This window comes from Actinomadura syzygii, assembly GCF_008085905.1.
GTDB classification, from domain to species: domain Bacteria; phylum Actinomycetota; class Actinomycetes; order Streptosporangiales; family Streptosporangiaceae; genus Spirillospora; species Spirillospora syzygii.
Genome location: NZ_VSFF01000002.1, coordinates 222,753 through 277,599 on the forward strand (window position 1 = coordinate 222,753; position 54,847 = coordinate 277,599).

Below are 54,847 nucleotides of genomic sequence, written 5' to 3' on the forward strand. Positions count from 1 at the left end.
CGGGCACATCTCCGTCCTCGGCTCCGCGCCCTCGGCCCTCGATTGGCTCCGCGCCCGCGCCTGATGAGGCTCACGTCACAAAAGCCCATGTCACATCCACCTGTGGGTGGTCCGTCCTTGGTGGTGAGCCGCGCATCGAATCGGTTCGGCCGGGGACGATCCCCCGGCGAGGGTTTGGAGGAGTCATGGCGTCAACGATCCTGGTCACCGGCGGCACCGGAACGCTCGGACGGCAGGTCGTCCCGCTGCTGCGGAACGCGGGCCGCGACCTGCGCGTGCTCACCAGGCACCCCCGCGAGTCCGCGGACGGCGTCGACTACGTGACCGGCGACCTGTCCAAGGACGAAGGGGTGCGGGCCGCCGTCGAAGGGGCCTCGGTCGTCCTGCACCTGGCGGGCGGCGCGAAGGGCGACGACGTGGTGGCGCGCAATCTGGTGCGGGCCGCGAAGGCCGCCGACGTCGAGCACCTGGTGCTGATCTCCGTCACCGCCGCGGACCGGATCCCGGTGAAATGGATGAAGACCCAGAACGAGGTCGAGAAGATCGTGATGGAATCCGGCGTGCCGTGGACGATCCTGCGCGCCGCGCAATTCCATGACCTCGTCCTGAAAGTGGTGCGGACGTTGACGAAGTCACCGGTCGTCCCCGTCCCTCGCGGAGTCCGGATGCAGCCGGTCGACGCCCGCGATGTCGCGGAACGGCTCGCGGAACTGACGCTCGGCGCCCCTGCCGGCCGGGTGCCGGACGTGGTCGGCCCCAGGGTGTACGGGATGGACGAACTGCTCCGGACCTACCTGCGGGCGAGCGGGAAACGCCGCGCGCTGCCGACCATTCCCATCCCGGGCAACGTGGGCCGCGTCTATCGCGCGGGCGACAACCTCGTCCTGGAAGGCGCCGACCAAGGCACCCACGCCTGGGAGGAATTCCTCACCGAAAACGTGACCCGTCCCGCGAAGGCTCCCGCCGCGTCCAGGTGACAGGTCGAGGTCCGCGGAGGGTTCAGTTCATGTCCGCCTCGACCTGTCTCCGCATGACCTTTCCGGTCGCGTTGCGGGGGAGCGGGGCGGACGTGATGTGCCAATGTGACGGCACTTTGAAATAGGCGAGGCGTTCGCGCACATAGGCGGTCAGTTCCTCCGGGGTGGGCGGGAGTCCGGTGAACACGACGACCGCCGCGACCTCCTGTCCGAGGTCGGGGTGCGGCACGCCGAGGACGACGCACTCCCGCACCGCCGGATGCTCGGCGAGAACGTGCTCGACCTCGGCCGGGTACACGTTCTCGCCGCCGCGGATGATCAGGTCGGAGCGGCGGGTGGTGAGCCGCAACCGCCCCTGCTCGATCAGGCCGATGTCGCCGGTGTGCAGCCAGCGGTCGGCGTCGATGGCCCGCGCGGTGGCGTCCGGGTCCCGCCAGTAGCCGATCATGTTGTACGCGCTGCGGGCGCAGACCTCGCCCTCGACGCCGTCCGGGACGGGCCGGTCGTCCGGTCCGCGGACCTCCAGCTCGACGCCGACCGTCGGACGGCCCAGCGTGCCGGGCGCCTCGGCGAGGTCGGCGGGCGTCGCGACGGAGATCCCGGTGCACGACTCGGTGAGGCCGTAGCTGTCGACCAGCGCGCCCTTCGCGGGCGGGAACACCGACCGCAGCCGCTCCTTGAACGCGGCCGACGACGGGGCCGTGGCCAGCGAGAACGCCGTCAGCGACGACACGTCGTAGCGGGACAGGTCGCCGTGCTCGACCAGCCGGTGCGCCATCGTCGGGACCGCGCCCCAGTTCGTCACCCGCTCCTTCTCGACCAGCCCGAGCACCCCGTCCACGTCGAAGCCGCCCTCGTGCATGATCACGGCGGTGCCGGTGGCGAGCCGCGGGACGGCCAGGTTGTGCAGGCACGCGATGTGGAACAGCGGCAGTGCCAGCAGGTACCGGCGGGCGGACGGGTCGTCCCCGAGCGCGCGCAGCATCGCGTCGTTGAACCGGTGGTACTCGATCACCGAAGTCAGGTTGCGGTGCGAGTGGACGGCGCCCTTCGGGCGTCCCGACGTGCCGCTCGTGTAGAGGATGACGGCCGGATCGTCCTCGGCGACGTCCGGTATGTCCCAGTCGGCGCCGGGGTAGCGGCGGGTCAGGGAGGGCACGTCGGTCTCGACGGTGAGGACGTCCTCGGACGTCAGCGCGGACCGCTTCTCGTCCGCGACGACGATCTTCGGGTCGGTGTGGCCGAGCGCGTACTCCACCTCGCGCGGCGCCCACCAGGCGTTGTAGCCGACCGCGACGGCGCCGACCGCGATCGCCGCCCAGAACGAGATGATCCACTCCGGGCTGTTGGCGGCGTTGATCGCGATGCGGTCGCCGGGCTCGACGCCGAGATCGTCCCGCAGCGCCTTCGCCATCGACGCGACCGCCGCCGCGTGCTCGGCGAACGTGATCCGCCGGGACGCGGTGACGAGGTAGTCGCGGTCGCCGTACGAGGCGGAGCGTTCGAGGACCTCGCCGAGGCTCCGGGCGCGGTTCGCGAACACGGGCAGCCGGGCGCCGAGGACGTCCTCGTCCCGCAGCTCGAACTCGCCGCCGGGCCCGGTCAGCTTCTGGACGATCTCCATCGGACTGGACACCCGCGACCTCCTCGTGCGCACCGGACGGCCCATTCTCCGTCCCCGCCCGCGTCGCCCACGACGCCATACCGCTCAGCGGGACGGTCTTGAACGGCCCCTTCCGGACACTTACTTCGGCCGACTCCGGCGAATGGAAGCGCTGTCGCATTGGCGCAACGGTCAAATAATCTGGTTTCGTGGCAACCACGGTCCCGGCACCCGATGAATCGGACGCCGGAGCAGAAAATCGTGAATTCGGGTCCTTATCGTGGCGGCTCGCCGCCGATGGCATGCCGGGGCCGCGCTGATGAGCACTCTGTCGCTGGTCATCCCCATGGTCGGCGCGGCGGCAGGAGTCGTTGCCGCGACGGCGGGCGTCGTCGGCAGTGTCCACGCGATCCGACAGTCCCGGCTGTCGCGCGCCGCGACCCCGTCCGCACCTCCCGGTCCTCCGCCGCCCTTGCCCGCGCCGTCTGCCGCGCCGTCCGCGTCGGCCGGGGGACAGCCGGGTGATGATCGGGACGTGTTCGTCGCCTATGCGCGTGACGACGAGACGTGGGCCAGGGGGCTCGCCGTCCGGCTGGAGGCGGCCGGGTTCACGGTCTGGCTCGACGCCTGGGACGTCGGTGAAGGCGACCTGTTCGTCGGACGGGTCGAGGCGGGGATCCGAGGGGCGCGGAACGCGCTCATGATCGTCGGGGCGCGCACTCCGGACGAGCCCGTGACCCGGGAGGAGTACGCCGCGCTGATGACCCGGTCGATCGAGCGCGGCCTGCGGTTCATTCCCGTCGTCCACGGCGACGGCGAGCTTCCGGAGTTCCTCGCCGCCCGCCGGTGCGTCGACTTCCGCGCTCCGGCCCCGTTCGAGGAGAGGTTCGACGTGCTGGTCCGGGCCCTGCGCGGTCAGCGGCCCGCCCGCGTGTGAGGCGGGGGGCCGCGTCCCGTCAGGCGTTCTCGCCCGCCTCGCCGACGTCCTGTTCGTCCGCGCGCAGCGGCTTCTCCGGGCCCGACGGCTTGGTCGGACTCGACGGATTGTTCTGCGGATAAGGCTTCTTGTCGGCCTGCGTGATCTGCTGGACGGGAGGCGCTTCGGCGACCGACTTGTCCTTCTCGGCCTGCCGGAGCTGTTCCAGCAGGTTGCGCACCAGGTTCATCGGCATGGACTCCAGGTAGCCCGACAGGTCGCCGCCGATGTAGTTCGGGACGGGCAGCTTCGACATGTCCTGGATCATCCGCGAGAGCCGCACGTGGTCGGCCCCGAGCAGCTCGGCCTCGGCCGTGATTTCGAGGACGAGGCGCTTCTTCTCGGTCTCCATCCGCTTGAACTCGATGGCCTGCTCGGCGTCGGCGTGCTCCAGTTGCCTGGTGAGGAGGTCGCCCCGGGTGTCCTCGCTGAAGATCCGCTGCCGCTCGTCGTAGTACACCTGGTCCAGCGACCTGACCCGTTCGATGTTGGTGCGGACCGCTTCCACGCCCCACGCCTTGAGCGCGTTGCGCACCTGCGAGCTGAGGTTCGTGCGGATGTCGAGGATGCCCGACAGGAACTCCTTCACCGTGGAGTCGGCCGTGATCTCCACGAAGTAGTTCTCCACGGTGGCGCCGAGGACCCGTTCCACGAACCGCTGGACGGGCTGCGGGTCGTCGGTCAGGGCGCCGCCCGCCAGCCGTCCCGAGTCGGGGGAGCTGCCGAACTCGCTGACCAGCCGCGGCGCCACGGCGGACGGGATCCGCAGGGACTGCGACACCTCGACCCGCAGCCGGATCCCCTGGCTCGTCTCCAGGTCCAGCTCGTGCAGCCGGGCGTCGTAGTTGCCCTTCTTCTCGGAGTCCTTCTTGTTCCACTCCATGTTGAGCAGGAACGTCGGCACCAGCAGCACCCGGACGAACCACGGGTTGAGCGCGTACTCCGAGCCCTCCTTGAGGGTCTCCTGCTGGACGCCGCGGCGGCCGCCGCTCGCCACGAACTCCCAGGGCAGCCGGAAGTTGCGGTGCCCGTCGACCCGCGGGCCGACCTTCTCCTCCTCGTCGGGCTCGGCGCCGTCGCGGGTGATCACCACCCCGGTGTGCCCGACCGGGACGGACGTCAGCTGGAGCTGTGCGGCGACCAGCCCTTCCTTGCCCTCGCCGATGTTCTCCGTGGTCAGCACGTCGAACATCTCCGGGTTGATGTCGTAGAAGGTGCCGCCCGCGAGCACGGCGAGCTGCCGTCCCTGCTCGCCGCCGCCGCGCAGGAACGCCGTCCCGTTCTGGAAGTCGTCGCAGGGGACGTGCCGCGCGAACGGCTGGCCCGCCTCGCGGACCCTGCCGTCCTTCGCCTTCACCAGGCCCACCGTCCCGTCGGGGACGTAGGCGCGCGGCACGGTCCGCACCTCGAACAGGGCCGTGTTGATCGAGTAGGAGGAGCCGCCGGGCAGCGTCACCGCCTGCGTCCCCTCCTCGCCGCCGCGGAGGAGGAACGCCTCGCCGTTCTGGAAGTGGTCGCAGTCCACGCCCTTGGGCAGCAGCGCCACCTGACGGTCGCGCGGGCGCTTGCGGCCCTCCCGCGCGACGACGATGCCGATCATCCGCTCCGGGATGTGGATCCGCGGCACGGCCTCGACGGTGTAGAGCCCCGGCATCAGCCATGTCGGCCGCTGCGGGGGGAGGGTGCCCGCCAGCACGCCGCGCCCGGTGTTCGGCACCACGTCCCGGTACATCCCGTCCGGGTGCGGACGGCCCCAGACGCGCCGGACGATGCCGACGTGGTCGGCGGGCACGACATGGCGGCCCAGCGAGTAGACGTAGCCGGCCGCGGCCCCGGCCAGGAGGAGGAGCAGTAACAGGATGAGGACGCTCACGGTCGGACTCCGCACTCTCGTAGCCGGGCATGGACGGTCAGCGCCATCTGGGTCCAGTTGTCGTACCAGTCCATGCGCTGTTCGCCGCGCGGGTTGCGCAGCGTGGGGAAGAAGCCGGACCGGTCGAGGGCCCGCGCGGCGAACTCCCGGTAGGTGGGCACCGCCTCGTCGTCCGAGACGCGCCAGCCGAGTTCCTTCGACAGGGCGAGGAAGTCGGAGTGCCGCCTGCCGTCGATCGGCGCCATGCCCACCTGGACGCGGAACCCCATGCGGCCGTCGGTGGCGGCGGCCCACAGCTCGTCCACCCCGACCAGCAGGTCGCGCGACAGCGCGGCGGCGTCGCGCCGCCGCAGCACCCCGGTCTCGAGCCGGTTCGCGGCCTCCAGCAGCAGCGTCGTCGTGAGCAGGTCGGCGTGCTCGATCTCCCGCTCGGCCAGGGCGGCGCGCAGCCGCTTCAGCGCGAACGACGCCGGGACGCGGCCGGACCGAACCTCGGACGCCCCGCCCTTGGACGACCCGCCCGCGGACGATCGGGCCGCGAACGGGGGCGGCGCGGACGGCAGATCCGGCTCCGGCAGGGGGCGTCCGCGCGACGACGCCTCATGGAGCGCGACGAGATGCGCGAGGGGCGCGTCGCCGAGCGGCCCGCCCGCGTGCGCGTCCGCGCACCACAGGTCGGCGAGCAGGTAGTGGCTTCGCCCCGTGACGAGCACGGGGAAGAAGGGCCGTTCGTGCCACTGGGCTTCGAGGATCATGCGAGTGACGTCCTCGGAGTCCTGCGCGGCCGGGGACATCACCACCACGACCACCGTCGCGTGGCGGAGCTGTTGCCGGGTCGTCCAGACGAGGCGGTCGCCGGGGCGCAGGCTCCGCACCGACCAGACCGGCAGGCCCGCCTCGTGAACGCGCTCCACCAGGCTCCTGCCGTACTCGGCGTCCGCCGGGGCGTAGCAGACCACGACGGAACGCTGCGCGGGTTCGCTCAGCGGCCGGGGCGGTTCGCGCAGCACGGCCCTTTCCGGCAGGTCGGCGGTCGTGCCTCCGCCGCGGAGGGTGTCCGCCAGCCCGGCCGCCAAATGATCGAATTTCTCGCCGTCGGGGTCGGCGTCGGTGAAATCCAGCCAGGCCCAGTCGCGGGCGAAGGACGGTATCGGCGCGCCGCCGAACGTCACCGGAATGAACGGCAGCCCCTTTTCCGCGCATGAGGCCACCAGCGCGTCGTACTCGGTGAGCGCCCAGCGGTCGTCCGCGAGCCCGGGACCGAACACGGCGATTCCCGCGGTCGTGTCACGGAGCGCCTGTTCCAGCGAGTGGATGACGCTGTCTCCAGGCAGGACGAGTTCGTCGAAGAACGCGTCGACCCCATGCCGGTGGAGTTGGCGCCATAGTTTCCGGACCCATCGGGCGTCCGCCCTCCCGTACGCGAGGTAGGCCTCGACCAAAACATGCCCCCGATCACGGCCGGGAATTGACCTCGCCTCAAGCGTAGGACGGACCCTGCGACATCCAGCCTTGATCGCGTTTTGTTGCCTTATCCGGCCAGCATGAAACCGACCCGGCCGGGACCGTTTCCCGCATATGTTCCAGCCGAATTGTTTTCCTTAACACAGGTGTGGAAGCCGACGCCGGGGAAATGGGAATAGAACTTCGGCTTCGGGACAGGGACGGACGACGTCCAGCCGCGCCGGGTCAGCGAGCCGTGGGGTCCCACACCGACCAGTCGACGGGGCCCCGGAGCGGCGACATCGATGAAAATTGACCCATGGATCTCGGCCCTGAATGAACCATGAGATGGGTCTCTACACGCCGTAGATTCATCAGTGTCAGCACGAAGTGCCTGGTGAGAAGCCAGGGCCGCCAACGGAGGATCCATGAACGCCACCTCGAACCAGCCGACCGCGCCCGTCCTTGTCCGCGCCGAGCACGCCGAGTCCCTCCAGGACGGCGCGACGAGCCTGATCACCCTGCTCGCCGACGCGGACGCGACGGGCGGCGCGCTCACCGCCAACAAGGCCACGCTCCACAAGGGCTCGCCGGGCGCTCCCGCGCACTTCCACACCAAGGCCACCGAGATGTTCCTCGTCCTCGACGGCTCACTGCGCGTCCTGGTGGACGAGGAGATCGTGACCCTGGGCAAGGGCGACTTCCTGACCGTCCCGCCGACCGTGCCGCACGCCTTCGCGCCCGCCCCCGGTCAGGCTGCCGAACTGCTGGTGGTCTTCACGCCCGGTCTGCAGCGCTTCGACTACTACCGGCTGCTGGAGCGCGTCTACCAGGGCGAGGCCACGGTGCAGGACATCCGCGACAGCTCGCAGCAGTACGACAACCACTACTTCGAGAGCCCCGTGTGGTCGAAGGCGCTCGCCGAAGGCTGAACCCGCGGAATGTCGTTCAGACGTCCGAAAGAACTCGGCACAGCGCGTGGAGCGCCGGTCGATAGCGGTGTTCGGACGGTGCGGCGTAGCCGACGACCAGGCCGTCTTGGTGCGGTTCGGGGCTCCCCGGGTGTCGGAACGCCGCCAGGCCGTCGAGCGCCACGCCCGCCCGCGCGGCCGCCTCGACGGCGGCCGCCTCGGTGCCGGGCGGCAGGCGCAGGACCGCGTGCAGCCCGGCCGCGATCCCGGTCACGGCGACGTGCGGGGCGCGCTCGGCCAGCGCCGCGACGAGCAGGTCGCGGCGGGCGCGGTAGCGCTGCCGCATGCGGCGGACGTGCTTGTCGTACTGCCCGGACTCGATGAACGCCGCGAGCGCGAGCTGGTCGGTGACGCCCGTCCAAGCCTCGCGCAGGCCCTTGGCGGCCAGCAGATCGTCGACGAGATGCGGTGGCAGGACCATCCAGCCGAGCCGGATCGCCGGGGAAAGGCTCTTGCTGACCGAGCCGATGTAGACGACATGGTCGGGATCGAGCCCCTGGACGGCGCCCACGGGTTCCCGGTCGTAGCGGAACTCGCCGTCGTAGTCGTCCTCCAGCACCACGCCGCCCCGGCCGCGCGCCCAGTCGACGGCCTCGGCGCGGCGCGCCGGAAGCAGCGGGCCGCCGGTCGGGAACTGGTGGGCCGGAGTGAGCAGGACGGCGCGCGCGCCGCGCGCCGACGCCAGTTGGTCGGTGCGCGCGCCTTGGTCGTCCAGGCCCAGGGGGAGCGTGCGCGCTCCGGCGTCGGCGAGGATGCCGCGGTGGAACGGCAGGCCGTACGGTTCGACGGCGAGCGGCCCGGACAGCACGCCGCCGCCGAAGAGCAGCCGCAGCCCATGCGCGAACCCGGCGCAGACGACGATCTGGTCGGGTGTGGCCGTCACACCGCGCGCCCGCGCGAGGTATCCGGCGAGCGCCCGGCGCAGTTCGGGACGCCCGTGCGGGTCGGCGGGCGCGAAGGCGTCGTGCGGCGCCGCGGTGATCGCGCGGCGGACGGCCGCGCCCCAGGCGGCGCGGGGGAAGGACGTCGCGTCGGGCTGCCCCTGCCGGAGGTCGTGGGAGGCGGGCTCGCGCTCGGGGGATTTCCGCGGGACGGGCCTCGGCCTGGCCGCGACGCGCTCGGCCACCCGGGTGCCGGAGCCCTGCCGGGCGGTCAGCCATCCCTCGGCGACCAGTTCGGCGTAGGCGTCCGCGACCGTGTTGCGGGCGACGCCCAGGTCGGCGGCCAGCGAACGGTACGGCGGCAGCCGGGTCCCGGGCGCGAGCCGCCCACTGCGCACGGCCGCGCGCAGCCCCGCCGCCACCGCCGCCCGCCGAGGCCCCGAGGCCGACACCTCGAGATGCAGGTCGGCTCCCGCCTCCCTAGCGGAATTGACCCGAGACTCCGGCACCTGACCACCCACCTCACCCGGTCTCTTGACCGCCAAGGCTAATGGCCGACCGGCAGGGATCAGACGGGTGGGGCGACGGCGGCCATGGCTCGGGCCTGCGAGACCATCTGCGCTGCCCAAGATCCGCTTTGCGGGCCGGGCGGGAACTGGACGGTGTGATACAGCCCCGGGCCGGTCACCGATACGGACACGAACCCCGAATAACGGCGTTCTTTCATCAGCAGGAAAAGCAGGCCGAGAAGGCAGAACCACACGAATATGATCGTCAGGACGATCGCGACGGTCGGGATTCCCTCGTGGACGTAGGTGGAGTCCTGCACCGTCCAAACCGTGCCGTTGAGCGGGTACTGGCCGTGCGGAACGATTACGTGAGTGGACGTGAGCGAGATGTCCCCTATGGCCAGCAGGACCGGCTGGTTGCCCATTGGGTACATGCTCACAGTGCACCATCTCCTCACGGCGGAACGTCCCGTACGGTTAAGTCGAATAATCCCCGAGTGGACGCCGCTTCATAGGAAGCCCGCACACCCCCGTCGAAGACGTGACCCGTCCGAGTTCAACCTGTGACGGGTGCCGCATCAAGGCAGAACGACACTCTTGTCCTGGCGACATCGCCCGCTGGGCGTGAAGACGGATCAGGGTGTCGGGGCGGTTCGGGCGCGGTGGCGGCGGACGGCGTCGCGGTTGGCGCACCGGTGGGAGCAGTAGCGCTGGCGTCCGAGACGGGTCGTGTCGGCGAAGATCGTGGTGCATTCGCGGACGGCGCACCGCCCGAGCCGGTGCATGCCCCGTCCGGCCAGGTGCAGCGCGGTGCCGACGGGGATCAGCGCGGACAGCACGGTGCCGAGCGGCTGGAGGTCGTCGCGGTAGTGCAGGTGCCAGCCGCTGCCCGCGTGGTCGGTCAGCCGGGGGTAGGCCACGGCCGCCGCGAGCAGCCGGTTGACCCGCTCGGCGCGCTCGGATTCGGCCGCCGCGTCAACGATCTTCTCCCACTCTTCCAGGAGGGCCAGGGTCTGGTCCAGGTCGGGCGATGTGACCGGGCGTTCGACCACCAGTCCGGCGGCGTGGCAGCGGTGCGCGAGTTCTGCGGCTGTCGCGGGACGCCGGTTGGCCAGGTCGGCGGCCAGCTTCACGGCATCCGCGCCGTAAGGGTTGAGATGCATAAGCCTATTACAGCACCGTGGGCGCCATGGCACCTGGCACCCTGGTCCGGCAGGCGACGGAGACCGACATCGCCGAGCTCGTCCGCCTCCGCGCGCTGCTGTTCGACACCCTCGGCGGCGACTTCTTCAACCCGTCCTCAGCGGGCGATGAATGGCGCGACGCGCTGGCCCGAGTCTTCAGGGAGAAGCTGAAGGACGACGACGCGCAGATCCTGGTCGTGGACGGCGACGGCGGTGGTGGTGGCGGTGGTGGCCTGGCCGCCTGCGGCATCGGGACCGTCGAGCAATGGTTCCCCGGACCGCACTCGCGCAACGGCCGCATCGGGCACGTAATCGGCATGGTCACCGATCCGGCGCACCGGCGGCGAGGCCACGGACGCGCGATCATGCAGGGCCTGCTCACCTGGTTCCGCGAACGCGACGCCGTCCGAGTGGATCTGTACGCCTCGCACGACGGGGAACCGCTCTACCGGGAACTCGGCTTCTTCGACCATCCCGATCCCGCATTGTGCTGGCGCCCGTGACGGACGTCCGCCCACACCCGCCGACCGGCGCCGGGCCGTTGCACCACGCTCCGCGATACCGGTGGACCATCCTCGGTGTCGCCACCTTCGCCCAGGCCGCGTCCGGCTTCTTCGTCCAGGGCATCGGCGCGATGGGCGTCCATCTCCAACGCGACCTGCACCTGAGTACGGCGCAGTTGGGATTGCTGCTCTCGGCCGCCCAGCTGGTTCCCCTGGTCGGGCTGCTGGTGGCCGGGGAACTCCTCGACCGCTACAACGAGCGCTGGGTCGTCGGCGCGGGCGCGAGCGTCGTCGCCGTGAGCCTCGGCCTGGGCAGCATGGCGCCGGGATACGTGTCGCTGCTCCTCGTCCTGCTGATGGTCGGCGCGGGGTACAGCACCGCCCAGCCCGGCGGTAGCAAATCGGTAGCGTCCTGGTTCGACGAGTCTCAGCGCGGACTGGCGATGGGCATACGTCAGGCGGGCGTGCCGCTCGGCGGGGTGTTCGCCGCCGCCGTGATGCCCATCCTCGCCGCCGCCCTCGGCTGGCGGGCCACGCTCACGGTCGGCGGGCTCGTCGCGCTCGCGGGAGCGGTCGCGTTCATGGGGTTCTACCGCAGGCCGCCCGTCCATGGCCCTCCCCAGGAGCGCAGACAGCAGGACGTCACGCTCAGGGCCCGGCTGCGGATACTCCGCCAACCGTCCATGGTGAGGATCATCCTCTCCGGGGTGTGTCTGGTCTCCGTGCACAGCGCCGTGGGCGTCCTGACCGTCCTGCATCTCCACGAGACGGCGTCTATTGGGGCGGGCGACGCGGCCCTCGTCCTCGTGGCGGCTCAAGCGGCGGGCGCCGCCGGACGAGTCTGCCTCGCGGCGTGGAGCGACCGCAGTGGATCCGGACGCTATGCAACCGTCATGACCTGCATGGTCGCCGTGACAGCAGGGATGACGGCCCTGATGACCCCCGCCGGACACTCACCCATCGCGGCTTCCCTCCTGTTCCTCTGGCTCGGATTCTTCGGAATCGGCTGGTACGGCCCATGGGTCGCCCACCTGGTCGAATCGGCGCCGCGCGGCCAGACCGGATTCGCCCTCGGCCTGGTCATGGCCGTCACCCAGATCGCCATCATCCTCGCCCCGCCGTCCCTGGGCCTGCTCAAGGACGCGACCCACAGCTTCACACCGGTCTGGGGCGTCCTCTCCGCGATGACCGTCCTTGCCCTGGTAATCACGGCTCGCGGCGGACGCCGTTAGGGCCCTGGTGATGAGTTCTCGCGCCTGGACCCGTCTTACCTGTGAAAGGACGCGACGAAGCGGAAGGGTGACGTCATGAGCGCGAATTCGCTGCTGGAGGAGCTGGGCGTGAGCGGTCTGGACGAGGTCGACGAGCCGGTGTTCTCAGGGCTGGCGGAGCGGCACCGGCGGGAGCTGCACGTGCACTGCTACCGGATGCTCGGGTCGTTCGAGGACGCCGAGGACACCGTCCAGGAAACGTTCCTGCGTGCCTGGCGGCGGCGGGAGACCTTCGTGGGACGGTCGACGTTCCGGGCCTGGCTGTACCGGATCGCCACCAACGCCTGCCTAGACCTGCTCGCCAGACGCCGCCCGGAGCCCGCGTCCGGCGGCGAGGTGCCGTGGCTTCAGCCCTACCCGGACCGGCTGCTGGACGAGCTGCCCGCCGGCGATGCCGACGAGCCGGAGAGCGTCGCCGTCGCGCGGGAGACGATCGAGCTGGCGTACCTGGTCGCGGTCCAGCACCTCGCGCCGCGCCCGCGGGCCGTGCTGATCCTGCGGGACGTGCTCGGCTGGCCCGCGAAGGACGTCGCGGAACTCCTCGGAGACTCGGTCAACTCCGTGAACAGCGCGTTGCAGCGGGCCCGCGCCGGCATGCGGGAGCACCTGCCCGCCGAGCGCCAGGACTGGACGGGCGGCGCGGAGGACGCCGAAACACGCGAACTGGTGCGCCGCTACACCGAAGCCAGCGTGGCCACGGACATCGACGGCCTCACGGCGCTACTTCGGGAGGACGCCCGCTTCTCGATGCCGCCCACGCCGGGCTTGCACGTCGGCCGTGACACGATCGTGAACGGCTGGGCCGACAGCGGCTTCGAGGACCTGAAGGGCCTGCGCGGCGTCCAGACCGCCGTGAACCGGCAGCCCGCCGTGGCCTTCTACCAGTGGCGCGAGCGCGAGGGTGCGTACCTGCCTCTGACGATCGACGTCCTGCGCGTCACCGGCGGCACGATCACCGAGATCATCACCTTCCACGACGACCGGTTCCCGCAGCTCGGTCTGCCCGAGCGCCTCCCGGCGGAGTAGCCCCCGTGCGGACGGTCGCGCTGCGCGGCGGCGCGCGTGTCGCGGTGGACGCCACCGAATGGCGCGACGCGTTCGGCGTCGTCACTCACGGGCGCGTGCAATTGGAACTCCGCAATGGCGACCCCGGCCCGGTCCTCGGCCCTGACGCGGGGTTCTGGCTCCGCGGCACCGGCGTCCGAGCCCTGCGCAACCCCGACCGCCACACGGCGAAAGTGCGCATCGTCACCCGCCACTCAACGAACCCCGACGCGAGTCACCGATCAATGGAGCACAACATGAACGACACCGGGATCGTCACAGCCCCGTCAACGCACCGGATGCGCGGCCTCGCGACCACCGGCTTGATCGCCACCCTCGCGGCAATGGCAGCCACCACCCTCGCCGCCGCGCTAGCCCAGGCCGCCGGAGCCAACTTCGAAATCCCCGACGGCGGCGAGTCAATCCCGCTTCCCGGCTTCGCCGTAGTAACCGGCTTCTTCTCCATCGTGGGCACCGTAATCGCCGCCGTACTCCTCCGCTGGAGCGCTCGCCCCGCCACACGATTCCTCTGGACGACGGTGCCCCTAACCGCGATCTCCCTAATCCCACCCGTCATTTCCGGGGCGAACACCGCCACAACCACGGCTCTCCTAGCCCTGCACCTCATCCCCGCGACGATAATGATCCCCACCCTGACCCGACGCCTCCGCACCCGCACCCCGTGACAACGAGCCCGCCGCACCACCCGAGCCGCTGACCGGTCTCTTGGGCACCCTCGCCAAGCCGGTTCAGTGGCATGTTCGGTCGCTGCCGACGACGGCCAGGAACACGATCGTCCCGCCGATGAGCCATTGGCTGTAGGACGGCCAGCAGCCGGTCTCGATGGCTCGCAACGCGCGCGCCGCGCGCCCTTCGCTGCTGACCCATTCAGGGACGGGCGTCATCGCTTTCTCCCGCGCTTGGTCCCATTCGCCGATCAGCCAGTCGCGGGCGGTCTGTGGGTCGGCGCGGACAGCTGCGATGAAGCGTGGCGACTTGATGAGCCAGTCGACCGTCCGTGTAGGTGGGCGGTCTGGGCTGTTGAGGTCGAGGGTGTCGGTCTTGCCGAGCCGTTCCCATTCCTGCCCGCTGCCTGACCATTTGTAGCAGTGGAAATGCGTCGGTTGGACGGAGGACGGCCCGGTCGTATCGGGTGCGATCCGATGTGTCACGGCGTGCGTCAGTTCCCGCCCATGTTGTTGCATTCCGGCGGGCAGCAGGGGGATCGCTCGCCGTGCCAGAACTCCACGTCCACCCGATATCCGGTCGCGACCAGTTGCGGGATCGTGGTTTCGAGGGCCTCGCCGTTCAGCATGGCTTCGTCCTGGTAGGGCACGTGATGGATGTATTCACCCGCGTGGTGCAGGCAGAATTCGCCGTACGCCTGCGAACGCAGAATGAACGCATGCCACGCGGGGTCGACCGGCGAGGTCGGCGCGATCCGCTGCCACGGCCGTCCTTCCCGGCGCGCCCGGACGATCTCCGCCTGCGCCTTGAGAAACACAAGCGCCTGCCCCATCATCCGCTCGGCGTAATCACGGGTGACATGATGAGACCGCCGCAGATCCTCAACCAGAAGCCCCCACACCTCAGGGGGAACCAACTCCCGCGGATCTCTGGCGGCCTGTACCGCCCGGTTTATGGCAATGGTCATCGTTGACCTCCGGCAGGGCGCTTCACGGGGTGTGCGCGCCTTCACGAGGACAGGACTACGTCCGTCCGCGCCTCGTAGCCAGAAAGTTCACACAGATTCACACCACGTGCTCGGGTTCCTTGACCAGCACGTTCGCAACCGGTCAAGGTCGGGACGCCACGGCACTACGGGTTGGCGAAACGAAGCCCGTCCCAACTGAGGAGCACGTGATGACGGACAGCCCCCGCCCGCAGGACGGCCCGGACGGCTCCGGCGCCGACGGAGCCCGACAGGCCACCGACCTGGACTTCGTCGGGATGGACGGCGACTCCCCGTCCAACAAGTGCCCCGCCGTCCTCGCCGTTCCCGGAACCGGAGACCTGCTGCAGGTCGGCCGGAAGATCACCGATCCCGACACCCTCGCAATGATCGGTCGGCACACCGATATCGCTGACGACGAGGTCGCCATCTGGACGCCCGCCAACCTCAAGCCCGCCCTCCTCGAAGCGCTCAGCGGCAACTACGCGCCGGAGCAGACCGGGCCGGGCGAGCCGTCCTTCGAGGATCTCCTCGCCGCCACTGTCCGGTCCGTGGTGCACCTGGAGGCCCGCGACACCTACGACCCCACCAGTCCGGAGTTCTTGAAATGGCAGCAGGACGGCGACACTGCCTATGACTGGGACTCGTGGGTCGCCCTTGTCGGTGCCGCGGTCGACAGGGGGGTGCGGTTCCGGCGGCTGCGGATCGTGTCCGAGCCGGTCAGCGATTACATCCGCTGGGAGCACGCCATCAGCTACGGCAACGTCAGAGCAGGCGAGGAACTGCGATGGCTGCCCCGCCACCTGGCCTTCGACCTGCCGCACCCGGTCGCTGACTTCTTCCTCTGGGACCAGCGGCTCATCGCCTACAACTTCACCGCGGGCAATGGCGTCGACACAGGCCGAATGGAGTACGTGGCCGATCCCCGCCGCATCGTTCCGGTGGTGGGGATGTTCGAAATGCTGTGGGAACGCGGTGTTCCGCACTCTGACTACACGCCGTCCTGACCTGCTTCCAGCCGTTTCAGCGCCGAACGGATCAGTGCGGTCGCCGCGGTTCCCGTCGCTGCGAGCGCCCAGAGCCGCTCCCACATCGCTCTGTACAGCGCGACCTCGTCCGGCAGGGTCACCGAAAGGTAGCCCGACACCAGCTCCACCGTCACCAAGTGATCGTCGGTGATGTCGAACGCCTCCTCCGGGTGGACTCCGCGCCGGTCAGCGTCGGCGGGGATGATCCCGAGGAAGACGTTCGGGCGACGCCGCAGTTCCATCAGGTGCAGCAGCTGCTCGCAGTGAAGTCCCGGCGAGTAGGGGCGGTACCACAGCACCGGTTCCTCCAGCAGGAAGAACCACCGCGCATCCGGACGGGAGAGCAGACGCTGCCGGTCCATCCGTTCGGCGACGGCTGACTCGACCTCCTCGTGGGCCTGCCGCGTCTCCACCCGCTGCTCGACGAGTATCCCGGTCAGCGCGGCCCGGGTATAAGCCTCGGTCTGCCCCAAGCCCGGTATGACCTTCGGCTGGTACGACCGTGCGAAAGCAAGCTCTTCGTACAGTTGACGAATCGACCTCTGCGCCGCCTCTAGGCCGCCGCGGTTCAGTTGCGAGTACGGAACCCACATGCCGGCGACCGCGGCCTGCTCGGCCATCAACTGCCTGCGCCGCAGCTCGGACGCTCCACAGACCGTGCACCACACGTCCACGTGCCGGGCGGTGATCGTCCGCTGACCTTTCTCGATCATCGACACCGACGACGGGGCCTTCCACCCCGCTCGCTCGGCGAAGGCTCGCCCGGAAAGACCGCTGCCCTCCCGCAGAACGCGGAGTTTGGCACCGAGAAGCTCTCGCGCTGCCTGAGCGGACGATGAAGGCGAAGACGGCATGGTCCCGCCATCATGCCCCCAACCCTCACCGCCCTTCACACTCCCTGCGGGCACGGCGGTGCGCAATCACCGCAGGGCGTGATCCGCGTGATCGACGGCACACGACCACACGGCCTCGAATGCGTCGACGCACAACTTGATCACCGACGGGTCTTCGCTGAATTCGTCGTCGAGAGCGTGTCCATCCCCCGAGAAATGGTGGAACCGCACCAGCCGGTCGTCGAACACCCAGAAATCGTTGCCGGGCAGCGCCAGGTCAGAGGCGCGGCGCCGGGACAACCATCGGACCTGCTCTCCGGCCGGGATGTTGTGCCGACCGGTCACGGCATGCTCGAAGCGGATGTAGTCGGTGACCGGCTCCGAGACTAGGCGGGCGCGCCGGACGGCCACGCCACGGGCGACCGCTGAGCGGATGAGGTCGAACCATGCGGTGCCCGCGCCGAATCCTTCGAGCGTGCCGGTTGCTCGCCAGGCTAGATACTTCGGATCGTCCGGGGTGTAGGTGTCCCGCATCTCCAAGTGGATCGCGGAGAACTTCGCGGAGGCAAGCAATTCAGCGAACCTGAAGACTTTCCCCGACATCGGATATCTCCTGTGCCTTCAGCCCGAGATGTTTACGGCTTGAGGGCTTGGACGATGAGGGTCCCGACGTGGTCGGGTTTTGGGGCGTCCTCGACACGAGCGTCGAGGACGGCGAAACCGTGGTCGGTCAGGATGTCGGCCCAGGTGTCGGGCTCGTAGGCCCATCGATGGATCCATACCCGTCGGCCGGTGAGCCCGTCGCCGTACATTCCCTGGACGCCGTAGGCGTTCGGAACGGCCGGGGCATGGGAGAAAACGACCCTGCCGCCGGAGACCAGGCGGTCATGGACACGGGGGAGTAGATCGTCGGGATCGGTGAACCACAGCGCGCCCCAAATGGAATAGATCGAGTCCCATTGGCGGTCAGTACTGCCGAGATAGTCCACGGCGTTGCCGTGCTCGAAGCAGGCCCCGGGCAAGTGGCCCCAACGTCCACGGGCCTGGTCGCATTGGACGGGCGAAAGGTCCAGGCCGGTTGCAGCGATCCCTTTGGCGGCCAGAGCGGCGACGGCGTCGCCACGTCCGAATCCGAGTTCCAGGGTCGTCACAGGATCACCGAGTAGTTCGTCGCCAGGCCCGTGCCCGGGATACTGAGTCCAACCGAACGCGTTCTTCAGCGCCTCCTCGGGGCTGGACCGTTCGTCCCGCCTCTCGGCGTAGCGATCCCAGTAGCCGGTGCGGTCACTGAGGCTGGACGACATGGGCGAATCCTCGGAGCCGGACTGTGACGCGGACCCGCGCCACGGTAGTGCTGATCAGACGCTTGCGACCTCCAACTCGGCTCAGTGGCATGTTTGGTCGCTGCCCACGACGGCCAGGAACACGATCGTGCCGCCGGTGAGCCATTGGCTGTAGGACGGCCAGCAGCCGGTCTCGATCGCCTTCAACGCGCGCGCCGCGCGCTCTTCGCTGTTGACCCATTCGGGGACGGGCGTCATCGCTTTGTCCCGTACCTGATCCCATTCGCCGATCAGCCAGTCGCGGGCGGTTTGCGGGTCGGTGTGGGCGGCTGCGATGAAGCGCGGGGATTTGATGAGCCAGTCGACCGTCCGTGTAGGTGGGCGGTCTGGGCTGTTGAGGTCGAGGGTGTCGGTCTTGCCGAGCCGTTCCCATTCCTGCCCGCTGCCCGACCACTTGTAGCAGTGGAAATGCGTCGGTCGGACGGCTGGCGGCCCGGTTGTATCGGGTGCGATCCGATGTGCCACGGCGCGCGTCAGTTCCCGCCCATGTTGTTGCATTCCGGCGGGCAACAAGGGGACCGCTCGCCGTGCCAGAACTCCACGTCCACCCGATATCCGGTCGCCGCCAGTTGCGGAATCGTCGTCTCGAGGGCAGCGCCGTTCAGCATGGCCTCGTCCTGATAGGGCACGTGGTGGATGTATTCACCCGCGTGCTGCTGGCAGAATTCGCCGTACGCCTGCGAGCGCAGGATGAACGCGTGCCACGCCGGGTCAACGGGTGACGTCGGAACGATGCGCTGCCATGGCCGTCCCTCCCGGCGCGCCTGAACGATCTGCGCTTGTGCTTTGAGGAACACCAGCGCTTGCCCCATCATCCGCTCCGCGTAATCACGGGTGACATGGTGATAGCGCCGCAAATCCTCGACGAGAAGACCCCACACCTCAGGCGAGACGAGCTCCCGCGGATCCCTAGCGGCCATTGCCTGCCGGTTCATAGCGACGGTCATCGCTGACCTCCAGCGGGAGGCCGTGCTGCCTTCAGCAGCCACTCGAAGCAGGTCACACTGTTGCGAGAGAGATGCATGTACCCGAAGGTAGGGCCGAGCGCCTCGGCCGGCTAGGGCGTTTCCCGTTCTGTCAACAATTCATCGCGGATGGCTGTGACGAATGAGCGCATTTCGTCATCAAGTAACGCTGCCGCTGAGAGCCGCTGGAACTTCGCTAGGTAGAGTTCGATGTCCTTGGGCTCTCTGGTAGTGATCTCGCAATGCGGTATCTCCACAATGACGAGCCGGGCGTCGAACATCACGAAGGAAGATGTCGGGGGCTCTGGCAACGTCGTCCCGAGTTGAATTACCGCTATTTGGACATTGGGGAGCCTGGACAGCGAGATGATCCTGTCCAACTGCGTCGCGAGCATGGCGCGGGGGACGATCTGCCAGCGAAGGACGGATTCGGTCATTAGGAAATGGAAGCCGCAAGCGGGATCGTAGAGGGCCTCCTGGCGTTGCAGACGTGCGCCGATCGTACGGTCTAGAACGTCCTCGGTAAGGTGCTTTCCGGCGAGTACCGTGCGGGCGTATTCAGGAGTTTGCAGCAGCCCGGGCACGACGGATGGTTGAAACAGGCGCAGGAGGCTCGTTCGCGCCTCGATCGCCTGTATCTCCGCTTGATGTTTGTGAAAGCCCAGACGGCGGTAAAGGCGCCACGCGATCGCTTCTGTGGCCGCGACCCGAGCGGCCTCCAAGAACTCTGCCTTGACTTCCTCGGGGACGCCCAGCGCATTGAGGATGCGCTCTACATCGATAACACTGGGCGTAAGGTGCCCGTTTTCTATCTTCGAGAGCTTGCTTTTGGACATGACCGAATGACGGGCGACCGTACTGGCCGTCTGTCGTCCGGCCTGTCGGAGTTCCCTTAGCGCTGATCCGATATCCAGACCGTTCAGGCGTATCGCTCCCACCACACCCGGAACGGCTCAGCCTCGTCCATTGCGATGTCACGGTACCTAATGTACTCCGGAGTGCGGTCTTCGGAGAGCACCTCCGCGCCCAAGAACTCACCGACGTCGTTGTAGCGCATACTCACGACGGTGTTTTCGTCAAACATCCAGAAGTCCGTCAACTCTGGGAGGGGGTTCGGTTCGTTCGTCATATCGAGGATGAAGAATTCTTCGCCTGCCTCCTGATTGCGGTGGTATCCCCATCCCATCTCATACCGGAGGTAGTCCGAGAGTGGTCGGATGACAAGGTGAACGCGGTACATGCGTTTACCTGACTGCACGTGTTCCCGGACGGTGTTGACCCACGCGCCCTTCTTGTGCGCTTCGGGCTGTGGAGTACCTTCTAGAAAGGCATGGAACGTTTCTTGCTCATCCGGGATGGTGTAGGTCGCGAGCGTTTCGAGACGGAATGCTTCCTGCTCGAAAGTGCTGAACAGCTTGCCGAAGTCCTCAGGTGACACGTTCACGGAGGACCCTTTCGATGAGCTGTTCCACGACCGAGTCAGGAAGGAAGACGGCGGTTTCGTGGTCTGGAAGGCTCAATTGAGACAGTGTGGCCTGGTCCGTCACTGTCGGCCCTTGAAACACCCACCCTCCCGACGTCTTGCGAAATACCGTCGGGCAGGCCCACCCTCGCACGTTCCCGCCATCTTGGTTAAGTCACCCATCGCCTGCCTTTCCCATGAGGAGCTCTGTTTCCATGCTTGGGCCGCAGGCCGATCAACGTCAAGCATCCCTCGTTGACGGAACAGGAAACCGGTCATGGGAGACGAGGCCCTCACCGTCCGGTGATGTCGTGTCTCGCCTTCGCGCGCTCACAAGACCGCGCCTGGCGGGCCCCGCCCTGAGCCTCGGGCGGGAACTGAGCGGATGTGCTGGAGCCCGCGCCGGTGGCCAAGGCAGACGACGAGGGTGAGGTACCCGTCCACCCACGAGAACGAGTCCTGGCTGTCACGCACGGCTGCAGCACGGAGGAGGACCGGCCGGTCAGGGCCCTACCTTCTCGTCAAGGGCCGGCGTCCTACCTGCGCTTCACGGCCTCCGTGAAGATGCGCCAATCGGCGCGGGAGAGCATCAGCGCAGGTCCTGTGGGATCTTTGCTATCGCGGACGGCGATGGTGGGGTGAAGGTCGGCGACTTCGACGCAGTTGCTCGTCCCCACGCTGTGACTGCTCTTCCGCCACGTTGCGGTCGCCCGCATGTGGACTCCTTTCGCCGGGGGACGGAGGGTCAGGCGTCGTAGGCGCCCGCTCGGGCTTGTGCTGTGAATGATCGCCACGTCTCTGCGGAGAGGATCAGCCTTGGGCCGCTCGGGTCCTTGGAGTCGCGGATCGCCACTTGGGTCGGGAGGGCGGCGACCTCCACGCACTCCGCTGGTGAAGAGTTGGACCGTGTGCTCTTTCGCCAGGTCAGGTGGCGTTCCTCTACAAACAAGGGGAAGCTCCCTCGATGAGGTTCATGGCCGATTTCATCCGTCGCGTTCGCTGGCCTTTAGGTGGGCTGCGAGTGAACGCCAGTGTGTGCGTGTAAGGATCAGCTTGGGGCCTTCGGGGTCTTTGCTGTCCCGCATGGCAATTAGGTCGCCGAGGTTGGCAATCTCCACGCAGTTGCCGCCGTTATTGCCGCTCCGAGTGCTTTTGCGCCAAACAGTGCTGGTCAGATCCACTGTGGACCACCCTTCCGGGTTTGGGTCTCTCTAGGCCAACTGTAGCGCGATGTTGTGCATCATCTCGATTGTCTCTCCTGGACCGAGAGCTCGGGCGCGCAGGTGGTCGAACATGAGCGTGTAGCGCTTCACCTCGTCCGGCTTCTGGGTATAGAGCCCGCCTATCTGCTCTTCCAAGTAGATCTTGTCCGGGTCGCCGGGTTTCGGGAACTTCAAGAGTTGGAAGCTGCCATGCATGGCCGCGTGCTCCCCGGCGTCGAACGGGAGAACCTGCAACGTAATGTTGCGTCGTTCGGCTAGGGCGACAAGGTGGTCGATCTGCTCGCGCATGACTTGGTGGCCGCCGACCTTTCGTCGGATGACGGCCTCGTTGAGGACGAGCCACACGTTCAGCGGGTCGTCGCTGCTCAGTCGTGCCTGGCGGTTGACTCTGACGCTGATCTTGTTTTCGATCTCTTCGTCGTCATCAAGGGTCGGCGCGGTGGACATGATCGCCCGCGCGTAGGACTCGGTCTGCATGATGCCCGGCACCAGTTCGGCCTCGTATCCGAACAGGTCGGACGCGGTGGATTCCAGGACGACGTAGACCTGGAACCACTCGGGGATGGCTCCGGAGTACTTGTGCCACCAGTCTGGTTCCCGCGCGAGGCGGGCGAGTTCGAGTAGGGCCTCTTGTTCCTGGCCGGTCACTTTGTACAGCGTGGTCAGCCGTTTGACGTCCCGGACGAGTACGCGGCTTTTGTCGTTTTCGATGCGATAGAGCTTGCTGTCCGCCCAACCCATCTCCTCGGCGACGGCCTCCTGGCTCAGTCCGATCGCCTCGCGCTTGCGTCGCAACTCCTGCGCGAGCCGTGTGCTTGCGACGGTCGGTACGTGACGTCCCTTGGGCAATGCTCTCGACTCCTTCGATGATCATTTGAAGGGCTTTAAATGAAACCTTGTATTTAAGACTACCCGGGGTGCATGCTGGCGGACACAGAGTGCCACCGAGTGACCACGTGGCGCAGGAGAACGAGTGGCCCTGGGCGGGTGATGGCGCATCGGCCCAGGGCCTCGGGCCGACTGGGAAGGAGGCGGACCCGTGGCAGATTGCGCAGGCGGGCCGTTGGAGGAGTTGGCGGGAGAGCTTCGGCGGCGGGGGGTTCGGGTGGAGTCGTGTGAGGGGACGTTGGTCGCCGAACTCGGGGTCCACGGGGAGCGCGTGATCGCTTGTGACGGGACGTGGTTCCGGTGGGGCGGGGCGCGGGGGCACGTGCTCGGGGACGTCGGGCACGAGGCCGCCACGGCGGACCGGATCGTCATGGTGCTGCGGCAACTGGTTCGGTGGTCGTGATGGAGTGCCCATCGGCCAGCGTCACGGGCGGGTGCCTGGACGTGCGGTTTCTTGCGGCGCGGACGGCTCCTGCGCAGGTGCGGATGCTGGTGGAACTGCGGCTGGACGCCTGGGGCCTCGCGGTGCTGCGCGATGACGTGAAGCTGATCGCCAGCGAGCTGGTGACGAACGCCGTCCTGCACACGCCCGAGCGGGAGATCCGCGCGCGGCTCACTCGGGAGGCGTGCGGCGTCTGGCTGGGGGTTTGGGACTCGTCGGACGTCATGCCGGTGCGGAGGGATGACGGCGACGGACTCGGTGGTCGGGGGCTGCCGCTCGTGGCGGCTCTGGCCTCTGAGTGTGGGGCCTTCCGGGCCCTTCCGTACGGGAAATGGGTGTGGGCCCGGGTCGAGCGAAAGGGTGTGTGAGGTGGCGCGGGGTGTGTGTCAGGCGGTCGCCCGGTGGCGGCTCGTCCTGGAAGTGCGGACGCACCTGGGCCACGACGAAGCGGTGAGGCGGTTGGAGTTGCTGCGGGTCGCGCTCATGCCGAAGGGGTGGCGGTGCGTCGGGCTGTACGAGAAGCGCGAGTTTCGGTTCCCCGTTCCGTTGCTGTGGGTGTACGCGAGTGGTGCGGCCGATGACGTCGGGGCCGTGGTCACCGTTCGGGCGGTGCCGGGTGAGGCGTGGGGCTACTTCGAGGCGGGGAACGGGCGCGCCGGGTTCGTCTCGCCGTGCGGGGACGTCGAGGCCGCGGCCACGGCACTGGACCTCATCTTGAAGGACCGCCTGTTCCCCCGGCGGGACTGGTAGCGCTCCCGGTCAGCGGGATGTCCGAAGCCGTCCACCGCCCCGCTGATTAACGTCGTGGGTCGGACGGAGGACTGATGGACGACCCGATACCCGACGTGCTTGCTCCCGCGAAACTGGGGCCCGTCACCTTGCGGAACCGCGTGATCAAGGCGGCCACGTACGAGGGGCTCAGCAAGAACAGCCTGGTCACCGACGAGTTGATCGAGTTCCATGTGCGGCACGCCGCCGGAGGCGTCGGCATGACGACCGTGGCGTACTGCGCGGTCGCGCCGGACGGACGCACCCACCGCAAGCAAATCCTCTGGACGGACGAGGCCCTCCCCGGCCTGCGGAAACTGACCGATGCCGTGCATGGCGAGGGTGCTGCGGTCGCCGCGCAGATCGGGCACGCGGGGCCCGTCGCCGATCCCAAGGGAAACCGTGCGCCTGCGCTGGCGCCCAACCGGCGTTTCTATGCTGCGGCCACGGGATTCACCAAGGCCGCGACGCAGGACGATATCGAGCGGATCGTGCAAGGGCACGCTCATGCGGGGCGAATGGCGATCGAGGCCGGGTTTGACGCCGTCGAGATTCATCTCGGGCACAACTACCTGGCCAGTTCCTTCCTCAGTCCGAAGATCAATCGGCGGAAGGATGAGTACGGCGGGTCGTTGGAGAACCGGGCCCGGCTTTCGCGGGAGATAGCGCGGGCCGTGCGGGACGCCGTGGGCGACCGCATCGCGATCACGGCCAAGCTCAACATGGACGACGGCGTTCCCGGCGGATTCTGGCTGGACGAAGCCATCCAGGTCGCGAAATGGCTGGAGGCTGACGGTTCGCTGGACGCGCTCGAACTGACGGCGGGCAGTTCCCTACTCAACCCGATGTACCTGTTCAAGGGTGACGCGCCGCGCCGCGATTTCGCCGCCGCCATGCCTCAGCCGGTGAGGCTCGGCATAAAGCTCGTCGGCCGCTGGTTCCTGCGCGAATACCCGTACGAAGACCTTTACCTCCTCAAGGACGCCCGGCAGGTCCGCGCCGCCGTGAAAATGCCGCTGATCCTGCTCGGCGGCGTCACCGACAAGCAGGGCATGGACACCGCCATGGCCGAGGGCTTCCAGTTCGTCGCCATGGCGCGGGCGCTGCTCCGCGAATCCGACCTGATCAACCGCATCAAGGACGAGCCCGACACCGAATCGCTCTGCATCCACTGCAACAAGTGCATGACCGCGATCTACGGCGGGACGCGCTGCGTCCTCGTTGAGAGCTGAGGAGCGCGTGTGCGGGACGAGACCATCGCCGCGATGCTGCTGGCCAGGCTGGGGGACGCTCGCCCCGGCCTGCGCAGCCGCGACCGGACGTGGACCTGGGACGAAGTCGTCCGGGAGAGCGCGGCCCGCGCTGGGCTGGCCCGCGCGTTGCGTCGCGAAGGACCGTTCCATATCGGCGTGCTGCTGGAGAACGTCCCCGAGTACGTGCTGTGGCTCGGCGCGGCGGCGCTGAGCGGCGCGACGATCGTCGGGATCAACCCCACTCGCACCGGCTCCTACCTTGAGCAGGAGGTCCGGCACACCGACCTCCAATTGCTCGTCACCGATCGGGTCGGGGCCGAACTGCTGGACGGGCTCGACATCGGCATCCCGCCCGACCGTTTCCTGCTTGTCGATGACGATGGTTATCGAGCCGAGGTCGATAACCACATGTCCGAGCCTGCACACGACCCCTCGATCACGCCCAAGACGCAGATGCTGTTGCTGTTCACGTCCGGGACGACGGGTGCGTCCAAGGCGGCGCGCTGTTCGCAGGGCAGGCTCGCCGAGTTAGGACGCAACAACAGCGCCAAATACGACGTCAAGCGCGACGACATCAGCTACTGCCCGATGCCTCTCTTCCACGGCAACGCGCTGATGGCGCTCTGGGCGCCGTCGCTCGCGGTCGGTGCGACGGTCGTGCTGACGGAGAGGTTCTCCGCGTCCGGATTCCTCCCTGACGTGCGCTATTACGGCGCGACATTCTTCACCTACGTCGGCAAGGCCATCGGCTACGTCCTCGCGACACCGGAACAGCCGGACGACAGGGCCAACACCCTCACCCACGGGTTCGGCACCGAAGCGTCCCCGGAAGACAAGGCCGAATTCCGTCGCCGCTTCGGTGCGCAACTCCTTGAGGGGTACGGCTCCAGCGAGAGCGCTGGGATGATCAAGCGGGTGCCGGATACCCCGCCGACCGCGTTCGGTAAGCCCGCCCGCGACGGCGTCCGGATCGTCAATCCGGAGACCCGCGAGGTCTGCGCGCCCGCCGTTCTGGACGAGCACGGCCGCGTCACCAACGCCGAAGCCGCCATCGGTGAAATCGTCGACATCGAGGGCACCGACCGCTTCGAGGGCTATTACAAGAACCCGGAGGCGGACGCCGAGCGCATCCGGCACGGCTGGTACTGGACGGGCGACCTCGGCTACGTCGACGGCGACGGCTTCCTCTATTTCGGCGGACGATCCGGCGACTGGATCCGGGTCGACTCGGAGAACATCTCCGCGCTCCTCACGCAGAACGTCGTCCGGCGGCATCCGAAGGTCGTGGACGCGGTCGCGTTCGGCGTCCCCGATCCGCGCTCCGGCGACCAAGTGATGGCGGCCATCGAGATACCGGACGGCGTCGAATTCGAGGATCTCGACTTCCCCGCCTTCCTCGCCGCTCAGGACGATCTCGGCACCAAGGGCGCGCCGCGTTTCGTCCGCGTCTCGCACGCGCTGCCGACGACCGGCTCCGGAAAGCTCAGAAAGAAGGAGATGCAGCTCGACGGCTGGCGCACCGCCGATCCCGTCTACCGCTGGGCCGGACGGGGCGCGCCCGAATACACGCTGATGACCGAGGCCGACAAGGAGGCGCTCCGCGCGGAGTTCGCCGCCGCCGGACGTCAGCGCTTCCTTCCGTGAGGGGTGTGTATGGATCTGCGTGAGACGGCGGCGCACCGGGAACTGCGCGCGGAGCTGGGAGCCTATTTCGCGAAACTGCTGCCCGCTGACGTGCGCCGCCGTGCCGGGGAGCAGGGCGTCGGCGGCGACCGCTTCCGCGAGATCGTCAAAATGCTCGGCAATGACGGGTGGCTCGGCTACGGCTGGCCCGAGGAGTATGGCGGGCAGGGGAAGTCGATCGCCGAGCAGTACGTGTTCTTCGACGAGGTGCAGCGGGCCGGGCTTCCGTTCCCGTTCGTCACCGTGAACACGGTCGGCCCGACGTTGATGCGCTACGGAACGGACGAACAGAAGCGCGCATATCTGCCCGGCATTCTCTCCGGCGACATCGTTTTCGCCATCGGCTACACCGAGCCCGAGGCAGGCACCGATCTCGCGTCCCTGCGGACGAAGGCCGTCCTCGACGGCGACCATTTCGTCATCGACGGCAGCAAGGTGTTCACCAGCGGCGCGAACACCGCCGACCACATCTGGCTCGCCGCCCGGACCAACCCGGATGCCCCCAAGCACAAGGGCATTTCCATCCTGATCGTACCGACCGACGCCGACGGGTTCTCGTGGAGCCCGATTCAAACTGTCGGCGGAATGGTCGTCACGGCCACGTACTACAACGGCGTCAACGTGCCCGCGTCGGCCGTGGTCGGGGACGTCGACGGCGGCTGGACGCTGATCACCACCCAGCTCAACCACGAGCGCATCGGCCTCGCCGCGCTCGGCGGCCGGATGGTGCGGCTGTGGGAGGACGTCCGCGACTGGGCGCGCGAGAACGGCGTCCTCGACCTGCCCTGGGTGCGCGCCGACCTGGCCCGGACGCACGCCAGGCTGGAGGCGATGCGGCTCATGAACTGGAAGATGACCATGGCCGTGGAGGCGGGCACGCTGACCGGCGCGCAGGCCGGAGCCGCGAAGGCGTACGGGACGGAGACGCACATCGACGTCCAGCGCACCCTGACCGGCATCCTCGGCGCGGCCGGACGCATCCGCCCCGAGTCGCCCGGCGCCGTCCTGCACGGGCAGATCGAGCAACTCTCCAGACAGGGAATCGTGAACACGTTCGGCGGCGGCGTCAACGAGGTGCTGCGCGACATGGTCGCCGTCCAAGGGCTCGGCCTGCCGAGGTCGAGGCGCTCATGACCGACTACGAGGCCCGCCTCCAGGCGTGGACGGGACGCGAGCTGATGGCGCCCCGCTTCGGGCAGGACGCGGTCAACGTCCCGATGATCCGCCATTGGGTCGAGGCAATGGAGGACGACAATCCCGTCTACCTAGACGAGAAAGCAGCAAGGGCAACGGGACGCGATGGAATCGTGGCGCCCGCGTCGATGATGCAGGCGTGGACGATGCGCGGCTACGCGGCGTCCGTCCGGCCATCCAACACCCCATCGGCCGCAGATGAATTGACCGAGTTGCTCGCCGAGGGCGGATACACGTCCGTCGTCGCGACCGATTCGGATTTCGAGTTCCACCGCGAACTGGTGCCGGGCGACCGCGTCAGCGTGGAGGAGACCGTCGAGTCGATCTCCCAAGAAAAGAAGACCGCGCTCGGCGCGGGCCGCTTCATCAGCACCCGCAAGACCTACCGGGACGCGAATGGCGATGTCATCGCGACTCAACTGTGGCGGATACTCCGCTTCCGTCCCACCGAAAAGCCGCCCGAGAAACCTCTGCGCCCGCAACCCGCGATCAACCAAGACAACAAATTCTGGTTCGACGCGGCCCGCGAGCACCGCCTCGTCATTCAGCGGTGCGTCGAATGCAAATCGCTGCGGCATCCGCCCGGCCCGTGCTGCCCGCAATGCGGCTCCTTCGACTGGGACACGGTCGAGTCGACCGGTGAAGGGCACGTCTACACCTATGTCGTCAACCATCATCCGCGCCACCCGGCATTCGATTACCCGCTGGTCGTCGCGGTGATCGAGCTGGCGGAGGGGACGCGGCTGATCGCCAACCTCACAGGCGTCGAACCCGCCGACGTCGAGATCGGAATGCCGGTCGTCCTCGACTGGATCGACCCGGACCCCGACCTTTCCCTGCCCGCGTTCCGTCCCGCCGAGAAGAAGGACAGCTGATGGACTTCACCCTTGGCGAGGAATTGGAGGCCGTCCGGGACCTCGCCCGGCGGATATTCACCGACCACGCCACAAAGGAACGGATCAGGGCCGCGGAGCGATCGGTCACCGGGTTCGACGAGACGCTCTGGACTGCGCTCGCCGACGCGGGCCTGCTCGGCGTCGCGCTGCCCGAGGACGCGGGAGGCGCCGGACTCGGCGTGGGCGGGCTCGCCGTCCTGCTGGAGGAGCAGGGCCGCGCGGTCGCACCCGTCCCGGTGTGGCCCGCCGTCGTCGCCGCCCTCACCGTCGCCGGGCACGGCACGCCTGAGCAGCGCGAACTCCTCCCCGCGTTCGCGGACGGCTCGCAACGCGCCACCCTCGCGCTCGAAGAATTCACCCCGGGAGAGCCGCGGTGCGTTGCCACCCCCGCGAACGACGGCTGGGTTCTGACCGGGACGAAGGCGGTCGTCCCGACCCCGTACGGCGCGAGCCACGTGCTGGTCGCGGCCCGCTCGGCGCGCCCCCAGGACGGCCCCGGCCTCTACCTGCTCGACGCGACCGCGCCCGGCACGTCCTGGGAGCGCGCCGAGACCACCGCCCACGACGGCGCCGGTCACCTCACGCTGGACGCGGCCCCCGCCCGACCCCTCGGCCCCCAAGCGCTCGGCGCCGCGCTACAACTGGCGCGCGTCGCGGTCGCCGCCGCCCAGGTCGGCGTCGCCGAGGGCGCGCTGAGCCTGGCCGCCGCCCACCTCGCCGGACGGGAGCAGTTCGGACGCCCGCTCGCCGCGTTCCAAGCCGTCCAGCACCAGCTCGCCGACTGCTACATCGAGATCGACGCGCTCCGCGTCTGCCTGTGGCACGCCGTCTCGCTGATCGCAGCAGGGGAGGACGCCGAGTCCGCCGTGCTCGTCGCCAAGTGGTGGTCGGACGAGGGCGGGCTGAACGTCGTCCACCGCGTCCAGCACCTGCACGGCGGGATCGGCGTGGACGTCGACTACCCCGTACACCGGCACTTCCTGTGGGGCAAGCAGCTCTCCGGGACGCTTGGCGGCGCTTCCGCCGACCTGGCCCTGCTCGGGGCGGCGCTGTGAGCCGCCGCTTCGAGGACGTCGCCATAGGCGACGAACTGCCTCCGCTGAACGTCCCGCTGACCCGGACGCTGATCGTCGCGACCGCCATCGCGAGCCGCGACTACCAGGACGTCCACCACGACCCGTCCCTAGCCGTCGAGCGCGGCTCCAAGGACGTCTTCATGAACATCCTGACGACGAACGGGCTGGTCGACCGGTATGTGACCGGCTGGGCGGGGCCCGCCGCCGTCGTCAAGGCGATCAAGATCAGGCTCGGTGCGCCGAACTATCCGGGCGACACGATGGTGCTGACCGGGTCCGTCTCGGCCAAGCACGCCGACGGACGCCGCGTCGAGATCGCCGTGCGCGGCGTCAACGGGATCGGACCGCACGTCACCGGCACGGTCGTCGTCCAACTCGAAGGGGAGGACGGGGCATGAGCGTGCTGCCGGGCGCCGCCGCGATCGCGGGCATCGGCGCGACCGAGTTCTCCAAGGACTCCGGACGCAGCGAACTGCGGCTCGCCTGCGAGGCGGTGCTCGCCGCCGTCACCGACGCGGGGCTCCAGCCGTCCGACGTGGACGGCATGGTCACCTTCACCGCCGACACCAGCTCGGAGATCCACATCGCCCGCAACCTGGGCATCGGGGAGCTGAGGTTCTTCTCCCGGATCGGGCACGGCGGGGGAGCGGCGTGCGCGACCGTCCAGCAGGCGGCGATGGCCGTCGCGACCGGCGTCGCGGACGTCGTCGTCTGCTACCGCGCGTTCAACGAGCGGTCCGGCGAACGGTACGGGCTGGGGCAGGCGGACCGCCCGATGGGGGCCAGCGCGGACCGCGCCGCCTACTCGTGGATGACGCCGTTCGGCCTCGCGACGCCCGCGCAGTGGGTCGCGATGTTCGCCCGCCGCTACATGCACGAGTACGGCGTGACCAGCGAGGACTTCGGCCGCGTCGCCGTCGTCGACCGCCGCCACGCCGCCGCCAACCCGGCCGCCTGGTTCTACGGGCGTCCGATCACGCTTGAGGACCACCAGGCGTCCCGCTGGATCGCCGAACCGCTCCGCCTCCTCGACTGCTGCCAGGAGAGCGACGGCGGGCAGGCCGTCGTCGTCGTGTCGGCCGAGCGGGCCCGCGACCTTCCGCACCGTCCGGCGCTGATCTGGGGGGCCGCGCAGGGGTCCGGCAACGACCAGCACATGATGACGAGCTACTACCGCTCCGAGATCACCGGCATCCCCGAGATGGGCCTGGTCGGACGTCAGCTCTACGCGCAGTCGCGGCTCACCCCGGCCGACGTCCAGGCCGCGATCCTGTACGACCACTTCACGCCGCTCGTCCTGCCGCAGCTCGAAGAGCTGGGCTTCTGCGCCAAGGGCGAGGCCAAGGACTTCGTCGCGGACGGCAACCTCGAACTCGGCGGACGGCTCCCGTTCAACACCCACGGCGGGCAGCTCGGCGAGGCGTACATCCACGGGATGAACGGGATCGCGGAGGGCGTCCGGCTCGTGCGCGGCACCTCGCCGAACCAGCCGGGCGACGTGCACAACGTCCTGGTCACCGCCGGGACGGGCGTCCCGACGAGCGGCCTGATCCTCGGCGCGGACGCCTAGCGAGCCGACGCGGAAAGGGTGCGTTAGCCAGGTTTTCACCGCCGCGACGGCCCCGCGTACCGCCGTCCGGCAACCGTCCCGCCGCCCGTCGTCGCAGGTCAGCCACCCAGCCGCGGGGAGCCAAGGGCAGCTTCCGCCCAACGCGCCCCGCGCCTTGGGCAAAGCGTGACATTTAAGACACTTACCGTAAATGTCACGGTCCTAGTGCCGCCGTTCCCGCCCCCTCAGGAGCCCCCGCCCTGGCCGGGAACGGCCGCAGGAGGGCACTCCATGCGACGAATGGTCCTGTTCCCGCTGCTCGCCGTCCTCGGCGCGGTGCTGCTCGGCGTCCTCGGGACGCCGGCGTCCGCGACCCCGCCGAACATCCCGTCCGCCGCCACGGCCGCGTCGAGGCTGGCCGAGCTGACCGTCGCCGCCGAGTCCCACGGCGACACCTACGACCGCAGCCTCTTCCCGCACTGGATCACCATCTCCGGGACGTGCAACACCCGCGAGACGGTCCTCAAGCGGGACGGGACGAACGTCGTCACCGACTCCTCGTGCGCCGCGACGTCCGGCTCCTGGTACTCGCCCTACGACGGCGCCACCTGGACGCTGGCGTCCGACCTCGACATCGACCACATGGTCCCGCTCTCGGAGGCGTGGGCGTCCGGCGCCTGGTCGTGGACGACGGCCCGCCGCCAGTCCTACGCCAACGACCTCGGCGGCCCGGAGCTGTGGGCCGTGACCGACAACGTCAACCAGGCGAAGGGCGACAAGGACCCGGCCGAGTGGCAGCCGTCGCGCACCGTCTTCCGCTGCACCTACGCCCGCGCGTGGATCCAGGTGAAGTGGTACTACGGCCTCACCGTCGACAGCGCCGAGAAGAACTCCCTGACCACGATGCTCGGCACCTGCTGACCACTCCGCCGCGGGCGGCGTCCGGCCGCCCGCGGCCGGCGGTATCGGTGAGCGGGACCGCGTGATGCTCGCGCGCCCAGGTGACGGTCATCATGGAAAGTTATGGACGAGCTGACGATTCCGGGCGTGCTGGCGCGGGCCGCCGAGGAGTTCCCGGACGCAGAGGCCGTCGTGGACGGCGACGTCCGCGTCACCTACGCCGAGCTAGGGGAGGGGGTGCGGGAGGCGGCGGGCGCGTTCGCCGCCGCCGGGATCGGGCCGGGCGACCGCATCGCGATCTGGGCGCCGAACAGCCTGCGCTGGATCGTCGCCGTGCTCGGCGCGCTGCACGCGGGCGCGACGCTCGTCCCGCTGAACACCCGGTTCAAGGGGGACGAGGCCCGCTGGCCGCTGACCAAGGCGGAGGTTCGGATCCTGTTCGTCGAGGACGGGTTCCTCGGCATCGACTATCCGGGCATGCTCGGGCTCGACGCCTCCGGCGACGTCCCCGGACTGCCCGCGCTGCGGACGATCGTCACCTTCAACGGCCCCGCGCGGCCGGGCGTCACCGCCTGGGACGACTTCATCGCCTCGGCCGCCGCACCGGCAGGCGCGGCGGCCGTCCAGCCAGGTGACATCGCCGACATCCTGTTCACGTCCGGGACGACGGGCCGTCCCAAGGGCGTGATGTGCACGCACGAGCAGAACGTCCGCACGTTCCTGGCGTGGGCCGGACGGACGGGCGTCCGCCCCGGCGACCGGTACCTCATCGTCAACCCGCTGTTCCACTCGTTCGGCTACAAGGCGGGCGTGCTGGCGTGCCTGCTGATGGGCGCGACGATGGTGCTCCAGCGGACGTTCGACGTCCCCGAGACGCTGGAGCTGATCGAGCGGGAGAGGGTCACCGTCCTGCCGGGGCCGCCGACGATCTACACGTCGCTGCTCGACGCGCCAGGCCGGGACGGCCGCGACCTGTCCTCGCTGCGGCTCGCCGTGACGGGCGCCGCCGACGTGCCGGTGGCGCTCGTCCGGCGGATAAGGGCCGAGCTGTTCCCGCAGGTCGTGACCGCGTACGGGCTGACCGAGGCGACCGGGACGGTGTCCGCCTGCTCGGTGGACGACGACGCCGAGACCATCGCCACCACCTGCGGCAGGCCGATCGCCGACGTGGAGGTCGCGATCGTCGGCGAGGCGGGCGAGCGGCTCCCGGCGCGGACGGACGGCCGGGTCCTCGTCCGCGGCTACAACGTGATGAAGGGCTACCTGGGCGACCCGGAGGCGACGGCCGCCGCGATCCAGGACGGCTGGCTCGACACCGGCGACCGGGGCCGCCTCGACGAGCGCGGCAACCTCGCCATCACCGGACGGACGAAGGAGATGTTCGTCGTCGGCGGGTTCAACGTGTACCCGGCGGAGGTCGAGGACGTTCTCGCCCGGCACGACGCCGTCGCCGAGTCGGGCGTGGTCGGCGTCCCGGACGCCCGGCTCGGCGAGGTGGGGCGCGCCTACGTGCGGCTCCGCCCCGGCCGCGCGGCGACGGCGGACGAGCTCGTCGCCCACTGCCGGGAGCGGCTCGCGAACTTCAAGGTCCCGCGGGAGGTCGTCTTCGTGGACGACCTCCCGAAGACCGCGTCCGGCAAGATCCGCCGCGTCGAGTTGAAGGGGCTCGTCACAGAGCGGCCATGACCCGCGCCCGGTGCTCGGACACCGAGCCCCACGCCGCGTACAGGGCGCGTGCCTTCCGGATCCACAGCGACGGGTCGTACTCGTCGGTGTAGCCGATCGCGCCGTGCACCTGGAGGGCGGTCTTGGCCGCCCCGTAGGACGCCTCGGACGCGGCGACCTTGGCGGCGGACACGTCGCGCGCGAAGTCCGGCGTCCCGTACGACAGCGCCGCCCCGTAGACGAGCGGGCGGGCGAACTCCAGCTCGACCAGCGCGCTCGCGAGATGGTGCTTGACCGCCTGGTACTCGCCGATCGGACGCCCGAACTGCCGCCGCGTCTTCGCGTACTCGACGGAGACGTCCAGCAGCGCGCGGCCGAGCCCGATCTGCTGCGCCGCGCACAGCAGCGCCCCGAAGCCGGTGAACCCGCCGCCCTCGGGGACGCGGAACAGCCGCCGCGCCGGGTCCAGCGACGTGACCCGCTCCCCGGCCGCGCGCTCGACGCCGTCCAGGGTGAGGACGAGGTCGGCGGCGTCGGCGTCCAGCGCGTGCGGGACGGCGAGCGACACGACCGCCGCGCCCTCCGCGATCCGCCGCAGCCACGGCGACTCGCCCAGCAGCTCCGCCGCCGCGAGCGTCTCCACATAGGGGCCGGGGACGGCGGCGCGCCCGAGCTCCTCCATCGCGACGACCAGTTCGACCGGCAGCAGCCCGGCCCCGCCGAACTCCTCGGGGACGGCCAGCGCGAACACTCCGGTCTCCGCGACCGCCGACCAGAGGGCGCGGCCCGGGGCCGCGTCCCCGGCCGCCCACGCGCGGATCGCCTTCGGCGTCCCCGCCTCCGCGAGCAGCTTCCGCAACGTCGCGCCGAACATGGCCTGCTCATCCGACAGAACGAACTTCATCGTGAACCCCTCGGAAGGTTGAGCAGGCGTTCGGCGATCACGTTGCGCTGGATCTCGTTGGTGCCCGCGTAGATCGGTCCGGCGAGGGAGAAGACGTAGTTCTCCAGCCAGTCCGACTCCAGCTCGCCGTCCGGGCCGAGGAGGTCGAGGGCCGTCTCGTGGAGCGCGACGTCCAGCTCCGACCAGAACACCTTGTTCAGGCTGGACTCGGAGCCGATGTCGTCGTCCCGCGAGATCGTCTCGAAGCCCTTCAGCCGGTACGCGCGGGACCTGATCCAGGCGTCCGCGACCCGGTCCCGCAGCGCCGTGTCGGACGGGTCGGCCCGCTCCTTCCACAGCGCGACGAGCCGCTCCGCCGCCGCCGTGAAGCGGCCGGGGGAGCGCAGGGTGAGGCCGCGCTCGTTGCCCGCCGTGGCCATCGCGACGCGCCAGCCGTCGCCGGGGTCGCCGATCACGTCCTCGTCCGGGACGAACACCCCGTCGAGGAACAGCTCAGCGAACGCGGGCTTGCCGTCCAGGCGTCCGATGGGGCGGACGGTCACGCCGTCCGCGTCCAGAGGGAACATCAGGTAGGTGAGCCCGCGGTGCCGCTCCGCCTCGGGATCGGAGCGGAACAGCCCGAACCCCCGGTCGGCGAACGCGGCGCGCGAGCTCCACGTCTTCTGCCCGTCGAGGAGCCAGCCGCCGTCCGTCCGGGTGGCGGTGGAGCGCAGGCCCGCGAGGTCGCTGCCCGCGCCGGGCTCCGACCACGCCTGCGCCCAGATCACCTCGCCCGCCGCCATCGGCGGCAGCACCCGCGCGAGCTGGCCGGCCGTGCCGTGCTTGAGCAGCGTCGGCGCGAGCAGGTTGATGCCGTTCGCGCTGACCCGGCCCGGCGCGCCCGCCGCGTAGTACTCCTCCTCGAAGATCAGCCAGCGCAGCGCGGACGCGCCGCGCCCGCCGTACTCCGCCGGCCACGACACGACGCCGAGCCGGGCCGCGCCGAGCGCCCGCTCCCACCCGCGGTGCGCGGCGAAGCCCGCCGCCGTCTCCAGCGACGGCAGCGGCTCGGCCGGGACGTGTTCGCGCAGCCAGGCCCGCACGTCGGCGCGGAACTCCTCGTCCGCCGCTCCGAATCCGAGGTCCATCTCGCCCCCCTTCTTTCTAACAATTGTTTGGTAGAGTAAACGCCCGGCGGCCGGTCGCGCGAGCCCCCCTCCCGACTTCCGGGGACGGCCCCCGGCGAAGCCCGGCGCGCGCCGTCCGGGGACCGCCGGTTGGGACCGCTTGGCGAGTAGACGCCGCCGCCCGCCGCGCTTCGCCCGATGGAATCTGTCAAACCCCCCAAGAGCGGACTTATCGTCCTGCCGCTGAGTCAATACTTCTCATCCGGCCCGTCTCGCCGAGGCAAGGCCCGTCCTCACCCGACCGAGGATGAGAGGTGATCAGCCGACGGGACCGCCGACGCCGAGGTCGGCACGAGGACCGCGCGCATGTCGGACGCCCGTCGAACCGCTCCCGACGGTGAAGGAAACAGGCATGAAGACACCGGGCAAAGCACCGGGCAGAACGCGGAGATGGCTGCTTCCGGCGGTCAGCGCGGCGGTGGTCGCGCTCACTCCCGCGATCCCCGCCGCCATGGCCGACGACGGCGGCGGCGCCGCCAAGATCGCGGCGTGTACGGACGGCACGACCGTCACCACGGACAAGGGCCCCGTCTGCGGCACCGTCGCCGACGGCGTCAAGACGTGGCTCGGCGTGCCGTACGCGGCCCCGCCCCTCGCCAACCTCCGCTGGGCCGCGCCGCAGCCGCACGCGGCGTGGACGACCCCGATCCAGGCCACCGAACAGGGCCAGCCCTGCGCGCAGCCGCAGGGGCTCGGCAACCAGTCGACCAACGAGGACTGCCTGAAGGTCAACGTCACGGCGCCGCAGAACGCCAGCGGCCCGCTGCCGGTGATGGTCGAGCTGCACGGCGGCGGCTTCAGGTTCGGCGGGCCGTCCGACGGCAAGGCCCTGGTCAAGGCCGGGCCGGTCATCCACGTCGGCGTCCGCTACCGGCTCAACGTGATGGGCTTCCTCACGCACAAGGGCTTCGGCGAGCACGCGGGCAACTACGCGTTCCGCGACCAGCAGGCCGCGCTGCGCTGGGTCCAGACCAACATCGCGAAGTTCGGCGGCGACCCGAAGAACGTGACGATCTTCGGTGCGTCCGCGGGCGGGTCGAGCGTGTGCGCCAACGCCGTCTCGCCGGGCTCGAAGGGGCTCTTCCAGAAGGGCATCCCGCAGAGCGGCGAGTACAACTCGCGGCTCGGCAACGACGTCCAGTGGCAGCCGCAGGACTGCGCCGCCAAGCTGCCCACCGAGGCCGAGGCGCAGGCGGCCGGTGACCGCTTCGCCGCCGCCGTGGGCTGCGGGAACGTCGCCGACGCGGCGGCGTGCCTGCGGGCCGTCCCGGTGGAGAAGCTGCTCCAGCAGGCCGGCGGGGGCGTCGGCGCCAACGTCGGCACCCAGGGCCCGGTCGTGGACGGCGAGGTCCTCCCGCAGTCGCCCGGCCAGGCGTTCGCCGACGGCAACATCAACGACATCGTGATGATGCACGGGGTGAACCGCGACGAGACGCAGCTCCCCGCCGCCACCACGCCGGACCAGTACAAGACGAACGTCCAGCAGCAGTACGGTCCGATCGCGGACCAGGTCATGAAGCTGTACCCGATCGAGCGGTTCCCGGACCCCACCGGGTTCATCGCCTACCGGACGATCGTGGCCGACTCCAACTCCGTCTGCCCCGCGCTGGTCATCGACCAGCGGATGGCCAAGAAGATCAAGGTGTACGCCTGGCAGAACGACAACGCCGACGCGCCGCCGATGTTCTTCCTGGACAAGACGAAGCCGAACGGCGCGTACCACATCAGCGAAAGCGCGTTCCTCAGCCCGATGCCGAACCAGGCCGCGCTGACCCCCAACCAGGCCGCGCTCGCCGCGCAGGTCGTCACCCAGTGGACGGGCTTCGCCCGCACCGGGACGCCCGAGGTGCCCGGCACGCCCGCCTGGTCGCCGTTCACCACGTCCGACAACGCGGTGCTTTCGCTGGTCTCGGCCGGTGACAGCGAGCTGACGCGGGAGATCTCGCAGCAGCACCACTGCGACTTCTGGTCGAAGTACGTCGCGTTCAAGAAGTGAGTTGTTGTGGGATGCCGCAACGTGTGCCGTACGTGCCAGATGTCGCACCCGCCCCTTGATCGTCCCCGGTCGCGCGGATTCCATGAAGCCATGGGAGCCACAGTGATCGTGGTCGTCGTGCGGTCCGGGGAAGGCGGGGACCGCAGGGACGACGGCGCCGACGAGCTGATTCCCGTCGGGCTGGGGCGCGCGGTCCGGTTCGTCCGGCGCTCGGACGTCCGGTACGCCGAGGCGCAGGGCGACTACGCACGCCTGTACACGCAGGCGGGCAGCCACCTCGTCCGGGTCTCCCTCGCGGCCCTTGAGGAGGCATGGGGGGACGCGGGCTTCGTCCGCATCCACCGGTCGCACCTGGTCTCGCTCGCGCACGTCGACGAGATGGTCGTCGAGTCGGGGCGGTGCACGCTCCGGGTCGGCGGCGCGCGGTTGACCGTGAGCCGGCGCAACACGGGCGCGCTCCGGGACCGGCTGGTCCGGGGCGTGCTGCCTGGGGCATCCCGCAACGCCCGGGCACCGCGGGGGGCGCGCGACCCCCGCGGTTCCCGGGCCCTGCCCAGCCCCTGAGATCCCCGCCAGAAAACCCCTGCTCCGAGCCGCCGGCTCGTGGGCTGCCAAGCTCCTGGCCCCAGAGGGTCCGGATGATCTGAGGCTCCGGCGCACCGGAGCCTCGCACCCCCGCCAGCCTCGGGCCCACGATCGCCTCCGGGCCCGAGGCGTCCAGCTCCCGAAGGGAAATCGAGACATGCGTCTCACGAGACGTGCGGCCGCGCTGGTCGCCGCCGCGTGCCTGGTCGTGAGCGGAGCCGTCGCCTCCGGGCCGGCCGCGTCCGGGCGCCCGCGCGCCGCGGACTGGCCGTCCTGGCAGAAGGACACGAACGGCACCCGCTACAACCCGGCCGAACGCGCCATCACGCCGGAGAACGTCGGCAACCTGAAGCTCAAGTGGGCCTTCGGCTTCCCGAAGCAGGCCGGCGCCCCGCACAGCCAGCCCGCCGTCGTCGGCGACACGATCTACTTCGGCGGCCCGGACGGGATCTACCGGGCGGCCGACGCCAAGACCGGCAAGGTGAAGTGGCAGTTCAACGTCGGCACCGTCGGCACCGGCCAGGCGCAGGTCCGCGACGGCGCCGCCGTCGCGGGCGGCAAGGTGTTCTTCGGCGACACCCGCGGCTACTTCTTCGCCGTGGACCAGGCGACCGGCAAGCTCGCCTGGTCGCAGCGCGTCGACACCACCGTCAGCGCCAACACGACCAGCTCCCCGATCGTCTACGAGGGCCGGGTCTACGTCGGCGTGTCCAGCGGCGAGAACATCCTCGGCAAGGACCACGCCTGCTGCACGTTCCGCGGCCACCTCGACGCGATGGACGTCAACACCGGCAAGCTCGACTGGCGCTACTACACCGTCCCCGAGCCGAAGCAGAACGGCACCTGGCCGAACGGCCAGCCCCGCTACGAGCCGTCCGGCGCCGGTGTGTGGAGCACCCCGTCGATCGACCCGGAGACCAAGACCATCTACGTCGGCACCGGCCAGAACTACACCGGCAGCGGCGGCCACTTCGACTCCGTCCTCGCGCTTGACACCGCGACGGGCAAGGAGCGCTGGACGCGCAAGATGACCGACGTCGACACCTGGCGCCGGGAGTGCAACAGCCAGTCCCCCGAGGACCAGAAGTACTGCCCGAACCTGAAGGACGGCACGGCGCTCGACTTCGACCTCGGCGCTGCCCCGAACGTGTTCACCGCGGGCGGCAAGCGGCTCGTCGGCATCGGCCAGAAGGTCGGCGTCTACCACGTCCTCGACGCCGCCACCGGCGACATCGTGTGGCAGCGCCAGTTCTCCACCCCGATGCCGGGCGGCGGGCTGAGCGGCATCCAGTGGGGGACGAGCTTCGACGGCCAGCGCCTCTACATCGCCACCTACATGGGCAACCCGGGCACGCTGTACGCGGTCGACCCGGTCAACGGCCACGTCATCTGGACCACGCCGAACCCGTCGGACGGCTGCACCACCGGCGGCGCGGCCCAGTACCCGAACGTCTGCAAGCTCGCCCACCCGCCCGCGGTGTCGAGCACGCCCGGCATCGTCTGGGAGGGCAGCGGCGACGGCAAGTTCCGCGCCTACTCGTCCGAGACCGGCAAGGTGCTGTGGGCGTTCGACACGATCGCGGACTTCCCGACCGTCAACGGCGGCACCGGACGGGGCGGCGCCCTCTCCGGCGGCGGCGGCGCGGTCATCGCCGACGGGATGGTCTACGTCCTGACCGGCGAGATGTTCGTGAACTACCCGAACGACAAGGGCTACGTCCTGCTGGCCTTCGGCCAGTGATCCAGTGATCGCGCCCTGAAAACGCGCGGGCGGCGTCGTGCGCACGACGCCGCCCGCGTCTTCGTTTTCCGCGGCCTTCCGCGGCTTTCAGCGGCGGCGGGCGTCGGTGAAGACGCCGATGCCGTTCGCTACGGCGCGCTCTTCGCCGTCAGATGGGACGTTGCGGACGTCGGTCTCGTCGCCGTCGCGGGTGACGACCGCGGACGAGCCGCCGCCGTCGAGGTTCACCGCGTCGTCGGCGCCGACGTCCTCCAGGAGGGACGCCAGCTCGGCGACCGTGACCCCGGCGCTCTCGGCGGAGCGTCCGTCGACCACGACGAGCTGCATGCGGCGGCCGTCGCGGCTCACCCCGGCGGCCGTGCGCGGGGCCGGGCCCTTCGGGTCGAGGCCCTGGAGCGGCTCGCCGTCCCGCAGGATCGGGAACCCGCCCACCGCGAAGCGGTAGCGGGCGGCGAACTGGTAGTCGACCTTCACCTTGTCGCCGGGACGGAGGCGGCGCAGGTCGTCCGCGCCCTTCTCGCGCCCGACCAGCACGACCGTGTCGGCGGGGATCGCGCCCGCGCCGACCTCGTCCGCCACCGCCGTCACGACGCCCCGCCGGACGGTGACCTCCGCCGCGTTCGTGGTGCACGGGGCATTGCGGGCGGTGTCCGTCCCGCAGACCGCGCGCCGCCGCGACACCGCGCCCCAGGCGGCGGTGAACGCGCCCGCGCTGCCGACCGGTATTGCGTACTGGTTGAGGCCGCGCAGCGGCAGCTCGACGGCTTTCCTCCTCCTGCCGCCGTCGGTGCGGACGACGCCGGTCAGGTGCAGGCGCTCCACGCGGGCGCGGCCGTCGGCGTCGATCCCGACGACGTCCTCGGCGGACGTGCCGGGCGGCAGCGCCGGACCGAACCGCTGGCCGTCCGGCACCGCGCCCTTGAGCGGCCGTCCGCCGTCCACCTCCGGGCCGGACGACGAGCCGGTCGGCGGCACCCCGGGATGCGTCTCGCTGATGTTGAAGAAGTCGCCGTTGATCCCGGCGACGGCCTGCTGGGCCTGCGCCATCTCCGACACCGTCTGCCGCTGCGCGATCGAGGGCGGGTGCAGCAGGCCCACGCGGACACCTGGGCCGCGCAGGTCCACGTTCACGAGGTAGCCGACCACCGGGCCGCCTACGCCGGTCGTCTCGAACGTCCGGAACTCCACGCCGGGAGCCCGGCGGCTCGACGACGTGAACCGCAGCGTCCCGACCCGGCCGGACGGGGGCAGCGCCCGCGCCCGCGCGTCCGGCCGCTCGCCCGACCCGGCGCCGTCCCCGCCCGGCGATGGCGGCGGGCCCGCGGACGCCGGGACGACCCCGGCCACGACGACTCCCGCGGCGACCACCCCGACCAGCACTCTTCGCACAGCGACGCTCCTCTCAACGGGTAACCGGCCCGCTGATCATGACGCGCGGCGAATTAAGGCAGGGCGTTCTGCGGCTCAACAAATTTCGAAGTTCGGGTTGCCCCGGTCACGGGACGCGCGCGACCCCGCAGAAGGCGTCCAGCGCGGGCGGCTCGCCGAACGGGGACGGCTCGGGACGCCACCGCGACACCGTGACCACGCCCGGCTCCAGCAGTTCCAGGCCCGTGAAGTAGCCGGTGATCCGCTCGGGGGAGCGCAGGTTGTAGGCGATGCCCCCGGCCTGGACGTACCGGGTGATCGCGCGGACGCGGGCGCTCTCGTCGACGCCGTCCGCGCCGGGCGTCCCGATCACGTCGGTGCCGTCGTTGATCACGACGTGGCTGCCCGGGGCGAGCGCCGCGACGAGGCGGCCGAGCACGCCCTCCGGGTCCTCCTCGTCGGTGAGGTGGCCGAGGATGCCGAGCAGCAGCAGCGCCACCGGCTCGTCGAAGTCGAGGGTCTCGGCGGCCTTCGCGAGGATCGCGTCCGGGTCGCGGATGTCGGCGTCCACGTAGGCCGTGGCGCCCTCCGGCGTGGACGTGAGCAGCGCGCGGGCGTGGACGAGCACGAGCGGATCGTTGTCGACGTAGACGATGCGGGCGTCGGGCGCGACGCGCTGCGCCACCTCGTGCGTGTTGTCGACGGTCGGGAGGCCGGTGCCGACGTCCAGGAACTGCCGCACCCCCGCCTCGCCCGCCAGGTACCGGACGGCGCGGCCGAGGAAGGCCCGCGAATGGCGCGCGATGTCGACCTGACCAGGGAAGATGCTGACGAAATCGTCCCCGACCTCACGGTCGACGGGGTAGTTGTCCTTGCCGCCCAGCCAATGATTCCAGATCCGTGCGGAATGCGGGACGGACGTGTCGATCTCCGAATGCCCCGTCATGAGGGTCCCTCCAACGCGGGGGAAGTCGTGGACGCCGCGAGTTTCCCACGGCCGGAAGATCTTCGCGAGATACACTGCGGCCGGGTGGGACGTTCCACCCGGCCGACCCTGGAGCGTGGTCCGCTCAGGTCATGTGGACCTTGGTCCGGTGGACGGTCTGCGCAGAGGTCATGTGAACCTGCTGCGCCGCGCCCGCGTGACCCGCGGGCAGCACCACGGTGGCCGCGACGATCGTGGCCGCCAGCAGAAGACGTTTCGCCATCGAAAAAAGGTCTCCCAATCCATATTTAAGTCGCCGGGTGAACCCGTGCACTGGCACGCCAGATTACTCCGTCTCATCACCCCGTGTCCGGCAAAGCGGGCATCTGTTGGTAAGGAGGCTTGTCGGAGCCTTGGCGGAACTGGTCCCTTTTGTCTAGGTGCCGGTGATCTCGTCGGGATCCGCGAGACGTCCACGGAGGTCGTCGGCGGGGAGGCCGATGGACTCGAACACCCGGACCGCGTCGCGCCAGTGCTCGTGGGCGGCGTCCTGGCCCTGCACGTGCAGCAACGCCGTGCCGAGCCCCTCCAGCGCCTTGCCTATCTCGAACGGCACTCCGATTTCGGTCGCCAGGGCGTGCGCCCGCCGGAGATGGTCGACGGCCGCCGGATACCGGCCGGACGCCGCAAGAGTTTCGCCCAGATGGCGGAGCGCGAGGGTCTCCTCATAACGTTCGCTGATCGCACGTGAAATGACTAACGCGCGCTCGTGGTGAATGAGCGCCTCGCGAAATCGGCCGATATTGTGCAGGGTCGCGCCGATGCCGATCAGCGTCTCGACCGAACTGCGCTTGTCACCGATCTCCATGGAGATGGCGAGCGCCTTCCGGTAATTCAGCAGCGCGGGCTCGGGCTCGTCGGTGTGCCGGTGCACGTTGGCCATATTGATCAGGGAGATGGCTTGATGCTGGCGGCCGAGTTCGGCCGCGGCGGCGGCCGTCCGCTCGTAGTAGTCGACCGCCCGGTCGACGTCGCCCATGCGGAGCAGCAACTCGCCCATGTTGTTCAGCGCCATCGTCCGGCCGCGCGGGTCGTCCAACTCGGTGAACATGTCGATCGCGCGCAGCCGCAGCCGCTCCGCCTCCCGGTGCTCGCCGGTGTATTCGAGGAAGATCGCGGTGTGGTCGAGGCTGCGCGCCTCGCCGTGCCGGTCACCCACGGAACGGCGGATGTCCAGCGCCTCGCGGCAGCGCTCCAGTGCCTCGGGGAAACGCGACAGGTGCCAGTGGACCAGGCTCAGATGGCCGAGGACGTCGGCCTCGCCGTGCCGGTCGCCGACGGCGCGGTGGATCGCCAGCGCCTCCTCGGCGTCGTCCCGCGCGGCGCCGTACTCGCCGCAGCGGAACCGGACGAGGCTGCGGTCGGCGAGCGCGCGGGCGGTGCCGGGCGCGTCGTCCAGGCCGCGCAGCGCGGCGATCGCGCGGGTGTGCAGGCGCGCCGCCGCGTCCCAGAGGCCGCGCGACTCCAGGTGCCCGGCGAGGGCGTGGGCGAGCCCGGCGACGTGCGCCGGCAGGCCGCCGCGCTCGGCCTCGGCGGCGGCGTTCAGCAGGCAGTCGTGCTCGGCGGTGAGCCAGGCCGCGGCCTGCGCCTCGTCCTCGAAAGCGGGGAGCTCGGGGGCCGGGTAGCGGATCAGGACGCGGCCCGCCCGCCGCTGCGGGGACAGCAGCCGGTCCGCCCGGTCCGCCGCCGCGAGGTAGTGGTCGAGGATCCGGTGGACGGTCCGGCGCCGCTCGTCCTCGGCGTCGACGTCGCGCGCGAGCCGCCGCGCATAGTCCTGGACGAGGTCGTGGAAGCGATACCTGCCGCTGACCGGCTCGGTGATCAGATGCCGGTCGAGCAGTTCCTCCAGCACCCGCTCCGCCTCCCGGACGGGACGGCCGAGCGCCGCCGCCGCGGCGGCCACCGTCAGGTCCGGCCCGGGATGCAGCCCGAACGCCCGGAACGCCTCGCGGAGCTGCGGCGGCAGCCCGCGGTAGGAGACCTCGAACACGGCCGTGATCTCGTGGTTCTCGACGCGCAGCTCGTCCAGCCGCCGGTCGCCGGGGCCGAGCCGGGCGAGCAGGTCGCCGACGCTCCACGCGCGGCGGTGCCGCAGCCTGCTCGCCGCCATCCGGACCGCGAGCGGCAGCCGCCCGCAGCGCCCGACGACGGCGGCGAGGTCGGCGTCGGCGCCCTCCAGTCCCGGCCCGGCGATGGTCATGAACAGCGCGATCGCGTCCCGGACGGGCAGCACCTCCAGCGACAGCGGGACCGAGTCGTGCAGCCCGGTCAGCCGCCGCCTGCTGGTCACGACCACCAGGCACCCGGCGGACGCGGGCAGCAGCGGCCGCACCTGCTCGTGGCCCGCGGCGTCGTCCAGGACGAGGAGCAGCCGCCCGCCCGCGAGCCGCGACCGCCACAGCGCGGACCGCTCGTCCAGCGAGCGCGGGACGCGCGTCGCGGGCACCCCGATCATGCGCAGCAGCGTGTCCAGCGCGGCGGCCGCCTCGACCGGCTCCTGCCGGGCGTCGTGCGCGTGCAGTTCCAGGAAGAGGGCGCCGTCCGGGAATTGGTCCGCCAGCCGGTGCGCCAACCGGACGGCCAGCGCGGTCTTTCCCACTCCGGGCATTCCGTCAATGGCGATTACGGTCGTCACCGAACCCGTGGGCGGCACCGCGTAATCCGGTTCGCGGACGGTCGGCGCCTCGTCCATGAGGCGTCGCAGCTCTTCCTCTCGGCCGACGAAGGAACCCTGGTCGGTCGGCAGATTGTGCGGACGCTGATCGACGTTCAACTGCGTCCTCGGAACGCGCAGCAGCGCCGGATCATTGCGCAGAATCTTTTGCTGCAATTCCTGTAACGCGGGCCCGGTGTCGGTGCCGAACTCCTCGACGTTGCGGTCGTGGGCGGCGCGGTAGACGTCCAGGGCCTCGGCGGGGCGCCCGCACCGGTAGAGCGCGACCATGAGCCGCTCGGCCGGCCGCTCGTCCAGCGGGAACCGCTCGGCCAGCTCGGCCAGCTCCTGGACGAGGTCGGAATGGTTGCCGCGGTACAGCTCCATGTCGATCCGCTCGATCGCGGCGGCCAGGTACTCCTCCTCCAGGGTCTGCCGGGTCCGCTCCGCCCAGTCGCCGGTCAGGTCGGCGAGCGGCGCGGCCCGCCACAGCTCGGCCGCGCGGCGGTGGTGGTCGAGGGCGTACTCGTCGTCGCCGCTCTCGGCGATGGCCCTGGCCTGGACGCGCAGCGACCGGAACAGGTGCAGGTCGACGGACTCGTCCGGCACGTCGATCAGGTAGGCGCCCTGCCGGGACACCAGCGCGGCGCCGTCGACGTCCGCGAGCCGCCCCCGCAGCCGGGCCATGTAGGTGTAGAGGCCCTGCTTGGCCTTGGCGGGCGGGCGGTCGCCCCACACGCGCCGGATGAGGGAGTCGGCGGGCACCGGCTGCCGCGGGCTCAGCAGCAGGACGGCGAGGACGCACCGTTCCTTCGTCGTTCCGAGGTCGCGCCGTCGGCCGTCTGTCCACAGCTCAACGGGGCCTATCACGCGGAACTCCACAGGTGCCCCTTTGTGGAAATCTCCTCCTGAGCCGATTTTTGCATCATCCGTCCGCAATGGCCAGGCCCGAGCACGCCTCACATGGCCACCATGGGACGGACAACTTACCAAGTCAGGACGATTGCAAGTTTTCGTCAAGTTCCCCGATCGACACTCGAATGCGGAGGGCAGGTCATTTCGATCTGCGACGGAGGAGAGCGGGTTCCCGCATCCAAGGTCAAAGGGGGTTCATTGGCAAGGATGTCCGGCTTCGAATGGCGTCGGGCGCTGACCGGCGTCGACCCCGGCTGGTGGGGCGGCCCGGGCGACCGGCGCACAGTGCTGATCATGGTGGGCGCGCCCGTGCCCGGGCAGCCCGCCCTCGACGTGGCGCGGCTCGCGGCCGCGGACCCGCGGCTGCGCGTGGTGTGCGCGGCGGCTCCCGGGCCGTCCGCCGCCGCCGTGGAGGCGATGCTCCGGGACGCGGGCACCGCGCCGCTGTCCCGGCGGGACGCCGAGGGCGGCGGCTTCGGCCTCGCCGTGACCGCGTCGCCGGAGGCGGCCGGGGCGGGTGCCCCGCTGGCCGTCCGGCCCGGCACGCCGCAGCCCGTCCCGGGCGGGGCGGGGGCCGTGTACGCGTGGGCGCACGACCTGGACCGTCCGGTCCGGGGCGCGGCGTCGGTCGTGGTCGGCGACGCCACGCACGACCGGCTGGTGGCGAGCCTGCCGCTGCGCGACTTCTACCGGCGGGCGCTCGGCGTGGGGGAGCGCGCCCGGCTCGCCGTGGTCGCGCTTCCGGACGCGACGCTTCCCTGCGCGGGCGGGCGCTGCCGGTCGGGGGACGTCGCGCGGCGGCTGGACGTCGTGCGCCGCCTGCTCGGCGGGGCCGCGTCCGGCTACCACGTGCTGGGGGTTCCAGAGCCCGGCCCCGGCGCCTGGGACGCCGGGGTCGCCGGGCTGGCCGCCCACCTGCGGGACGGCCTGCGGCTCCTGCCGCCGGACGCGGACTGGCGCGCAGCGCTCGTCGCCGCCGACTGGATCGTCGGCGCGCCGGGCCCGGTCACCCGGTACGGGACGCTCGTCGGCGTCCCCGTCCTGCTCGACGACGCCGGCCCGGGCACGGGGGAGGAGTGGGACGGCGCCGTCCGGCTCGTCCCGGACCGCCCGGTCGCCGTGCAACTCGCCGAGGCGGCCGCGCGGTGGCGGCCGGAGCGCGTCCGGCCGGTCGCGGAGCGGATCACGTCCGCGCCCGGACGGTTCGACCGCAACATGCGCCGCCTGATGTACGGGCTGCTGCGGCTCCCGCAGCCCGCCACCATCCCGGTCGCGGATCCGGTGCCGCCGCCGTACCGCATCGAGACCGTGTTCGCCCCGTCCGTTCCGTCCACTCCGTCCACTCCGTCCACGCGGGTGTGCCCGGCGGGCCGCCCGAGCCACGCCTGCCAGAGAGGTTGAGCATGGACTGCACGATGGACGCCTGGGCGTCCGGTCCCTTCGGTTTGGATGCGCGGCGCGGATCGACGCTGCCCGCGCGGCGCACGGTCCTCGCGGTCGCGCACCACCTGACGGCCGCGACCCGGCTGTCGGACGTCCTGCCGCTGTTGGAGAGCGACCGCAGGCTGGCCGTCGCCTACACGGCCGCGCCCGCGTCGCCGTTCACCGGCGGCCTGGACGAGTTCCTCCGCGACCTCGGCGGGTTCGTCATGCCCTGGTCGCAGGCCGTCCGGTCGCGCTTCGACCTCGTGGTCGCGGCGAGCCACGGCATGCTGGAGAACCTGCACGCCCCGGTGCTGACCGTGCCGCACGGCTCCGGCCCCGGCAAGCTGCTCGGACGGCGTCCCGGCCTCGGCCCGCCCGCGGAGCGGCCCGTCACGGGGCTGATCCGGGAACGGCTCGTCGTCGCCGGACGGGTGGTGCCGTCGTCGGTCGTCCTGCCGCACGACCGGCACCTGCTCGGCCTCGCCCGCGAGTGCCCGGAGGCGCTGCCGGTCGCGTTCGTCGGCGGCGACCCGTGCCTCGACCGGCTGGTGGCGAGCGTGCCGTACCGGGACGTGTACCGCAGGGCGCTCGGCGTCCGGCCGGACCAGTGCCTCGTGTTCGTCAGCTCGACCTGGTGCCCCGACTCGCTGCTCGGCGGCGACCCGGAGCGGCTGTACCGGATCGCCGCGGAGCTGCCGCGCGACAGGTACCAGGTCGTCGCCGCGCTCCACCCGCACATCTGGACGTGGCACGGCAGGCGGCAGATCCTGTCGTGGTACGCGGACTGCCGGCGGCTCGGCGTCCGGCTGCTCCCGCCCGAAGAGGGCTGGCGGGCCGCGCTGGTCGCCGCCGACCGGGTGATCGGCGACCATGGCTCGGTCACGTGCTACGGCGCGGCTCTCGGCGTCCCGGCGCTGCTCGGCGCCTTCCCCGAGGACAGCGTCGCGCCCGGCTCCCACGTCGCCCGGCTCGGCGCGGTCGCGCCGCGCCTCGACTGGGACGAGCCGCTCGCGCCGCAGGTGGACGACGCCGTCCACGCCTACGGGCCGCTGGTGCACGAGGCGCTCCGGCACGACATCAGCTCGCGTCCCGGGCAGGCCGCCCGGCTCATCCGAGGGGAGATGTACCGGCTGTTACGGCTGCCGGACCGGGACCGCCCGCCCGACGTGACCCCGGTCCCGATGCCGGGCTCGGTGCCCTTCCCCGCGCTGCGGGCGGCGTGATGGGCGCGGACGTCGCGCTCGTCCGCGCCTGGGACGACCCTGCCGGGCTCAATGCCCGGCGGGGCTCCGGCGCGGAGGGCGTCCTGATCGACGCCGCCGGGGCGGTCCCGCTGTTCGTGAACCTGCGGCGCTCGCCGGTCGGCGACGCCACGCGGCCGGACGGGACGGCGGCCGACGAGCATCTCGTGGCCGGGCCCGGCGTGACGTCGTGGGCCTGGCTGTCGTGCGCGGACGTGATCGTCCGCCGTCCGGGCGGCGGCGGTCCCGGGGACTTCCCGGGGTGCCTGGTGCTCGCCGTCACCTCGCCTCGGGGCTGCCTCCTCGCGGTGCGCGGGTGGCGGGCGCGGCTCATCCTCGTCGCCGGCGGCGCGTGCGGCGACGACGACGCGGCGCGCTGCGCGTCCGCCCTGCACCTGTGGGCGTGCTCGGGCCGTCCGCTGGACGCGCTGGCCGGGGCGCGGCTCACCGTCGTCCGCGGTCGGGCGCCGGAGGGGCGGGCGGCGTCTCGGCGAGCCGCCGCCTGACGGCCTCCGTCTGCGGCGAGCCGAGCCTGGCGTAGATCGCGAGGGCGCGTTCGAGGTCGCGGCGCTCGGCCGTCGCGTCGCCCCGGCGCGCCGCCACGACGGCGAGGTCGAGCAGCGCGTCGGCCTCCACGTGCGGCGCGCCCGCCGCGCGGGAGATCTCCAGCGCGCCGCGCAGCGCGTGCGCGGCCTCGTCCAGCCGTCCGGCGCCGAGCCGCGCCCTGCCGAGGCAGGTCAGCGTGCGGGCGCGGTGGTACGGCTCGTCCAGTTCGGTGAAGGTGGCGAGGACGTCGGTCAGCGTCTCGATCGCGGCGTCGTGCCGTCCGGCCGCGCTGAGCGCCTCGCCGAGGTGCCGCCGCATCAGCGCGACGCCGCGCGGCCGGTCCAGCGCGGCGTGCACGTCGCGGGCCGCGCCGAACAGCTCGGCCGCGCCGGACGGGTCGCCGGTCGCGAGCATCGCGTTGCCGAGCCCTTCGAGGGCGGACGCCTCGCCGAGCCGGTGCCCGGTCGCCCGCTCCAGCTCCAGCGCCGCCTCGAAGCACGGCCGGGCGGCGGCGGTGTCGCGCAGGTTGAGGTGGGCCGTGCCGAGCCCTTCGAGCATCCGCGCCTCGGCCCGCCGGTCGCCGCACGCGGCGGCGGCGTCCCGGCCGAGCTCGTGCATCCGGATCCACGACCGGTAGTGCTTGCGCTGGACGAACAGCGGCCACATCGCCTCGCAGAGCTGCCACGCCATCGCGTGCAGCCCGCCGTCGTGCGCCGCGCGGGCCACCGCGGACAGGTTCTGGTGCTCGCGTTCGAGCCAGTCGACGGCCTCCCGGCGGTCGGGGAAGACGTCCTCGCGGCGGACGGCCCCGTAGCGGGGGCCGAGGTGCCAGCGGCCGGGCAGCAGCGCGAGGTCGGCGGCGACCGCCGTCGTCAGGTACCAGTCGGCGAGCCGCGCGAACGCGGCCGCGCGGTCCGGCTCCGCGCCCGGCTCGCGCGCCTTGTCCCGCGCGTGCAAACGGACGAGGTCGTGGAAGCGGTACCGCTCGTCGGCGTCCTCCAGCAGGAGGCTCGCCTCGACGAGGCCCTGCAGCAGCTCCCGCGCGGCCTCCGCGCCGCGGTCGATCAGCGACGCCGCCGCGGCCAGTCCGAGGTCGGGTCCCGGATGGACGCTGAGCAGCCGGTACGCCCGCGCGTGCGGATCGTCGAGGGCCTGGTAGGAGGCGTTGAACACGGCGTTCACGGAGATGTCGTCCTCACCGGCGCGCAGCGCCGCCAGCCGGCGCGCCTCGTCGTCGAGTTCCGCGACCGCGCGGGCGATCGGCCAGCGCCGCCGGGCGGCGAGCCGGGCCCCGGACGCGCAGACCGCGAGCGGCAGCGTCCCGCACAGCGCGACGAGCGACCGGGCCTGCTCGCGCTCCGCGCCGATCCGGTCCGGGCCGATCAGGCGCTCCAGCAGCTCCAGGGCGCCCTGCGTGCCGAGCGGCGGGACGTCGAGGAACCGCGCGCCGTCCACCACCAGCCCGGACAGCCGCCGCCGCGACGTCACCACGACCAGCGAGGGGCCCGCGCCGGGCAGCAGCGGCCTGACCTGCGCCGCCGACACCGCGTTGTCGAGCATCACGATCAGGCGGCGGCCGCTGGTCAGCGACCTGAACAGGGCGGCCTGCTCGTCCACGCCGGTCGGCGTGCTCTCCGCGCCGGCGCCGAGCGCCCGCAGGAAGCGGCCGAGCGGCTCGTCCGGCGGCAGCGGCTCGGCGCCCGAGAAGCCGCGCAGGTCGACGAACAACTGGGCGTCGTAGTCGGCCTTCACCTCGTGCAGCCAGGCCAGCGCGAGCGTCGTCTTGCCGACGCCGCCGGGGCCGTTGACCACCACGAGGCCGGTGCCCTCCGAGAGCGCCCGCAATTCCGCCAATTCGTCGTGCCGGTTCGCGAACAATCCGGGGGCCGGGAGTTGCGCGGGCGTCGGAAGCGACGCCGGACGGCCCGTGGTGATATGCACGCCGCCCGTGACGGAACCGGCCTGGACGCTGGAGCCCGCTATTGTCCCGGTGAGCTCGTTGGCGCGGATTTCCGGTTCGTCGGGAGACTGCACGATCCCATCCATCCCATCAGCGTCCGCTCGGCATCGGACCGCCTCGTCCGCACCTTACCCGCTGATAGCGCGGCCGGAATTAAAGCATGCATGAATTGGTTTATTTGGCCAGTAAGAATGGCGGTCATGCGCCCCGGTCAGGCGCCCGTCGGGGCCCGCTCAGGCTTCCGCGTTCAGGCCGTAGCGGGACTGGTCGCAGGGCCGGGGCGCCTCCGGGCCGTCCCGGCCGAGCCGCAGCATCCGGGACACGCGGACGGTGCGGAACTCGCGTCCCCGCACGACGATCCGGTGCCCGCTCGCGGCCCGCACCCCGGCGGCGAGCGCCTCCCACTCGGCCACCTCGTCGGCGGACGGCGGGTCGCCCTGGAACTCGCGCAGCCTCGGCAGCAGGTCGGTGAAGTGCCGGGCGAGCCGGTCGACGGCCTCGTGCGGGGCGTCCCCGCCGGTGATCGGGGACCAGGCGTCGCCCGCCACCTCCACCACGACGAACGTCGGCGGGAGCAGCACGACGCCGGGGTGCGTGCGGATCGCGTGCCGCGCCTCGGTGCGCACCTCGTCCGGGACGGTCCCCGCGACCGGCATGTACCCGACGAGGTTCAGCCGCAGCTGCGCCTCCCACTGCCCGCACGGCGCGGCCGGGTCGAGCGGGTGGCCGCGCAGCAGGCCGTCGGCGGCGAGGTCGGCGTCGGTGGCGCGCGGCGGCTCCATCACCCGGTCGCCGATCAGCATGAACTTCTCCGCACGGACGACCCGGTAGCGGCGCGGGCCGATCTCCCACTCGTCCTTCGCGAGCTGGTCGCCCTCCTCGGGGTCGAGCCGCGCGGCGGCGGCCCCCATCGCCTGGGCGGTGCCGGGGTCGGGCTCGTCGGCGGCGGCCGTCCGGAGGTCGAAGGCGAGGCCGTATCTGGCCGAGGACGGGTCGTCCGAGCCGAGCGACCCGATCCGCCACTCCCCGTCCTCCTGCACGGCGTGCCCGAACTCGGGGGACCCGGCGGGGAGCAGCTTCGGGTATTCCAGAATTCGCTCGCCGAGCTCCCGGTCGCGCACCGCCGCGACCGGATCGAGCGCGGCCACGACATTGATGTGGTCGTACCCGTGCATGAGCGGGAAGGTCATGCCCCGCATCCTGGCCGTCCGCGCCCGTTCCCCGCATGATTTTCCGTATATCGCGAGCCCGGCTTGCCCCATTTCTGTGGTTAATTATGAATTGTTTTTTCGATCAAGAGCCGGGGTCGCGCGGCGGTCAGTCGGCGGTCAGTCGGCCAGGGCGATGACGACCTTCACATCGTCCCGGTGGCGGGTGAAGGCGTCCGCGAAGCGCTCCAGCGGGACGCGCCGCGAGATCAGCCCGCCGAGCCACCCGAGGTCGGCCTTCGCGAGCGCCCGCGCCGCCGCCGCGTAGTGCCCGAGGTTGGCGTTCACCGACCCGATGATCGCGTCGTTCTCCAGGACGATGTCGCGGTTCAGCCCGCCCATGTCCACGTGCAGCATCCGCCCGGTGGGCGACACCCCGGTCAGGCAGACGACGCCGTACGGCGCGTTGTTCGCCATCGCGCCGAGGACGAGCTGCGAGGCCCCCGTCGCCTCGATCACGATGTCGGGCGTCGCGACCGCGACCGCGTCGTCCAGCGTGCCGTGGTGGTAGGTGGCGCCGAGGTCGGCGACGAGCCCCGGCTTCGGCCCCTCGGTGACCTGGTCGAGGACGTGCACCTCAAGCCCGCGCTGGACGCCGAGCAGCGCGGCCAGCAGCCCGATCGGCCCCGCGCCCGTCACGAGCGCCACGCGCGGCTCGAACCAGGCCCGCGCGCCGACCTTCTCGATCTGGTCCCACGCCTTGGCGACGACGGACGTCGGCTCCATCAGCACCCCGACCTCGGCGAGCCGCGGGTCGAGCGCGACCGCGTAGCCGGACTCGACGGCCCACGTCGTGCTGGCGAAGCCGTCCAGCTCCTTGATGCCGCGCTCGGTGTAGCGGCCGTTGCGGCACATGTCGAACTCGCCGTGCGCGCACGCCCCGCACGGCTCCGGGTCGGGCCGCCGCACGACCCCGACGACGAGGTCGCCGGGGGAGAACCCGCTGCCGGACGGCGCCTCCAGCACCCGGCCGAGCGACTCGTGCCCGAGGACGAGCCGGTCGCGGCCGGGCGGCGGGCTGCCGTAGTCGCCGCCCGCGATCTCCCGGTCGGTGCCGCAGACGCCGACGGCGACGCCGGCCACGAGCAGGTCGTCCGGACCGGGCTCGGGGTCCGGGACGTCCACGACGGCCAGCGACCCGCGCTTCGGCGGCTCGACGGTCAGGGCGCGCATGCCGAATCTCCTCCCGAATGGTGAGCGCCCCTGACCTACCCACGATCGTCCTGGTCTGTCGCCGCGGGCCTCAACGTTCCGGTCAACTCGTGCCCACGGCGCCGCCGGGACGCGCGCGGCGGGGTTGGCACGGAGTTCATGATGTCTGGCACGCACGTCCTCGGAATGCGGTCCGGCGCGTCCTTACGATTCGGTGCGCCTCCGGGTGGGCGTGCCCACCCGGCCCCGCAACCGAGAGGAAGGTGCACCATGACCGAGAACACCTGGGTCACGCCCGACTACGAGATCGTGGAGACCTCCATGGAGGTCACCGCCTACCTGACGGACGAGGGCTGACCGTCCCGCCATGCGCGTGCTGGTCCTCGGCACCGCCGCGGGCGGCGGCGTGCCCCAGTGGAACTGTTCCTGCGCCGGGTGCGCCGCCGCCCGCGCGAACCCGTCCTGGCGGCGGCGGCACGCCTCCATCGCGGTCGAGGCCGGGGCGGGCCGCTGGTACGTCGTCAACGCCACACCCGACATCGGCGAGCAGATCGAGGACCATCCGGCACTGCATCCCGGCCCGGAGCGGCGGGCCACGCCGGTCGCCGGAGTGATCCTCACCGACGCCGAGCTGGACCACACGCTCGGCATCGCCCGGCTCCGCGAGGCGTCCGGGCTGCGGATCGCGGCGACCGGTACGGTGCGGTCGGCGCTGTCGGTCTGCCTCCGGCTGGACGCGGTCCTCGGCCCCTACGCGGGCGTCTCCTGGACGACGCTCCCGCAGAAGGAGACCGAGCCGATCGACGACGGGCCGCTGGAGATCCAGGGCGTCCGGGTGTCGGGCAAGCGGCCCCGGTACGCCGCCGACCTGAAGGAGCCGGACGACGCCTGGGTGGTCGCGCTGCGCGTCCGCGACCGGCGCGACGG

General features: G+C 70.8%; 57 protein-coding genes (2 of these 57 only partly in view). 29 read left to right on the forward strand and 28 right to left on the reverse strand.

All coding sequences use genetic code 11. The features are described 5' to 3' along the window. Together FXF65_RS05260 and FXF65_RS05265 are read left to right on the forward strand one after the other, a co-directional pair. On the forward strand, positions 1 to 64 hold the 3' portion of the coding sequence (locus FXF65_RS05260) for an alpha/beta fold hydrolase (RefSeq protein WP_148348563.1). 773 nt of this gene lie to the left of the window's left edge; the window shows 64 of its 837 coding nt (coding positions 774–837); its start codon lies beyond the left edge, outside the window; its stop codon occupies positions 62 to 64. A 121-nt stretch (positions 65 to 185) separates the two neighbouring features. Beyond that, the gene (locus FXF65_RS05265; RefSeq protein ID WP_148348564.1) at positions 186 to 977 is read left to right on the forward strand and encodes an SDR family oxidoreductase; all 792 of its coding nucleotides are present in this window, start codon (positions 186 to 188) and stop codon (positions 975 to 977) included. A 22-nt stretch (positions 978 to 999) separates the two neighbouring features. On the opposite strand, the gene casG is transcribed toward FXF65_RS05265, so the two are convergent. Next, positions 1,000 to 2,613, reverse strand: a complete 1,614-nt coding sequence (casG, locus tag FXF65_RS05270) for a steroid-24-oyl-CoA synthetase (protein WP_246198369.1) — start codon at positions 2,611 to 2,613, stop codon at positions 1,000 to 1,002. A gap of 286 nt (positions 2,614 to 2,899) precedes the next feature. On the opposite strand from casG, the gene FXF65_RS05275 reads away from it, so the two are divergent. Next, the gene (locus tag FXF65_RS05275; protein WP_148348565.1) at positions 2,900 to 3,517 is read left to right on the forward strand and encodes a toll/interleukin-1 receptor domain-containing protein; all 618 of its coding nucleotides are present in this window, start codon (positions 2,900 to 2,902) and stop codon (positions 3,515 to 3,517) included. Positions 3,518 to 3,536: 19 nt separating this feature from the next. On the opposite strand, the gene FXF65_RS05280 is transcribed toward FXF65_RS05275, so the two are convergent. Both FXF65_RS05280 and FXF65_RS05285 read right to left on the reverse strand, forming a co-directional pair. Then, positions 3,537 to 5,429, reverse strand: coding sequence for an SPFH domain-containing protein (locus FXF65_RS05280; RefSeq protein WP_148348566.1), 1,893 nt, complete (start codon positions 5,427 to 5,429; stop codon positions 3,537 to 3,539). Further along, positions 5,426 to 6,871, reverse strand: coding sequence for a toll/interleukin-1 receptor domain-containing protein (locus FXF65_RS05285; RefSeq protein WP_148348567.1), 1,446 nt, complete (start codon positions 6,869 to 6,871; stop codon positions 5,426 to 5,428). Before FXF65_RS05285 ends, FXF65_RS05280 begins: the two co-directional genes overlap by 4 nt. A 429-nt stretch (positions 6,872 to 7,300) precedes the next feature. Between FXF65_RS05285 and FXF65_RS05290 the strand changes: the two genes are divergently transcribed. Then, a complete protein-coding gene (locus tag FXF65_RS05290; protein ID WP_148348568.1) occupies positions 7,301 to 7,804 on the forward strand; it encodes a cupin domain-containing protein in 504 nt (167 codons plus the stop codon). A 16-nt stretch (positions 7,805 to 7,820) separates the two neighbouring features. Here the strand turns inward: FXF65_RS05290 and pdxR are convergent, their stop codons facing one another. The 3 genes from pdxR to FXF65_RS05305 all read right to left on the reverse strand — a co-directional run bounded on the left by pdxR (position 7,821) and on the right by FXF65_RS05305 (position 10,396). Then, a complete protein-coding gene (gene pdxR / locus FXF65_RS05295) occupies positions 7,821 to 9,233 on the reverse strand; it encodes a MocR-like pyridoxine biosynthesis transcription factor PdxR (protein WP_148348569.1) in 1,413 nt (470 codons plus the stop codon). Between the two features lie 59 nt (positions 9,234 to 9,292). After that, positions 9,293 to 9,658 (reverse strand): hypothetical protein, encoded by a 366-nt coding sequence (locus FXF65_RS45075; protein ID WP_246198370.1) that lies wholly within the window; start codon positions 9,656 to 9,658, stop codon positions 9,293 to 9,295. A 210-nt stretch (positions 9,659 to 9,868) separates the two neighbouring features. After that, positions 9,869 to 10,396 (reverse strand): CGNR zinc finger domain-containing protein, encoded by a 528-nt coding sequence (locus FXF65_RS05305; protein ID WP_148348570.1) that lies wholly within the window; start codon positions 10,394 to 10,396, stop codon positions 9,869 to 9,871. Between the two features lie 26 nt (positions 10,397 to 10,422). On the opposite strand from FXF65_RS05305, the gene FXF65_RS05310 reads away from it, so the two are divergent. From FXF65_RS05310 to FXF65_RS44380, 4 genes are all read left to right on the forward strand, one after another. Further along, positions 10,423 to 10,920, forward strand: coding sequence for a GNAT family N-acetyltransferase (locus FXF65_RS05310; protein WP_148348571.1), 498 nt, complete (start codon positions 10,423 to 10,425; stop codon positions 10,918 to 10,920). After that, a complete protein-coding gene (locus FXF65_RS05315; RefSeq protein WP_246198371.1) occupies positions 10,917 to 12,152 on the forward strand; it encodes an MFS transporter in 1,236 nt (411 codons plus the stop codon). The genes FXF65_RS05310 and FXF65_RS05315 overlap by 4 nt, the downstream gene beginning before the upstream one ends. A 75-nt stretch (positions 12,153 to 12,227) precedes the next feature. Then, positions 12,228 to 13,217, forward strand: a complete 990-nt coding sequence (locus FXF65_RS05320; RefSeq protein WP_148348572.1) for an RNA polymerase subunit sigma-70 — start codon at positions 12,228 to 12,230, stop codon at positions 13,215 to 13,217. Positions 13,218 to 13,222: 5 nt separating this feature from the next. Beyond that, on the forward strand, positions 13,223 to 13,921 hold the full coding sequence (locus tag FXF65_RS44380) for a DUF6069 family protein (protein WP_148348573.1): 699 nt from the start codon (positions 13,223 to 13,225) through the stop codon (positions 13,919 to 13,921). A 63-nt stretch (positions 13,922 to 13,984) separates the two neighbouring features. Here the strand turns inward: FXF65_RS44380 and FXF65_RS05330 are convergent, their stop codons facing one another. Both FXF65_RS05330 and FXF65_RS05335 read right to left on the reverse strand, forming a co-directional pair. Next, a complete protein-coding gene (locus FXF65_RS05330) occupies positions 13,985 to 14,407 on the reverse strand; it encodes a hypothetical protein (protein ID WP_148348574.1) in 423 nt (140 codons plus the stop codon). Positions 14,408 to 14,415: 8 nt separating this feature from the next. Continuing rightward, positions 14,416 to 14,889, reverse strand: a complete 474-nt coding sequence (locus FXF65_RS05335; protein ID WP_148348575.1) for a glycine-rich domain-containing protein — start codon at positions 14,887 to 14,889, stop codon at positions 14,416 to 14,418. A 209-nt stretch (positions 14,890 to 15,098) separates the two neighbouring features. Here FXF65_RS05335 and FXF65_RS05340 point away from each other — a divergent pair, with 209 nt between their 5' ends. Beyond that, positions 15,099 to 15,914: a DUF6879 family protein gene (locus tag FXF65_RS05340; protein WP_148348576.1), complete on the forward strand. Its 816-nt coding sequence runs from the start codon at positions 15,099 to 15,101 to the stop codon at positions 15,912 to 15,914. On the opposite strand, the gene FXF65_RS05345 is transcribed toward FXF65_RS05340, so the two are convergent. The 11 genes from FXF65_RS05345 to FXF65_RS05395 all read right to left on the reverse strand — a co-directional run bounded on the left by FXF65_RS05345 (position 15,899) and on the right by FXF65_RS05395 (position 22,610). After that, positions 15,899 to 16,789, reverse strand: coding sequence for a helix-turn-helix domain-containing protein (locus FXF65_RS05345; RefSeq protein WP_148348577.1), 891 nt, complete (start codon positions 16,787 to 16,789; stop codon positions 15,899 to 15,901). The genes FXF65_RS05340 and FXF65_RS05345 overlap by 16 nt on opposite strands. 66 nt (positions 16,790 to 16,855) lie before the next feature. Further along, positions 16,856 to 17,371, reverse strand: coding sequence for a DUF6879 family protein (locus FXF65_RS05350; protein ID WP_148348578.1), 516 nt, complete (start codon positions 17,369 to 17,371; stop codon positions 16,856 to 16,858). A 32-nt stretch (positions 17,372 to 17,403) separates the two neighbouring features. Next, positions 17,404 to 18,072 carry a class I SAM-dependent methyltransferase gene (locus tag FXF65_RS05355; protein WP_148348579.1) on the reverse strand — a complete coding sequence of 223 codons (669 nt, stop codon included), beginning with the start codon at positions 18,070 to 18,072 and terminating at the stop codon, positions 17,404 to 17,406. 81 nt (positions 18,073 to 18,153) lie between these two features. Further along, entirely contained in the window at positions 18,154 to 18,576 is a 423-nt protein-coding gene (locus FXF65_RS05360; RefSeq protein WP_148348580.1) for a hypothetical protein, read from the reverse strand. Positions 18,577 to 18,584: 8 nt separating this feature from the next. Beyond that, positions 18,585 to 19,058, reverse strand: coding sequence for a glycine-rich domain-containing protein (locus tag FXF65_RS05365; RefSeq protein WP_148348581.1), 474 nt, complete (start codon positions 19,056 to 19,058; stop codon positions 18,585 to 18,587). A gap of 110 nt (positions 19,059 to 19,168) precedes the next feature. Further along, entirely contained in the window at positions 19,169 to 20,017 is an 849-nt protein-coding gene (locus FXF65_RS05370; RefSeq protein WP_222868380.1) for a helix-turn-helix domain-containing protein, read from the reverse strand. Further along, a complete protein-coding gene (locus tag FXF65_RS05375; RefSeq protein ID WP_148348582.1) occupies positions 19,996 to 20,520 on the reverse strand; it encodes a DUF6879 family protein in 525 nt (174 codons plus the stop codon). Before FXF65_RS05375 ends, FXF65_RS05370 begins: the two co-directional genes overlap by 22 nt. Positions 20,521 to 21,074: 554 nt before the next feature. Further along, positions 21,075 to 21,254 (reverse strand): DUF397 domain-containing protein, encoded by a 180-nt coding sequence (locus FXF65_RS05380; RefSeq protein ID WP_148348583.1) that lies wholly within the window; start codon positions 21,252 to 21,254, stop codon positions 21,075 to 21,077. Positions 21,255 to 21,283: 29 nt separating this feature from the next. After that, positions 21,284 to 21,487 (reverse strand): DUF397 domain-containing protein, encoded by a 204-nt coding sequence (locus FXF65_RS05385; protein WP_148348584.1) that lies wholly within the window; start codon positions 21,485 to 21,487, stop codon positions 21,284 to 21,286. A gap of 34 nt (positions 21,488 to 21,521) precedes the next feature. Continuing rightward, a complete protein-coding gene (locus tag FXF65_RS05390) occupies positions 21,522 to 21,719 on the reverse strand; it encodes a DUF397 domain-containing protein (RefSeq protein WP_148348585.1) in 198 nt (65 codons plus the stop codon). Positions 21,720 to 21,749: 30 nt separating this feature from the next. Continuing rightward, on the reverse strand, positions 21,750 to 22,610 hold the full coding sequence (locus tag FXF65_RS05395; RefSeq protein ID WP_148348586.1) for a helix-turn-helix domain-containing protein: 861 nt from the start codon (positions 22,608 to 22,610) through the stop codon (positions 21,750 to 21,752). Positions 22,611 to 22,866: 256 nt separating this feature from the next. Between FXF65_RS05395 and FXF65_RS05400 the strand changes: the two genes are divergently transcribed. From FXF65_RS05400 to FXF65_RS05455, 12 genes are all read left to right on the forward strand, one after another. Next, positions 22,867 to 23,052 (forward strand): hypothetical protein, encoded by a 186-nt coding sequence (locus FXF65_RS05400; RefSeq protein ID WP_148348587.1) that lies wholly within the window; start codon positions 22,867 to 22,869, stop codon positions 23,050 to 23,052. Between the two features lie 83 nt (positions 23,053 to 23,135). Next, positions 23,136 to 23,459 (forward strand): ATP-binding protein, encoded by a 324-nt coding sequence (locus FXF65_RS05405; protein ID WP_148348588.1) that lies wholly within the window; start codon positions 23,136 to 23,138, stop codon positions 23,457 to 23,459. A 1-nt stretch (position 23,460) separates the two neighbouring features. Then, entirely contained in the window at positions 23,461 to 23,841 is a 381-nt protein-coding gene (locus FXF65_RS05410; RefSeq protein ID WP_148348589.1) for a hypothetical protein, read from the forward strand. Between the two features lie 74 nt (positions 23,842 to 23,915). Continuing rightward, positions 23,916 to 25,091, forward strand: coding sequence for an NADH:flavin oxidoreductase (locus FXF65_RS05415; protein ID WP_148348590.1), 1,176 nt, complete (start codon positions 23,916 to 23,918; stop codon positions 25,089 to 25,091). A 9-nt stretch (positions 25,092 to 25,100) separates the two neighbouring features. Beyond that, a complete protein-coding gene (gene casI, locus FXF65_RS05420; protein WP_148348591.1) occupies positions 25,101 to 26,756 on the forward strand; it encodes a steroid-22-oyl-CoA synthetase in 1,656 nt (551 codons plus the stop codon). 9 nt (positions 26,757 to 26,765) lie between these two features. Continuing rightward, a complete protein-coding gene (locus FXF65_RS05425; protein ID WP_148348592.1) occupies positions 26,766 to 27,929 on the forward strand; it encodes an acyl-CoA dehydrogenase family protein in 1,164 nt (387 codons plus the stop codon). Beyond that, positions 27,926 to 28,864 carry a bifunctional MaoC family dehydratase N-terminal/OB-fold nucleic acid binding domain-containing protein gene (locus FXF65_RS05430; protein ID WP_148348593.1) on the forward strand — a complete coding sequence of 313 codons (939 nt, stop codon included), beginning with the start codon at positions 27,926 to 27,928 and terminating at the stop codon, positions 28,862 to 28,864. The genes FXF65_RS05425 and FXF65_RS05430 overlap by 4 nt, the downstream gene beginning before the upstream one ends. Further along, on the forward strand, positions 28,864 to 29,940 hold the full coding sequence (locus FXF65_RS05435; RefSeq protein WP_148348594.1) for an acyl-CoA dehydrogenase family protein: 1,077 nt from the start codon (positions 28,864 to 28,866) through the stop codon (positions 29,938 to 29,940). Before FXF65_RS05430 ends, FXF65_RS05435 begins: the two co-directional genes overlap by 1 nt. Next, positions 29,937 to 30,359 (forward strand): MaoC family dehydratase, encoded by a 423-nt coding sequence (locus FXF65_RS05440; RefSeq protein WP_148348595.1) that lies wholly within the window; start codon positions 29,937 to 29,939, stop codon positions 30,357 to 30,359. The genes FXF65_RS05435 and FXF65_RS05440 overlap by 4 nt, the downstream gene beginning before the upstream one ends. Then, positions 30,356 to 31,531 carry a lipid-transfer protein gene (locus FXF65_RS05445; RefSeq protein WP_148348596.1) on the forward strand — a complete coding sequence of 392 codons (1,176 nt, stop codon included), beginning with the start codon at positions 30,356 to 30,358 and terminating at the stop codon, positions 31,529 to 31,531. Before FXF65_RS05440 ends, FXF65_RS05445 begins: the two co-directional genes overlap by 4 nt. Positions 31,532 to 31,801: 270 nt before the next feature. Further along, entirely contained in the window at positions 31,802 to 32,431 is a 630-nt protein-coding gene (locus FXF65_RS05450) for an HNH endonuclease family protein (protein ID WP_148348597.1), read from the forward strand. Between the two features lie 102 nt (positions 32,432 to 32,533). Beyond that, positions 32,534 to 34,096, forward strand: a complete 1,563-nt coding sequence (locus FXF65_RS05455) for a FadD3 family acyl-CoA ligase (RefSeq protein ID WP_148348598.1) — start codon at positions 32,534 to 32,536, stop codon at positions 34,094 to 34,096. On the opposite strand, the gene FXF65_RS05460 is transcribed toward FXF65_RS05455, so the two are convergent. Together FXF65_RS05460 and FXF65_RS05465 are read right to left on the reverse strand one after the other, a co-directional pair. Further along, a complete protein-coding gene (locus tag FXF65_RS05460; protein WP_148348599.1) occupies positions 34,080 to 34,979 on the reverse strand; it encodes an acyl-CoA dehydrogenase family protein in 900 nt (299 codons plus the stop codon). The two genes, FXF65_RS05455 and FXF65_RS05460, sit on opposite strands and share 17 nt — an antisense overlap. Further along, a complete protein-coding gene (locus FXF65_RS05465) occupies positions 34,976 to 36,106 on the reverse strand; it encodes an acyl-CoA dehydrogenase family protein (RefSeq protein WP_148348600.1) in 1,131 nt (376 codons plus the stop codon). Before FXF65_RS05465 ends, FXF65_RS05460 begins: the two co-directional genes overlap by 4 nt. 391 nt (positions 36,107 to 36,497) lie before the next feature. On the opposite strand from FXF65_RS05465, the gene FXF65_RS05470 reads away from it, so the two are divergent. The 3 genes from FXF65_RS05470 to FXF65_RS05480 all read left to right on the forward strand — a co-directional run bounded on the left by FXF65_RS05470 (position 36,498) and on the right by FXF65_RS05480 (position 40,467). After that, entirely contained in the window at positions 36,498 to 38,141 is a 1,644-nt protein-coding gene (locus FXF65_RS05470; RefSeq protein ID WP_148348601.1) for a carboxylesterase/lipase family protein, read from the forward strand. A 90-nt stretch (positions 38,142 to 38,231) separates the two neighbouring features. Continuing rightward, positions 38,232 to 38,705, forward strand: coding sequence for a LytR/AlgR family response regulator transcription factor (locus tag FXF65_RS05475; RefSeq protein ID WP_246198372.1), 474 nt, complete (start codon positions 38,232 to 38,234; stop codon positions 38,703 to 38,705). Positions 38,706 to 38,883: 178 nt separating this feature from the next. Beyond that, entirely contained in the window at positions 38,884 to 40,467 is a 1,584-nt protein-coding gene (locus FXF65_RS05480) for an outer membrane protein assembly factor BamB family protein (RefSeq protein ID WP_148348603.1), read from the forward strand. Positions 40,468 to 40,554: 87 nt separating this feature from the next. Here FXF65_RS05480 and FXF65_RS05485 read toward each other — a convergent pair whose 3' ends face one another. The 4 genes from FXF65_RS05485 to FXF65_RS05495 all read right to left on the reverse strand — a co-directional run bounded on the left by FXF65_RS05485 (position 40,555) and on the right by FXF65_RS05495 (position 46,355). Then, complete coding sequence (locus FXF65_RS05485) at positions 40,555 to 41,856, reverse strand: phosphodiester glycosidase family protein (RefSeq protein WP_148348604.1); 1,302 nt, start codon at positions 41,854 to 41,856, stop codon at positions 40,555 to 40,557. A gap of 106 nt (positions 41,857 to 41,962) precedes the next feature. Beyond that, on the reverse strand, positions 41,963 to 42,781 hold the full coding sequence (locus FXF65_RS05490) for an SAM-dependent methyltransferase (protein ID WP_148348605.1): 819 nt from the start codon (positions 42,779 to 42,781) through the stop codon (positions 41,963 to 41,965). A gap of 124 nt (positions 42,782 to 42,905) precedes the next feature. After that, positions 42,906 to 43,043: a hypothetical protein gene (locus tag FXF65_RS43515; RefSeq protein ID WP_187412107.1), complete on the reverse strand. Its 138-nt coding sequence runs from the start codon at positions 43,041 to 43,043 to the stop codon at positions 42,906 to 42,908. A 153-nt stretch (positions 43,044 to 43,196) separates the two neighbouring features. After that, positions 43,197 to 46,355 carry an AfsR/SARP family transcriptional regulator gene (locus FXF65_RS05495; RefSeq protein ID WP_148348606.1) on the reverse strand — a complete coding sequence of 1,053 codons (3,159 nt, stop codon included), beginning with the start codon at positions 46,353 to 46,355 and terminating at the stop codon, positions 43,197 to 43,199. Between the two features lie 240 nt (positions 46,356 to 46,595). Between FXF65_RS05495 and FXF65_RS05500 the strand changes: the two genes are divergently transcribed. The 3 genes from FXF65_RS05500 to FXF65_RS05510 are packed head-to-tail and all read left to right on the forward strand — an operon-like array spanning position 46,596 to position 49,560. Beyond that, on the forward strand, positions 46,596 to 47,789 hold the full coding sequence (locus FXF65_RS05500) for a hypothetical protein (protein WP_148348607.1): 1,194 nt from the start codon (positions 46,596 to 46,598) through the stop codon (positions 47,787 to 47,789). Between the two features lie 2 nt (positions 47,790 to 47,791). Next, positions 47,792 to 49,036 carry a hypothetical protein gene (locus tag FXF65_RS05505; protein ID WP_148348608.1) on the forward strand — a complete coding sequence of 415 codons (1,245 nt, stop codon included), beginning with the start codon at positions 47,792 to 47,794 and terminating at the stop codon, positions 49,034 to 49,036. Then, positions 49,036 to 49,560 carry a hypothetical protein gene (locus tag FXF65_RS05510; RefSeq protein ID WP_148348609.1) on the forward strand — a complete coding sequence of 175 codons (525 nt, stop codon included), beginning with the start codon at positions 49,036 to 49,038 and terminating at the stop codon, positions 49,558 to 49,560. The genes FXF65_RS05505 and FXF65_RS05510 overlap by 1 nt, the downstream gene beginning before the upstream one ends. Here the strand turns inward: FXF65_RS05510 and FXF65_RS05515 are convergent. From FXF65_RS05515 to FXF65_RS05525, 3 genes are all read right to left on the reverse strand, one after another. Beyond that, entirely contained in the window at positions 49,499 to 51,634 is a 2,136-nt protein-coding gene (locus FXF65_RS05515) for an ATP-binding protein (protein WP_187412109.1), read from the reverse strand. The genes FXF65_RS05510 and FXF65_RS05515 overlap by 62 nt on opposite strands. A gap of 159 nt (positions 51,635 to 51,793) precedes the next feature. Then, positions 51,794 to 52,750, reverse strand: coding sequence for a DUF5954 family protein (locus FXF65_RS05520; protein ID WP_148348611.1), 957 nt, complete (start codon positions 52,748 to 52,750; stop codon positions 51,794 to 51,796). A gap of 138 nt (positions 52,751 to 52,888) precedes the next feature. Then, complete coding sequence (locus FXF65_RS05525) at positions 52,889 to 53,941, reverse strand: glucose 1-dehydrogenase (protein WP_148348612.1); 1,053 nt, start codon at positions 53,939 to 53,941, stop codon at positions 52,889 to 52,891. A gap of 249 nt (positions 53,942 to 54,190) precedes the next feature. On the opposite strand from FXF65_RS05525, the gene pqqA reads away from it, so the two are divergent. Continuing rightward, a complete protein-coding gene (gene pqqA / locus FXF65_RS46175; protein WP_378233379.1) occupies positions 54,191 to 54,277 on the forward strand; it encodes a pyrroloquinoline quinone precursor peptide PqqA in 87 nt (28 codons plus the stop codon). Between the two features lie 10 nt (positions 54,278 to 54,287). After that, positions 54,288 to 54,847: the 5' portion of a pyrroloquinoline quinone biosynthesis protein PqqB gene (gene pqqB / locus FXF65_RS05535; protein ID WP_148348614.1), read on the forward strand. It continues 340 nt past the right edge of the window; the window shows 560 of its 900 coding nt (coding positions 1–560); the start codon lies at positions 54,288 to 54,290; its stop codon lies off the right edge, out of view.

What these genes read in the sequence shown, in the direction of transcription:
- FXF65_RS05265 (WP_148348564.1), top strand. Translation starts at nt 186, where the DNA reads ATGGCGTCAACGATCCTGGTCACCGGCGGCACCGGAACGCTCGGACGG.
- FXF65_RS05275 (WP_148348565.1), top strand. Translation starts at nt 2,900, where the DNA reads ATGAGCACTCTGTCGCTGGTCATCCCCATGGTCGGCGCGGCGGCAGGA.
- FXF65_RS05290 (WP_148348568.1), top strand. Translation starts at nt 7,301, where the DNA reads ATGAACGCCACCTCGAACCAGCCGACCGCGCCCGTCCTTGTCCGCGCC.
- FXF65_RS45075 (WP_246198370.1), bottom strand. Translation starts at nt 9,658, where the DNA reads ATGGGCAACCAGCCGGTCCTGCTGGCCATAGGGGACATCTCGCTCACG.
- FXF65_RS05305 (WP_148348570.1), bottom strand. Translation starts at nt 10,396, where the DNA reads ATGCATCTCAACCCTTACGGCGCGGATGCCGTGAAGCTGGCCGCCGAC.
- FXF65_RS05310 (WP_148348571.1), top strand. Translation starts at nt 10,423, where the DNA reads ATGGCACCTGGCACCCTGGTCCGGCAGGCGACGGAGACCGACATCGCC.
- FXF65_RS05320 (WP_148348572.1), top strand. Translation starts at nt 12,228, where the DNA reads ATGAGCGCGAATTCGCTGCTGGAGGAGCTGGGCGTGAGCGGTCTGGAC.
- FXF65_RS05335 (WP_148348575.1), bottom strand. Translation starts at nt 14,889, where the DNA reads ATGACCATTGCCATAAACCGGGCGGTACAGGCCGCCAGAGATCCGCGG.
- FXF65_RS05340 (WP_148348576.1), top strand. Translation starts at nt 15,099, where the DNA reads ATGACGGACAGCCCCCGCCCGCAGGACGGCCCGGACGGCTCCGGCGCC.
- FXF65_RS05345 (WP_148348577.1), bottom strand. Translation starts at nt 16,789, where the DNA reads ATGCCGTCTTCGCCTTCATCGTCCGCTCAGGCAGCGCGAGAGCTTCTC.
- FXF65_RS05350 (WP_148348578.1), bottom strand. Translation starts at nt 17,371, where the DNA reads ATGTCGGGGAAAGTCTTCAGGTTCGCTGAATTGCTTGCCTCCGCGAAG.
- FXF65_RS05355 (WP_148348579.1), bottom strand. Translation starts at nt 18,072, where the DNA reads ATGTCGTCCAGCCTCAGTGACCGCACCGGCTACTGGGATCGCTACGCC.
- FXF65_RS05365 (WP_148348581.1), bottom strand. Translation starts at nt 19,058, where the DNA reads ATGACCGTCGCTATGAACCGGCAGGCAATGGCCGCTAGGGATCCGCGG.
- FXF65_RS05380 (WP_148348583.1), bottom strand. Translation starts at nt 21,254, where the DNA reads ATGCGGGCGACCGCAACGTGGCGGAAGAGCAGTCACAGCGTGGGGACG.
- FXF65_RS05405 (WP_148348588.1), top strand. Translation starts at nt 23,136, where the DNA reads ATGCTGGTGGAACTGCGGCTGGACGCCTGGGGCCTCGCGGTGCTGCGC.
- FXF65_RS05415 (WP_148348590.1), top strand. Translation starts at nt 23,916, where the DNA reads ATGGACGACCCGATACCCGACGTGCTTGCTCCCGCGAAACTGGGGCCC.
- FXF65_RS05425 (WP_148348592.1), top strand. Translation starts at nt 26,766, where the DNA reads ATGGATCTGCGTGAGACGGCGGCGCACCGGGAACTGCGCGCGGAGCTG.
- FXF65_RS05430 (WP_148348593.1), top strand. Translation starts at nt 27,926, where the DNA reads ATGACCGACTACGAGGCCCGCCTCCAGGCGTGGACGGGACGCGAGCTG.
- FXF65_RS05435 (WP_148348594.1), top strand. Translation starts at nt 28,864, where the DNA reads ATGGACTTCACCCTTGGCGAGGAATTGGAGGCCGTCCGGGACCTCGCC.
- FXF65_RS05445 (WP_148348596.1), top strand. Translation starts at nt 30,356, where the DNA reads ATGAGCGTGCTGCCGGGCGCCGCCGCGATCGCGGGCATCGGCGCGACC.
- FXF65_RS05450 (WP_148348597.1), top strand. Translation starts at nt 31,802, where the DNA reads ATGCGACGAATGGTCCTGTTCCCGCTGCTCGCCGTCCTCGGCGCGGTG.
- FXF65_RS05455 (WP_148348598.1), top strand. Translation starts at nt 32,534, where the DNA reads ATGGACGAGCTGACGATTCCGGGCGTGCTGGCGCGGGCCGCCGAGGAG.
- FXF65_RS05460 (WP_148348599.1), bottom strand. Translation starts at nt 34,979, where the DNA reads ATGAAGTTCGTTCTGTCGGATGAGCAGGCCATGTTCGGCGCGACGTTG.
- FXF65_RS05465 (WP_148348600.1), bottom strand. Translation starts at nt 36,106, where the DNA reads ATGGACCTCGGATTCGGAGCGGCGGACGAGGAGTTCCGCGCCGACGTG.
- FXF65_RS05470 (WP_148348601.1), top strand. Translation starts at nt 36,498, where the DNA reads ATGAAGACACCGGGCAAAGCACCGGGCAGAACGCGGAGATGGCTGCTT.
- FXF65_RS05475 (WP_246198372.1), top strand. Translation starts at nt 38,232, where the DNA reads ATGGGAGCCACAGTGATCGTGGTCGTCGTGCGGTCCGGGGAAGGCGGG.
- FXF65_RS05480 (WP_148348603.1), top strand. Translation starts at nt 38,884, where the DNA reads ATGCGTCTCACGAGACGTGCGGCCGCGCTGGTCGCCGCCGCGTGCCTG.
- FXF65_RS05490 (WP_148348605.1), bottom strand. Translation starts at nt 42,781, where the DNA reads ATGACGGGGCATTCGGAGATCGACACGTCCGTCCCGCATTCCGCACGG.
- FXF65_RS43515 (WP_187412107.1), bottom strand. Translation starts at nt 43,043, where the DNA reads ATGGCGAAACGTCTTCTGCTGGCGGCCACGATCGTCGCGGCCACCGTG.
- FXF65_RS05500 (WP_148348607.1), top strand. Translation starts at nt 46,596, where the DNA reads ATGTCCGGCTTCGAATGGCGTCGGGCGCTGACCGGCGTCGACCCCGGC.
- FXF65_RS05505 (WP_148348608.1), top strand. Translation starts at nt 47,792, where the DNA reads ATGGACTGCACGATGGACGCCTGGGCGTCCGGTCCCTTCGGTTTGGAT.
- FXF65_RS05510 (WP_148348609.1), top strand. Translation starts at nt 49,036, where the DNA reads ATGGGCGCGGACGTCGCGCTCGTCCGCGCCTGGGACGACCCTGCCGGG.
- FXF65_RS05520 (WP_148348611.1), bottom strand. Translation starts at nt 52,750, where the DNA reads ATGACCTTCCCGCTCATGCACGGGTACGACCACATCAATGTCGTGGCC.
- FXF65_RS05525 (WP_148348612.1), bottom strand. Translation starts at nt 53,941, where the DNA reads ATGCGCGCCCTGACCGTCGAGCCGCCGAAGCGCGGGTCGCTGGCCGTC.
- pqqA (WP_378233379.1), top strand. Translation starts at nt 54,191, where the DNA reads ATGACCGAGAACACCTGGGTCACGCCCGACTACGAGATCGTGGAGACC.